Source organism: Aquimonas sp., from assembly GCF_044377145.1.
In the GTDB taxonomy this organism is placed as follows: domain Bacteria; phylum Pseudomonadota; class Gammaproteobacteria; order Xanthomonadales; family Xanthomonadaceae; genus Aquimonas.
Window position 1 is genome coordinate 1 of the sequence record NZ_JBILJQ010000049.1, and the last position, 41,344, is coordinate 41,344.

At 66.8% G+C, this 41,344-nt stretch carries 37 protein-coding genes; 28 read left to right on the forward strand and 9 right to left on the reverse strand.

Annotation, left to right across the window (positions count from 1 at the left end; all coding sequences use genetic code 11):
- The 14 genes from ACIQ7H_RS14595 to ACIQ7H_RS14660 form a co-directional block, all read left to right on the forward strand.
- On the forward strand, positions 1–553 hold a 553-nt coding region (locus ACIQ7H_RS14595), incomplete at its 5' end, for a CDP-alcohol phosphatidyltransferase family protein (protein ID WP_395792741.1).
- Positions 550–2,256: a SpoIIE family protein phosphatase gene (locus ACIQ7H_RS14600; protein WP_395792743.1), complete on the forward strand. Its 1,707-nt coding sequence runs from the start codon at positions 550–552 to the stop codon at positions 2,254–2,256. The genes ACIQ7H_RS14595 and ACIQ7H_RS14600, both read left to right, overlap by 4 nt.
- Positions 2,253–2,582, forward strand: a complete 330-nt coding sequence (locus ACIQ7H_RS14605) for an STAS domain-containing protein (RefSeq protein WP_395792745.1) — start codon at positions 2,253–2,255, stop codon at positions 2,580–2,582. Before ACIQ7H_RS14600 ends, ACIQ7H_RS14605 begins: the two co-directional genes overlap by 4 nt.
- A complete protein-coding gene (locus ACIQ7H_RS14610) occupies positions 2,579–3,376 on the forward strand; it encodes an MlaE family ABC transporter permease (protein ID WP_395792747.1) in 798 nt (265 codons plus the stop codon). Before ACIQ7H_RS14605 ends, ACIQ7H_RS14610 begins: the two co-directional genes overlap by 4 nt.
- Before the next feature lie 172 nt (positions 3,377–3,548).
- Complete coding sequence (locus ACIQ7H_RS14615) at positions 3,549–4,388, forward strand: ABC transporter ATP-binding protein (protein ID WP_395792749.1); 840 nt, start codon at positions 3,549–3,551, stop codon at positions 4,386–4,388.
- 106 nt (positions 4,389–4,494) lie between these two features.
- Entirely contained in the window at positions 4,495–5,415 is a 921-nt protein-coding gene (locus ACIQ7H_RS14620; protein ID WP_395792751.1) for an MlaD family protein, read from the forward strand.
- Positions 5,415–6,032 (forward strand): ABC-type transport auxiliary lipoprotein family protein, encoded by a 618-nt coding sequence (locus ACIQ7H_RS14625; RefSeq protein WP_395792753.1) that lies wholly within the window; start codon positions 5,415–5,417, stop codon positions 6,030–6,032. The genes ACIQ7H_RS14620 and ACIQ7H_RS14625 overlap by 1 nt, the downstream gene beginning before the upstream one ends.
- Positions 6,029–6,427, forward strand: coding sequence for a hypothetical protein (locus ACIQ7H_RS14630; RefSeq protein ID WP_395792755.1), 399 nt, complete (start codon positions 6,029–6,031; stop codon positions 6,425–6,427). The genes ACIQ7H_RS14625 and ACIQ7H_RS14630 overlap by 4 nt, the downstream gene beginning before the upstream one ends.
- Positions 6,424–6,903 carry a ribosomal protein S18-alanine N-acetyltransferase gene (gene rimI, locus ACIQ7H_RS14635; protein WP_395792757.1) on the forward strand — a complete coding sequence of 160 codons (480 nt, stop codon included), beginning with the start codon at positions 6,424–6,426 and terminating at the stop codon, positions 6,901–6,903. Before ACIQ7H_RS14630 ends, rimI begins: the two co-directional genes overlap by 4 nt.
- Before the next feature lie 97 nt (positions 6,904–7,000).
- Positions 7,001–7,888 carry an HDOD domain-containing protein gene (locus ACIQ7H_RS14640; protein WP_395792759.1) on the forward strand — a complete coding sequence of 296 codons (888 nt, stop codon included), beginning with the start codon at positions 7,001–7,003 and terminating at the stop codon, positions 7,886–7,888.
- Between the two features lie 4 nt (positions 7,889–7,892).
- Positions 7,893–11,837, forward strand: coding sequence for a PAS domain S-box protein (locus tag ACIQ7H_RS14645; RefSeq protein WP_395792761.1), 3,945 nt, complete (start codon positions 7,893–7,895; stop codon positions 11,835–11,837).
- Positions 11,834–12,247, forward strand: coding sequence for a response regulator (locus ACIQ7H_RS14650; RefSeq protein ID WP_395792763.1), 414 nt, complete (start codon positions 11,834–11,836; stop codon positions 12,245–12,247). Before ACIQ7H_RS14645 ends, ACIQ7H_RS14650 begins: the two co-directional genes overlap by 4 nt.
- Positions 12,225–13,241 (forward strand): PleD family two-component system response regulator, encoded by a 1,017-nt coding sequence (locus ACIQ7H_RS14655; RefSeq protein ID WP_395792765.1) that lies wholly within the window; start codon positions 12,225–12,227, stop codon positions 13,239–13,241. Before ACIQ7H_RS14650 ends, ACIQ7H_RS14655 begins: the two co-directional genes overlap by 23 nt.
- Complete coding sequence (locus ACIQ7H_RS14660; RefSeq protein WP_395792767.1) at positions 13,181–13,843, forward strand: diguanylate cyclase; 663 nt, start codon at positions 13,181–13,183, stop codon at positions 13,841–13,843. The genes ACIQ7H_RS14655 and ACIQ7H_RS14660 overlap by 61 nt, the downstream gene beginning before the upstream one ends.
- A 7-nt stretch (positions 13,844–13,850) precedes the next feature.
- On the opposite strand, the gene folK is transcribed toward ACIQ7H_RS14660, so the two are convergent.
- The 3 genes from folK to tsaD are packed head-to-tail and all read right to left on the reverse strand — an operon-like array spanning position 13,851 to position 15,742.
- Entirely contained in the window at positions 13,851–14,333 is a 483-nt protein-coding gene (folK, locus tag ACIQ7H_RS14665; RefSeq protein WP_395792769.1) for a 2-amino-4-hydroxy-6-hydroxymethyldihydropteridine diphosphokinase, read from the reverse strand.
- Positions 14,330–14,686: a dihydroneopterin aldolase gene (folB, locus tag ACIQ7H_RS14670; protein WP_395792771.1), complete on the reverse strand. Its 357-nt coding sequence runs from the start codon at positions 14,684–14,686 to the stop codon at positions 14,330–14,332. The genes folK and folB overlap by 4 nt, the downstream gene beginning before the upstream one ends.
- Positions 14,687–14,728: 42 nt before the next feature.
- Entirely contained in the window at positions 14,729–15,742 is a 1,014-nt protein-coding gene (tsaD, locus tag ACIQ7H_RS14675) for a tRNA (adenosine(37)-N6)-threonylcarbamoyltransferase complex transferase subunit TsaD (protein WP_395792773.1), read from the reverse strand.
- A 141-nt stretch (positions 15,743–15,883) separates the two neighbouring features.
- Between tsaD and rpsU the strand changes: the two genes are divergently transcribed.
- The 3 genes from rpsU (at position 15,884) to ACIQ7H_RS14690 (ending at position 18,039) form a co-directional block, all read left to right on the forward strand.
- Positions 15,884–16,099, forward strand: coding sequence for a 30S ribosomal protein S21 (gene rpsU / locus ACIQ7H_RS14680; RefSeq protein ID WP_395792775.1), 216 nt, complete (start codon positions 15,884–15,886; stop codon positions 16,097–16,099).
- 168 nt (positions 16,100–16,267) lie between these two features.
- On the forward strand, positions 16,268–16,714 hold the full coding sequence (locus tag ACIQ7H_RS14685) for a GatB/YqeY domain-containing protein (RefSeq protein WP_395792777.1): 447 nt from the start codon (positions 16,268–16,270) through the stop codon (positions 16,712–16,714).
- A gap of 5 nt (positions 16,715–16,719) precedes the next feature.
- On the forward strand, positions 16,720–18,039 hold the full coding sequence (locus tag ACIQ7H_RS14690) for a TCR/Tet family MFS transporter (RefSeq protein ID WP_395792779.1): 1,320 nt from the start codon (positions 16,720–16,722) through the stop codon (positions 18,037–18,039).
- Between the two features lie 151 nt (positions 18,040–18,190).
- Here the strand turns inward: ACIQ7H_RS14690 and ACIQ7H_RS14695 are convergent, their stop codons facing one another.
- Positions 18,191–19,021, reverse strand: coding sequence for a hypothetical protein (locus ACIQ7H_RS14695; protein ID WP_395792781.1), 831 nt, complete (start codon positions 19,019–19,021; stop codon positions 18,191–18,193).
- 91 nt (positions 19,022–19,112) lie between these two features.
- Positions 19,113–19,739, reverse strand: coding sequence for an alpha-ketoglutarate-dependent dioxygenase AlkB family protein (locus tag ACIQ7H_RS14700; protein WP_395792783.1), 627 nt, complete (start codon positions 19,737–19,739; stop codon positions 19,113–19,115).
- Between the two features lie 175 nt (positions 19,740–19,914).
- Here ACIQ7H_RS14700 and ACIQ7H_RS14705 point away from each other — a divergent pair, with 175 nt between their 5' ends.
- Positions 19,915–21,516 (forward strand): 4Fe-4S dicluster domain-containing protein, encoded by a 1,602-nt coding sequence (locus ACIQ7H_RS14705; protein ID WP_395792785.1) that lies wholly within the window; start codon positions 19,915–19,917, stop codon positions 21,514–21,516.
- A gap of 30 nt (positions 21,517–21,546) precedes the next feature.
- Positions 21,547–22,410 (forward strand): restriction endonuclease, encoded by an 864-nt coding sequence (locus ACIQ7H_RS14710; RefSeq protein ID WP_395792787.1) that lies wholly within the window; start codon positions 21,547–21,549, stop codon positions 22,408–22,410.
- Between the two features lie 697 nt (positions 22,411–23,107).
- On the opposite strand, the gene ACIQ7H_RS14715 is transcribed toward ACIQ7H_RS14710, so the two are convergent.
- The 4 genes from ACIQ7H_RS14715 to ACIQ7H_RS14730 form a co-directional block, all read right to left on the reverse strand.
- On the reverse strand, positions 23,108–24,703 hold the full coding sequence (locus ACIQ7H_RS14715) for a peptide MFS transporter (RefSeq protein WP_395792789.1): 1,596 nt from the start codon (positions 24,701–24,703) through the stop codon (positions 23,108–23,110).
- 268 nt (positions 24,704–24,971) lie between these two features.
- Positions 24,972–25,637: an energy-coupling factor ABC transporter permease gene (locus tag ACIQ7H_RS14720; protein WP_395792791.1), complete on the reverse strand. Its 666-nt coding sequence runs from the start codon at positions 25,635–25,637 to the stop codon at positions 24,972–24,974.
- A gap of 9 nt (positions 25,638–25,646) precedes the next feature.
- Complete coding sequence (locus ACIQ7H_RS14725) at positions 25,647–27,242, reverse strand: AbgT family transporter (protein ID WP_395792793.1); 1,596 nt, start codon at positions 27,240–27,242, stop codon at positions 25,647–25,649.
- Between the two features lie 45 nt (positions 27,243–27,287).
- Positions 27,288–28,142: a tryptophan 2,3-dioxygenase gene (locus ACIQ7H_RS14730; RefSeq protein WP_395792795.1), complete on the reverse strand. Its 855-nt coding sequence runs from the start codon at positions 28,140–28,142 to the stop codon at positions 27,288–27,290.
- A gap of 219 nt (positions 28,143–28,361) precedes the next feature.
- Between ACIQ7H_RS14730 and pdhA the strand changes: the two genes are divergently transcribed.
- The 9 genes from pdhA to ACIQ7H_RS14775 all read left to right on the forward strand — a co-directional run bounded on the left by pdhA (position 28,362) and on the right by ACIQ7H_RS14775 (position 40,634).
- Positions 28,362–29,438, forward strand: a complete 1,077-nt coding sequence (gene pdhA, locus ACIQ7H_RS14735; RefSeq protein ID WP_395792797.1) for a pyruvate dehydrogenase (acetyl-transferring) E1 component subunit alpha — start codon at positions 28,362–28,364, stop codon at positions 29,436–29,438.
- Positions 29,435–30,427: an alpha-ketoacid dehydrogenase subunit beta gene (locus tag ACIQ7H_RS14740; RefSeq protein WP_395792799.1), complete on the forward strand. Its 993-nt coding sequence runs from the start codon at positions 29,435–29,437 to the stop codon at positions 30,425–30,427. The genes pdhA and ACIQ7H_RS14740 overlap by 4 nt, the downstream gene beginning before the upstream one ends.
- Positions 30,428–30,723: 296 nt before the next feature.
- Positions 30,724–32,160 carry a dihydrolipoamide acetyltransferase family protein gene (locus ACIQ7H_RS14745; RefSeq protein WP_395792801.1) on the forward strand — a complete coding sequence of 479 codons (1,437 nt, stop codon included), beginning with the start codon at positions 30,724–30,726 and terminating at the stop codon, positions 32,158–32,160.
- 538 nt (positions 32,161–32,698) lie between these two features.
- Positions 32,699–33,040, forward strand: coding sequence for an arsenate reductase family protein (locus ACIQ7H_RS14750; RefSeq protein ID WP_395792803.1), 342 nt, complete (start codon positions 32,699–32,701; stop codon positions 33,038–33,040).
- 82 nt (positions 33,041–33,122) lie between these two features.
- Entirely contained in the window at positions 33,123–34,856 is a 1,734-nt protein-coding gene (locus ACIQ7H_RS14755) for a glutamine--tRNA ligase/YqeY domain fusion protein (RefSeq protein WP_395792805.1), read from the forward strand.
- Positions 34,857–34,986: 130 nt separating this feature from the next.
- Positions 34,987–35,388 carry a hypothetical protein gene (locus ACIQ7H_RS14760; RefSeq protein ID WP_395792811.1) on the forward strand — a complete coding sequence of 134 codons (402 nt, stop codon included), beginning with the start codon at positions 34,987–34,989 and terminating at the stop codon, positions 35,386–35,388.
- Positions 35,389–35,397: 9 nt separating this feature from the next.
- Complete coding sequence (locus ACIQ7H_RS14765; protein WP_395792807.1) at positions 35,398–35,958, forward strand: nucleoside deaminase; 561 nt, start codon at positions 35,398–35,400, stop codon at positions 35,956–35,958.
- An 8-nt stretch (positions 35,959–35,966) separates the two neighbouring features.
- On the forward strand, positions 35,967–37,037 hold the full coding sequence (gene rlmM / locus ACIQ7H_RS14770) for a 23S rRNA (cytidine(2498)-2'-O)-methyltransferase RlmM (protein WP_395792813.1): 1,071 nt from the start codon (positions 35,967–35,969) through the stop codon (positions 37,035–37,037).
- A 240-nt stretch (positions 37,038–37,277) separates the two neighbouring features.
- Positions 37,278–40,634 (forward strand): Calx-beta domain-containing protein, encoded by a 3,357-nt coding sequence (locus ACIQ7H_RS14775; RefSeq protein ID WP_395792809.1) that lies wholly within the window; start codon positions 37,278–37,280, stop codon positions 40,632–40,634.
- The last annotated feature ends 710 nt before the right edge of the window (positions 40,635–41,344 follow it).

The window sequence follows — 41,344 nt, forward strand, 5'->3', positions numbered from 1 at the left end:
AAGCGAGTTCGGCGTGCAGTACGACTCGCTGGCTGACCTGGTCAGCTTCGGCATGGCTCCGGCGCTGGTGATGTATCACTGGTCGCTGTCGACCCTGGTCTACCACGGCCCCGGCTGGGCCAAGGTCGGTTGGGCGGTGGCGTTTTTGTATGCGGCCTGCGCGGCATTGCGGCTGGCCCGCTTCAACACCCAGGTCGGGCTGGTCGACAAGCGCTACTTCATCGGTCTGGCCAGCCCGGCCGCGGCCGGATCATTGATGGCCTTCGTATGGGTGGCAACCAAGCTGGGCTATGGCGGTGCCGACCTTGAGATCGCGGCGCTGGTGGTGACCGTGGTCGCGGCCCTGCTGATGGTCAGCCGCATTCGCTACCACAGCGGCAAGGCCCTGCCCTTCGGCGAGCGCGTGCCGTTCGTGGTGATCCTCGGCGCACTGGGCCTGTTCGTGGCTCTGGCGGTGGCGCCGGATCGCGTCCTGCTCGGCGTGTTCTGGCTGTATGCGCTGTCGGGCCCCACCGGCTGGGTGATCGGCCGGCTGCGACGCCGCGCCGGATGAGCACGCCGGCGGCCGCAGTCGCTGGGCCGGAACGGCGCCTGTTGGCGCGGCTGGCTGACCTCAGCCAGCGGCTGGCAGTGTCGATTGACCTGGAGCAGACCCTGACCCAGGTGGCTGAACTGATCGCGGAGTCGATGGATGCCGAAGCCTCGGCGGTGTTTCTGATCGACGAAGCCCAGCAGCGCATCGTCTGCCGCGCCTGTGCCGGCCCGGTCGACATCACTGGCCTCAGCCTGCGGATGGATCAGGGCCTGGTTGGGCGCGCGATCGCGCGGCGCGAGTCCGAGGTGGTCGGCGATGCCGGATCCGATCCGGATTTCGCCGGCCACGGCATCGCCGGGCCGGGGGGGTTTGTCACCCGCAGCGTGCTGACCGCGCCGATCATGACCAGCGAAGGCGTGATCGGCGCCCTGCAGGTGCTGAACAAGCGCGGCGGCGCGGCCTTCACCGTCGACGATGCCGATGCCCTGCGCCTGCTCGCCGCACCGACCGCGCTGGCCCTGAACCACGCCCGCCTGGCCGCGGTGGTGCTGAGCCAGAACCGTATCCGCCGGGAGCTGACGATGGCGCGCCGGCTGCAGCGCTCGCTGCTGCCCAAGCGCCGCCGCGGCAGCTTCCCGCTGCGGGCGCTGAACTTCCCGGCGCGCGAGATCTCGGGCGATTTCTACGACTTCTTCGAGCTTCCCGACGGGCGCATCGCCTTCACCCTCGGCGATGTTGCCGGCAAGGGGCTGGATGCGGCGTTTCTGATGGTGCGCTGCGCCAGCCTGCTGCGCTGGGCTGGCAAAGAGGGCCTGCCGCCCTCGCTGTGGCTGGAACGCGCCAACAACGAATTGCTGGAGGCGATCGCAGCCGGCATGTTCGTGTGCGCGGTGGCCGGCTACTACGATCCCTTCAGCCAGCGTCTGTGCTGGGCGAATGGGGGCTTCCCGCCGCTGCTGCGGGTCGACCGCAGCGGCCAGTTCCAGCAGTTCGAGGCTGAGGGCCCGCCGCTGGGCATCCTTGCCGGGATGCAGTATCCGCAGCAGGAAACCACGCTCGACGGCGCCGCCCTATATCTGTTCTCCGACGGCATGACCGACGTCCGCGGCGATGACGGTCAGTTGCTCGGCGTCGAGGGCGTACAGACGGCCGTCGCCGAGATGCGCCTGCTGCCGCCGGAGGCGCGGCTGCGTGCACTGGTTCGCCGGCTGCGCAAGATGACCATGACCGACGACACCACCCTGATGGTGATTGAAGGCGAAGCCGCCGTCGCGCTGCGCACGCGCTTTCCGGCCCAGGCCGAGTCGCTGCAGCCGATGCGCCACGCCGCCGATGCCGCCCTGCAGCAGCTCGGCGTTGAGGCAGGTCTGCGCGCCAGCCTGGTGCTGGCGCTGGATGAGGCCTGTGCCAACATCATCCGCCACGCCTTCCGCGGCGGCTGCGGCCGCGGCCAGATCGAACTGGTGATCAGCAGCGACGGGGATGAGTTGCGCTTTGTGCTGGTCGACAATGCGCCCTGCGTGGACCCGGAAGCGATCCGCCCGCGCGACCTCGACGAATGCCGACCCGGCGGGCTTGGCGTGTGCTTCATCGATGCACTGATGGACAGCTGGCGGATCAGCCCCTTGGCCGGCGGCGGCAATCGGCTGCTGATGCGCAAACGTCTCGAAACAGCGCCGACCACCGTACCCCTCTGCAGCACAGGAGCCGCGACCGCATGAACCAGTGTCTGACCGAGGCCGACGGCCGCTACGCCGTTGTCCGCCTGAGCGGCGAAGTCGACTTGAGCTGGTCGGCGCAGGTGCGCCAGGCGGTGCTCGCGGCCTTGGCGGATTCCGAGCATGTGGCGGTGCATCTGGGCGCCGTGCAGTACATCGACAGCTCCGGCATCGCCGCCCTGGTCGAAGGCTTCCAGAACGCCCGCGGCCGCGGCCAGCGCTTCGTGCTCGTGGCCGCCAGCGACCCGGTCCGCGCGGTGCTGCGGCTGGCCCGGCTCGACCGCGTGTTCGAGCTGGTCGACACGCTCGACCACAGCGCGGGCGCATGAACCCGGCACAGGCCGTGCTCGACCGGGTCGGCCGCCGCAGCGTGCAGGTGCTGGGCGAGATCGGCTACGCATCGATGCTGCTGTTCGAAAGCCTGTACTTCCTCGTGCTGGGATGGCGTCGCGGCCAGCCGGTGCGGCTGCGGATGGTGTTCGAACAGATGCGTCAGGTCGGCATTGATGCTCTGCCCATCGTCAGCCTGCTGTCGCTGACCATCGGGGTGATGCTCGGCATCCAGTTCATCTCGGCGCTGTCCGAATTCGGCGCCGAAAGCCAGGTGATCATCGCCACCGCCAAGTCGATCACCCGCGAATTCGGCGCCCTGATCACCGCAATTGTGGTCGCCGGCCGCACGGGCTCGGCGCTGGCCGCGCGGCTGGGCTCGATGGTGGTGTCGCAGGAAGTCGACGCGCTGGCAGTGTCCGGCATCGAACCGGTGCGCTACCTGGTCGCGCCTGCACTGGTGGCGATGCTGGTGATGGTTCCGATGCTGACCGTGTTCGCCAACCTGGTCGCGCTCACCGGCGCCGGCCTGTACGCCTCCGGCCCGCTCGACATGAGCCTGTCAGCCTACCTTGCGACCACGCTATCGCTGCTGGAGCCGCGCGACCTGTGGGAAGGCCTGTCCAAGAGCGTGGTCTTCGCCCTGCTGATCACCCTGATCGGCACCAGCACCGGCTTCGGCGTACAGGGCGGCGCCGAAGGCGTCGGCCGCGCCACCACCCGCGCCGTGGTGATGTCGATCAGCGCGATCGTGGTGGCGGATATGCTGTTTTCGTTTTTCTTGAATCGATGAGAGCGGGGATTCGGGAGTCCGGATTCGGGATTCGTCGAGCGAGGCTCGGCGAGCCTTGCCATCGGCGCTCCGCACAGTGCCCGCAGGTTAAAGGTCGCCGCGCCCCCGCTTCCGCTCTTGCGAATCCCCAATCCCGAATCCCAAATCCCGGCGACTCCGCACGGAGTCGCCCATGACGAATCCCGAATCCCAAATCCCAAATCCCGGCGGTTCGGCGACAGCCGAACCGCTCATCGACGTCCTCGGCCTGCAGGCCTACTACGGCCGTCGACGGATACTGCACGGCATCGACTTCCGGGTTCATCCCGGCGAGATCCGCGTGATCATGGGCGGCTCGGGTTCGGGCAAAAGCACCCTGCTGCGGCACCTGCTGGGCCTGCAGAAGCCGGTGGCAGGCACCGTGCGCCTGTTCGGCACCGACATCGCCCACGCCAGCGCGGCCTCGATGCTGGCGATCCGGCGTCAGCTGGGGGTGAGTTTCCAGGGCGGCGCTTTGTTCACCTCGATGACCGTCGGCGACAACGTCGCCCTGCCGCTGCGGGAACACACCCGACTCGATGAGAACACCATCCGGATCATGAGCAGGCTCAAGCTCGAAGTGGTCAACCTCGGCGGTTTCCAGGACCTGATGCCCAGCCAGCTTTCGGGCGGCATGGTCAAGCGCGCGGCGCTGGCGCGGGCGATCGTGATGGACCCGAAACTGCTGTTCTTCGATGAGCCCTCGGCGGGCCTCGACCCGGTGGTGTCGGCCGAACTCGATGAGCTGATCCTGCAGCTGCGCGATGCGATGCGCATGAGCATCGTGGTGGTGACGCACGAGCTGGAATCGGCGTTCAAGATCGCCGACACCATCACCGTGCTCGACCACGGCCAGGTGCTGATGACCGGCACGGTCGACGCCGTGCGCGCCTCGGATCACCCGCGTATCCAGGACCTGCTGAACCGACGGCCGCGCGAGATCGAGGTCAATGTCGACGAGTACCTGAAGCGCCTGACCGAGGAAGAGGGATGACGCGGCGTCGAGTGGGGGATTCGGGATTCGCGATTCAGTGCCGAACGGTCGCGGCCTGCCGTGCGGGCCTCTACACTGCGGCCCGAAGACTGGGGGCAAGCAGCGAATGAAACGCGACGGCATCAATTACAGCCTGGTGGGCGCGGCGGTGCTGGTGGCCTTCGGCCTGCTGCTGTTCACCCTGCTGTCGATCACCGGCCGCGGCGGCAGTTCGGTCGGCTACCACGCGCACTACGACAACGTCACCGGCCTTGGCTTCGGTGCGCCGGTGTTCTACGAAGGCTTCCGCATCGGCCAGGTGGAATCGATCACCCCCGAGCGCGGCCCGGACGGCACGCGCTATCGGGTTGAGCTGAGCGTACGCGCCGACTGGCCGATCCCGGACGACAGCGTCGCTGCGCTGCAGTCGACCGGCCTGCTGGCCGACGTCGCCATCGGTATCCGCGAGGGCGCGAGCCCGACTGCACTGCCTGAAGGCGGTGAACTCACCAGCCGCGAGGGCGCAGACCTGTTTGTGGCGATGGCCGACCTGGCCGGCGAGGTGAACGCCCTGTCCAAGGAGCGGCTGCGGCCGATGCTGGAGAACCTCGCGCTGCGGCTGGATTCGATCGGCGGCGCGATTGATGCCAGCGCCCCTGCGCTGCTGGCCGAGGCGCAGGCACTGATGGCGCGGCTCAACCGCGCCGCCGACGGCGTCAATGCGGTGTTGGATACGCCCAACCAGCAGGCGATCAGCAGCAGCCTGCGCAATGTCCAGCAGCTCTCGGCCGAGCTCGCGGCCACACAGGCCCGCGCCGACCGCCTGCTCGACAATCTGAATGCAACCGTGGACGAGAACCGACCCGACCTGCGCGAGGCGGTGGCCGATATCGAGCGCACCCTGGGCACGATCGCCCGCCGCATCGATTCGATCACCCATCATCTGGAAAGCAGCAGCCGCAACATGGACGAATTCACCCGCGAGATCCGCCGCAATCCGAGCCGGCTGATCTACACCCCGCCGGTGGACACGGTGGAGGAACCCTGATGCGCCAGTTCTGGCTGATCGCCCTGATCCTGATGCTGAGCGCCTGCGCCAGCGCTCCGAGCATTCCCGAAACCACCTACCACCGCCTGCCGCGGGCCGCCGACGTAATCAAGCTGGGCCAGGCTTCGACCCTGCCTATCGTGGTTCAGCGGCTGGAGGCCGATGGCCTGCACGCTGACCAGGCGCTGCTTTACGCGCTTGATGCGCACGGCCACCGGCTCCGCGCCTATCACTACCACCTGTGGGTCGACCCGCCGGGCTATCTGCTGCAGCGCCGCTTGATCCAGCGCCTGCGTGCCGCCGGCGCCGCCGAGCGCATCACCGATCAACTGCCGACGCGGCTGCCGGCGTTGTGGCTGTCGGGCCGGATCGAAGCCTTCGAGCGGGTGCCGACCGCCGATGGCGGCTGGCAGGGTAGCGTCAGCCTGCGCCTGCGGCTCAATGCGCGCGATGGCGGCCTGCCGCTGATCGACAGTGAATACAGCGCTCAGGTCGAAGCCGATGACGGCAGTCTGTCGGCCTCGGTCGCGGCGCTCAGCCAGGCGCTGGACCAGGTGGTCGGCGAGTTCCTGGCTGAGCTGGAGCCCGCGCTGGCGCGCGCGGCGGGCGACCCATGAGCCGCCTCGCCGCCCCGGCTGCAGCTGCCGAACAGCTGCGTCTGGTCCGAGCACTCGGCCTGAAACCGCTACGTCGTCGACCGATGGGGCCGATGGCTGATCTTCCCGGTGGGGTCTGTCTGCAAGTGGCGCTGCCGGCGGGGCAGACTCTGGATGCGTTGGCGGCCGACCGGTTGTGGCTGCAGCTGCTTGCCGCGCTTGGGCTTGGCCCGGCGGCGCTGACCACGGCGCGCGTCGGCATCACCCTGCCCCTGCTCGCCCTGGATGCGGCTGACGCACGCCCGGCAGCACTGCAACTGCCATCGCTCGACCGTCTGCGCAGCGATGCCGCCGCCCGGCGCGCTCTGTGGCCGGCACTGCGGCGCCTGCGTCGCCAGCTGGGGGCAAGTGCATGAATGCGCAAGCTCTGCCGTCGATGCCGCAGCTGCGGCCGATGACCGAGGCCGACCTGGAAGCCGTGATGCGGATCGAGCTGCAGGCCTACCCGTTTCCCTGGACCCACACGATCTTCCGCGACTGCCTGCGCGCCGGCTACGCCTGCTGGGTGCTGGACCGCGGTAGCGAACTGGTGGGCTATGGCGTGCTGAGTGCGGCCGCTGGCGAAGCCCATGTGCTGAACGTCTGCGTGGCGCCGCACTGCCAGGGCGAAGGGCTCGGCCGACGACTGATGCGGCGGCTGATTGATCTCGCCCGCTGGCACCGCGCCGAACGCATCTTTCTTGAGGTTCGGCCGTCAAACCCGCACGCGGTCGCCCTGTACGACACCCTGGGCTTCAACGAAATCGCCCGGCGTGCCAACTACTACCCGGCCGCCGGCGGCCGCGAAGATGCGATCGTGATGGCGCTGGAGCTGCTGCCGGAAGACGCCTGAAGTCTGGCGCCGGAGCGCTGACACCGGCCACGGCGAGGAACTTGCATCCGCCCATCGCTGGCGCGCAGCCTGCGCCTTAAGCCACGAAGGATCCCGGATGGACCGACTCGAAGCCCTCAGAGCCATCGCCCGCGACGCCGCTGGTGGCGATCTGAGCTTCCCGACTCACGCCCAGCTGGCCCTGAAGATCCGCGCGGCGCTGGACGACCCCAACTGTTCGGTCGAACAGGCAGCCCGTCTGATCCAGGCCGATCCGCTGCTGTCGGCGCGCGTCGTGGGTATGGCCAACTCGGTGCTGTACAACCGCAGCGGCCGTGAAGTGGTGGATGTGAAGACCGCCGTCAACCGGCTCGGCTTCGGCACTCTGCGCACGTTGGCGATGGCCTTGGTGACGCGACAGATGGCCGGTGCGGCAACTGCGCCAGAGCAGCGCGTTGCCTCGCAGAAGCTGTGGGAACGCACCGCACACGTCGCGGCGCTCGCGCGAATCCTGGCCCAGCGGGTCACCGGCCAGAACCCGGAAACCGCGCTGTTCGCCGGGCTGGTCCACGATATCGGCGGTTTCTATCTGATCTCACGCGCCAGCGCCTATCCGGCCCTGCTGCGCATCGAAGCCCCGTTGGCGGTGGAACTGGCCGAAGGCAGCGAGATCAGCGGCGAAGACGAAGACACCGATGTGCGGGTCGAACGCGAATTGAGCGTCGCCGTACTGCGCAAACTCGATGTGCCCACGGCGGTTATCGAGGCCGTCGAAGAGTTCTGGCGCGGCATGCTGTCGATACCGCCCGAGACCTTGGGCGACACTCTCCTGCTGGCCGATGTGCTGGCGCCGGTGCCCTCTCCCCTGCGCTGGCACGACCCTGCCGAAGCCGCCAATCAGAGGGCCGCCTCGATCGACATGCTGGTGGGCGGCGACACCCTGCAGGAAATCCTCCACGAATCGGCTGCCGACGTGGCCGGGCTGATCGAAACCCTGAAGTTCTAGGCCGATGAGCGCCAACAGTTCGAGTGGCGCCCCACTGCCCGCAGATGAATCGGATCGGCTTGCGTCGCTCAGAGCCGCCGCGCTGCTGGACACTTTGCCGGAGCAGACCTTCGACGATCTGACGGCCCTGGCCGCGCACCTGTTCGGCACGCCGATCGCCCTGCTGTCCCTGGTGGACGAGCACAGGCAGTGGTTCAAGAGTCGCCACGGGCTGTCCGCCAGCGAAACGCCGCGCGAGCAGGCTTTCTGCGCGCACGCGATTCTTGATCGCGATGTCCTGGAGGTCAGTGATGCGAGCGCTGACACGCGCTTTTTCGACAACCCGCTGGTGACCGGCCAGCCCGGCATCCGCTTTTACGCTGGCGCCCCTGTCACCGGCCCCGGCGGCTATCGGATCGGCACGCTTTGCGTCATCGACACCCGCTCGCGCAGCCTGGATGCGAGCCAGCTCGATCAACTGCAGCGACTGGCGCGGGTGTGCTCCAGCCTGATCGAGAGCCGGCAAGCGCGCCTGCGCGCCGAACAGGATCAACGCTCCCTGGCGCATTTGCTGGAAACCCTCGGCGACGCGGTGGTGGCCTGCGATCAGGCGGGAAAGCTGAGTTTGTTCAATCGCAACGCCCGCGAATGGCACGGCTGCGACGCGATGGCATTGCCGCAGGATCCCGCGGCCAGTCGATTCGATCTGTTCGAGCTGGATGGCCAAACGCCGCTGTCCGCCGATCGCGCCCCCCTGCTGCGGGCCCTGCGCGGCGAGCAGCTGACGAGCGTGGAGATCTGCATTCGCGCAAGCCACCAGCCGCTTCGCTACGTCGCCGTCAGCGGCGGTCCGCTGCTGGATGACAGTGGCCGGATCGAGGGCGCGCAGGTGGTGATGCACGACATCACCCGAAGCCGCCGGGTACTCGCAGCCCTGGAAGAGGAACGCGAGCGGCTGGACATGGTGCTGCGCGGCACTCGGGCCGGCACCTGGGAATGGAATGTCCAGACCGGCGAGACCCGACTCAACGCGCGCTGGGCCGAAATCGTCGGCTACACGCTGGACGAGCTCGCACCCATCACTATCGAGACTTGGCTGGGCTTGGCCGACCCGGACGGACTGCCGGAATCGGGGGCGCGCCTGCAGGCACACTTCCGCGGCGACACCGAGCAGTACGAGTCCGTTTGCAGGATGCGCCACAAGCGGGGCCACTGGGTTTGGGTGCATGTACGTGGCCGGGTGATGTCCTGGACCGACGACGGCAAGCCGCTATGGGTCGCCGGCACCCATCTGGAAGTGACCGAGCTGCACGAGTCCCAGCGCGCGACCGAGCGGGCGCTGGCCGAGCTGCAGTCGATCGTTCAGGGCGCGCGCGATGTCGCGATCATCGGCACCGATGTTGAAGGCATCATCCAGCTGTTCAGCCCCGGCGCCGAGCAGCTGCTCGGGTACCGTGCCGACGAGCTGGTCGGCCAGCACACTCCCGCCGTGTTCCATCTGCTGCAGGAGGTCAGTGAGCGCGGTAATGAGCTGTCCCAGCAGATGGGTTACAGCATCGAGGGCTTCGAGGTCTTCGTCGATGCCGCGCGCAGAGGCGAGGCCGAAACGCGACGCTGGACCTATGTGCGGAAGGACGGTGCACAACGCACCGTCAGCCTGTCGGTCAGCGCCATTCGCGACCGCAGCGGCGGCGTCAACGGCTTCGTCGGCATCGCGATCGACCTGACTGAGCTGCTGAGCCAGAAGGTCGCGCTCTCCGAGTCCGACAGCCGCTTTCGTGGCGCGTTCGAAGCTTCTTCACTGGGGCTGGCCCTGGTCGCGCCGAACGGCCACTTCCTGCAGGTCAACCCGGCCCTGTGCCAGATGCTTGGCTACAGCGCGGAGGACATGCTGAAAGGCGACTTCCAGCAGCTGACCCATCCTGACGACCTGGCCGCGGACATCGAGCTGGTCAAGCAGACCCTGGCAGGCAAAATTCCCGGCTATCAGCTGCGCAAGCGTTACATCACCCGCGAAGGCGCCACGGTGTGGGCCATGCTTGCCGTGTCGCTGCTGCGCGATGCTGAGGGCAAGCCACGCTATTTCGTCTCCCAGGTCCTCGATATCACCCGGCGAGTGCGCGCCGAGGATGCGCTGCGCGCCAGTGAAACCAAACTCTCCGAACTGTTCCGACTGTCGCCGGTAGGCATCGCACTCAACCGCTTGTCAGACGGCCAGTTCATCGAAGCCAATCCCGAGTTCTATCGTTTGACAGGCCACTCGGAGGCGCATCTGAAGCGCATCGGCTACTGGGAGCTCACGCCCAAGGAATACGAAGCCGAGGAGAAAGTCCAGCTCACCAAGCTGGAAACCGAAGGCCGCTACGGACCCTACGAAAAGGAATACATCCACGCGGATGGGCATCGCATTCCGGTCCTGTTGAGAGGGGTCCGGTTCCAACCTGAAGGCCAAAGCGAGCCCAGAATCCTGAGCGTGGTGCAGGACATCAGCGAACGCAAACGGCTGGAGCGCATGAAGTCCGAGTTTGTGTCCACCGTCAGCCACGAACTGCGCACCCCGCTGACCTCGATCTCGGGTGCGCTGGATCTTGCCGTTGGCGGGGCACTCGGCGAGCTTCCCGAGCCCGCGATGGAAATGCTGCAGCTGGCGCATCGCAATGCGCGCAGGCTGGGGGCCTTGGTGGGGGACTTGCTTGATCTGGAAAAGCTGCTGGCCGGCAAGCTCAGCCTGAGCCGATCCATGCAGAGCCTGCAGGCCCTGCTGGTAGACATCGTCGGTAGTCTGGCCCCGTACGCCGAACGCTTCGGTGTCCGGATCTCCATGCACGAGCTGCCCAGGGTGAGCCTCAACACCGACCCGGAGCGGCTCACCCAGGTCATGAACAACCTGCTGTCAAACGCGATCAAGTTTTCCGAGGCCGGCGGCGAGGTGGAGATCGAGGCTTCACTGAGTGCTGCCGACGTCGAGTTGCGCGTGCTGGATCGCGGCGGCGGTGTCCCTGAAGCCTTCCGTTCGAGGCTGTTCCAAAGCTTCGCGCAGGCGGACAACAGCAACGAGCGCAATGTCTCGGGCTCAGGCCTCGGCCTCTCGATCAGCCGCGAGCTGATGGCCCGTCTCGGCGGCGACATCGGCTACGCCCCGCGCGAGGGTGGGGGCAGCTGCTTTTGGGTGCGTCTACCGATCTCGGAAGAAACGCCCATCGTGTCTTCCGAACCCGTCGCCGCGCACGTGCTGATTGTCGAGGACGACCCCGACGTTGCAGTCGTGTTGGGCATGCTGATCGCGCGCGAAGGTTTCGAGCCGGTCTATGCATCGAACCTGGCCGCGGCACGTGAGCAGCTTCGCACCACCCCGGTACAGGCGATCACGCTGGATCTGGGCCTCGGCGATGAACGCGGCGAGGATCTCCTCGTCGAGCTGCGAGCGGACCCCGCAACCGCCGAACTGCCGGTGCTGATCGTCAGCGGCAAGCCCTCGGCCGACGATCCATCCGACCCGCGAACCGCGCGAATGTCAAGGCCACTGAATGTGTCGATGCTGATCGCAGCATTGAAGGCGATCACGTCCGGTCACGACGACTCGACTGCGGCAACGATCCTGCACGTCGAAGATGACTCGGACCATGCACGTTTCGTCCAGGACACCCTGCGCGGCGCAGCGACGGTCATGACCGCCCGCAGCCTGTCCGAGGCCGCCGGCATGCTGGTCGCGCGCCGCTTCGATCTGGTGATCCTGGACCTGGCGCTTCCGGATGGCGACGGCCGCAGGCTGCTTGACGCGCTACCAAGCCCGACCCCGCCGGTGCTCGTGCTCAGCCAACGCGAGCTGGCCCCGGATGCGGCAGGGCCGTTTGCCGCGGTACTGACCAAGTCCGGCACGAATGCAGAAAAACTGGAACGCTTCGTACGCATGCTGCTGCCCACACCGGCCGGAAAAGATCCGCAGCCCGCCCCCCGAGGTGCCGAGTGAACGAACGTCCTGGAAACGGTTTGCGCCTGCTGCACGTGGAAGACGACCCGGCCATTCGTGCCGTGGCGCGGATCGCATTGGCACAGGTGGGCGGGTTTCAGCTGTCGAGCTGCGCCAGCGGCGCCGAAGCGCTTTCGACAGCGCCCGCCTTCGACCCGCATATCCTGCTGCTGGACGTGATGATGCCGGGCATGGACGGGCCAACCACCCTGAGCAGGCTCGCAGAGGCGATATCGATGACGGGGCGCCTGGTGCTGTTCATGACGGCCAAAGTCCAACCCAGCGATCTGGAGCGCTACCTCGAACTCGGCGCTGGCGGCGTGATCATCAAGCCGTTCGATGCCATGCGCTTGCATCGGACGGTGCTGGACCACTGGGAGGCGCAGCGTGAAGGACGCGACCCCGGTTGATGTCCGCGCAGAGCTGGAGCTGCTGGCGCGCCAGTACCGTTCGAATCTGGGTTCCGAACTCGCTCAACTGAAGGCGCAGGCCGCGGCCTTGAGCGACTCTGAGCCCCCGAGCATGGAGCTTCTGCAGGCTGTGCATCGCCTGGCGGGCTCCAGCCTGAGCTTCGGTTACCACGCGCTCGGCGGCCAACTGCAGCAGATCGAGGCCTGGATAGACGGCGCGCGCGCTCAAGTCCGTGCTGCGCCTGATGCACTGGCCGCGGTGGCTTCCCTGCAGCTGGCTGCAGAAACAGTCGAAGCCGCTGAGGATGTCATCGCGGCCGAATTGGCGATCGCCCCCAAGCCGCCACCGCACCCTACCAATGCCGGCCCGAAGCTGCAGGTTGGCTCGAACCCGCCGCGCGCGCTGTTGCTTGACCGCTTCGGCTGGATCTCGCCGGAGATCGAGTTGGTGATCGAGGCCTACGGTTTCGACACCCGACGCATCGAGGCTGAGCACGCGTCCGAGGACGCAGACCTGTTGATCGAGTGCACCCTCACCCCATGGGCGGAACCGCCCGCCATAACGCACTCGACGCTGTTCCTGGTGTGCGCGTGCGAAGGGTTCGAGCAGCGACTGGCTGCGGTGCGACGTGGCGCGCGGGCCTTTCTGCCCCACCCCATCGATATCACCCACTTGGAGCGACGTCTGCAGGCGCTCGTCGATGAGCGGGCACACCGGCCCTTTCGGGCCGTGCTTCTGGACGACGACGCTCCGGTGCTGCAACTGTACCGACTGGCACTGGAAGCCGGCGGGATCGAAGCGCACACCCTCACGCATCCTGAACAACTGTTCGAGATGCTTGAACTCGTGCGGCCGGATGTTCTGGTTCTGGACATCAATCTTCCAGGCTGCTCAGGCCTGGAACTGGCGCGCGCAGTGCGCCTGAGCGACCAATGGCTGCAGATCCCATCCTCTATCTGTCCGCTCAGCACTCGCTGGAACTGGAAGCGCTGAAAGCCGCGGGCGATGAGTTCCTGAGCAAGCCGATCAGCCACGACCTGCTGGTGGAGCAAGTGAAAAGCCGGGCAATGCGGGCGCGCGCACTGGGCAGCGGTTTGAGCCTGGACGGCCTGACCGGGCTGCTGCGGGCCGCCGACGCCCGCCAGAGACTGGCCGCCATCTCCGCGCGCGCGGGCGCATCCGGCCGGCCACTGAGCATCGGGCTGCTGGATCTCGACCACTTCAAGTGTGTCAACGACAACTTCGGGCACGCCGCGGGCGACAGTGTCCTGCGCGCGCTCGCCGGCACCCTGCGCCGCCGTCTGCGAGGCTCCGACTTCGCCGGCCGCATGGGCGGCGAGGAGTTTCTTGTCGCGTTCGAGGACTGCACCCCGGGCGAAGCGCTGCACCTGCTGGAACGGCTCGGACATGAATTCGCCAATCTGCAGTTCGGCGCCGAAGGACAGCACTGGTCGTGCACGTTCAGCGCCGGGATCGCGGGTCTGGCGCCCGGTGAGACGCCTGGATATCTGCTGGAACGTGCTGATCGCGCGCTCTACCGGGCAAAGAATGAGGGCCGCAATCGCTGCGTGATCGATGCTGAAACCTCGCCCTAGCGAAGCCTCAGAGACTCAGCGGATCAACCGCCGGTGCGCCCAGCGCTGACAACGCCCAGAGCTGGGCGAGGCTCTGCTTCAGTAAGGGGTCGACAAAGTCGGGGGCGATATCCGCCAGCGGTTTGAGCACGAAGGCGTGCTTGAGCTCCGGCCGCGGCAGCTGCAGATTGCCCGGGCCTTCGATCACCAGTGCATCGAAGTAGACGATGTCGACATCCAGCGTGCGCGAGGAGAACCGCGGCACATCGCGGCAGCGACCGTGCGCGTCTTCCAGCGCGTGCAGCCAATCGTTCAGCGCATGCACATCGAGCTCGCACTCGATCACAGCGCCCGCGTTGAGGAAATCCGGGCCGTCAAAACCCACCGCCGGAGTGCGATAGACCGGCGAGAAGCGCACGCCGGGAAAGCGCTCGGCAATCGCCTGGGCAGCCAGGGTCAGATAGTGCTCGGGCTGCTGGTTGCTACCCAAGCTGAGCAGGGCGAGGCTCATGACGCGCGGCTGCGCTCGATCTTGACGCCCACCGCGCGCGCTCCGCGCACCGCACCGGGCTTCGACAGCTTGATGCCGACCCAGCCGACCTTGAACTCGTCGAGGATGATCTCGGCGCAGCGCTCGGCCAGGGTTTCGACCAGGCCGAAGCCGGATTCACCGACAAACTGCACCAATCGCTTGCTGACCGCCTTGTAGTCGAGCGTGTCGCGGATGTCGTCGCTGGCCGCGGGCACGCGGTTGTCGAAGGCCATTTCGATGTCGAGCACGATCGGCTGGCGGATCGTGCGCTCCCAGTCGTAGATGCCGATCTGACACTCGATTTCGAGTGCCTCGATAAAGACCTTGTCCATGCGGAATTCCTGGATGCGGGCGCGGATTCGCGCCGTGGCGGTTCAAACGGCCGGCAAGGCTGCCATATCCCAGCGTGGCCGCACGGTGAGCGCGGCTTCAGCGGTTTGCCCGGCAGCCAGCCGCAGCGCACCCGCGAACGCGATCATGGCGCCGTTGTCGGTGCAGAACTCCGGCCGCGGGAAGCACACCCGCACCCGTCGACGCCGCGCCAGCTCGTCCAGCCGCGCGCGCAGACGCCGGTTGGCACCCACCCCGCCGGCAACCACCAGAGTGTTGGCACCAATGGCCTTAAGCGCCCGCTCGCATTTGATCGCCAGCGTTTCGACCACGGCATCCTCGAAGCCGCGCGCGATGTCGGCGCGGGTCTGCGGCGTCTGATCGGACTGCTGCCAGGCCAGCAGCACCTGCGTCTTCAGGCCCGAGAAACTGAATTCAAGCCCGGGTCGATCGGTCATCGGCCGCGAGAACACGAAACGGCCCGGCGTGCCGGCCTCGGCCAGCCGCGCCAGCTCGGGCCCACCCGGATAAGGCAGGCCAAGCATCTTTGCAGTCTTGTCGAAGGCCTCGCCGGCTGCGTCGTCGAGTGTCTCGCCGAGCAATCGATACACCCCGATCGCGCTGACCTCTACCAGTTGACTGTGACCACCCGATACCAATAGCGCGACAAAGGGCGGCTTCGGCGCGTCGGCTTCGAGCAGGGGCGCCAGCAGATGACCCTCCATGTGGTGCACGCCTATCGCCGGAATCTCCAGCGACCAGGCGATCGCACGCGCGGTGGCCGCGCCCACCAGCAGCGCGCCGACCAGGCCGGGGCCGGCGGTGTAGGCGACGCCGTCGAGCTCGTCCATGCGCAGCCCGGCCTGCTCAAGACAACGATCAATCAGCGGCAGCAGCTTGCGCACGTGATCACGGCTGGCAAGCTCCGGCACCACGCCGCCGTACTCCGCGTGCAGCTTGACCTGGCTGTACAGCGCATGCGCCAGCAGGCCGCGCTCGGTGCTGTACAGCGCCACGCCGGTCTCATCACAGGAGGTTTCGATGCCGAGAACGTTCATGGCTTCCAAGGTGCAGGTTCGACCCCGGATTGCAAGGGGGCGCAAAGGCCGCGTATCATACGCGGCTCCCCGCCCCCATCGCGCCTGAAGGTGCGTGTCCAGCTTGGACGGGGCTTCAAAGAATCTGTACCCGGAGATCCCATGCCCAACGTGAAAGTCCGCGAAAACGAGCCGTTCGAGTTTGCCCTGCGTCGCTTCAAGCGCACCTGCGAAAAGGCCGGCGTTCTGGCCGAAACCCGCAAGCGCGAGTTCTATGAGAAGCCCACGCAGGAGCGCAAGCGCAAGGCGGCCGCCGCGGTCAAGCGCCATCTGCGTCGCATCAGTCGCGACGTCACCAAGCGCCGTCGCCTCTACTGAGGCCGACGCCCGGCGGGCCCGCCGGGTGCTGCACAACCAGGGAATCCGGAGCCGGTGCTGCGTTAGCAGCATCGGCTTTTCCTGTTGGCGAAAACGTTGCGATCTCGATGATCGCCCTGCCCCACCGCGCGCGGCCGTCGGCCCGCCATCAGACCACGAGGTGCATCCATGAGCCTGAAACTTCGCCTGACAGATGACATGAAAGCCGCGATGAAGAGCGGCGACAAAGAGCGCCTGGGCGTGATCCGTCTGGTCAACGCCGCGATCAAACAGCGTGAGGTCGATGAGCGGATCGAGCTGCAGGACACCGACGTGCTGGCGGTGATGGAGAAGATGATCAAGCAGCGCCGTGATTCGGTCGCCCAGTTCGAAGCCGCCGCGCGCGAAGACCTGGCCGCCATCGAGCGATTCGAGATCGGCGTGATCCAGCACTACATGCCGCAGGCACTGTCCGAGGCCGAGATCGAAGTGCTGATCGACGCTGCGATCGCCGAAAGCGGCGCCACCACCGGCCGCGACATGGGCAAGGTGGTCGGCCTGTTGAAGCCCAAGGTGGCTGGCCGCGCCGACATGGGCGCCGTCTCGGCCCGCATCAAGGCGAAGCTGGGCGGCTGATCGGCGTGAGCGCCGACGCCAATGCCAGTTCGCCTGAGAGCCCCGCAGCACCGTCTGCGGGGCCGCCCTTGACGCCGGCGCCGCGACGCGCGGCGCTGTTGTTTATTTTCATCACGGTCGCGCTGGACATCCTCGCGCTCGGCCTGATCATCCCGATCCTACCCAAGCTGATCCTGGAGTTCAGCGGCCAGGACAGTGCTCGCGCCGCGACCTTGTACGGGTTGTTCGCGGTGGCCTTCGCCGGCATGCAGTTTCTGGCCTCACCGGTGCTGGGCGCGCTCTCCGACCGCTTCGGAAGGCGACCGGTGATTCTGCTGTCGAACCTTGGGCTCGGGCTCGACTACGTGCTGATGGCGCTGGCGCCCAGCCTGTGGTGGCTGCTGGTCGGCCGATTGTTCGCCGGCATCACCGCCGCCAGCATCACCACCGCCAATGCCTATATCGCCGATGTGACCCCGCCGGAGAAGCGCGCGGCCGGCTTCGGCATTCTCGGCGCCGCGTTTGGTCTCGGCTTTGTGATCGGACCCGCGCTGGGTGGCGTGCTCGGCAGCATCGATCTGCGGCTGCCGTTCTGGGTCGCCGCAGGTTTGAGCCTGGCCAATTTCGCCTATGGCTGGCTGATCCTTCCCGAATCGCTGCCGCGCGAGAAGCGCGTGCCGTTTGCCTGGCGCGGTGCCAACCCGCTCGGCAGCCTGCGGTTTCTGCGCGCCCACCGCGGCCTGCCTGTGCTGGCGGGCGGTCTGTTTCTCAGCCAGCTGGCGCATATGGCGTTGCCGGCGGCCTTTGTTCTGTACGCGGACTATCGCTACGGCTGGGACACCCACGAGGTCGGCCTCGCCCTGGCCCTGGTCGGCGTGTGTTCGGCGGTGGTGCAGGCCGGCCTGGTGCGCAAAGTGATCCCGCGCATCGGCGAGCGTCGCGGCCTGCTGTTCGGCCTGAGCATGGGCGCCGTCGGCTTCGCGATCTACGGGCTGGCGCCGACCGGTTGGGGCCTGCTGCTGGGCATCCCGGTGATGGCGCTGTGGGGCTTCGCGATGCCCTCGGCCCAGGGTCTGATGACGCGCACGGTCGAGCCCGAGGCTCAGGGCCGGCTGCAGGGCGCCCTGACCAGCCTGACCGGCATGGCGGGGATCATCGGGCCGCTGATGTTCAGCCAGATTCTGGCCGCGGCGATCGGGCCGATGAAGTCACTCGGCGTGCCGGGCGCACCGTTCCTGTTGGCCGCCCTGCTGCTGGCCGGGGCCGCGCTGCTGGTGCGGGCGCGGACTCCCGCGGGCGACAGTGATCCGGGAGTTGGGAGTGGGGATTCAAAGCCCGCGGCGTGAGCGGGCCTCGAGTGCTGTGGGTGCCGCTCCATCGAGGCGACAGCAAGAAGGGTCGCGCCCGGCCGATTCCCGATTCCCGATTCCCGATTCCCGATTCCCGATTCCCGATTCCCGATTCCCGATTCCCGATTCCCGATTCCCGAACCAACCATCACCTCACACAGCCATCCCGCGGCACCACGCGCTGCAGCGCGATTTCGCCGGTTTCGCCGCTGTTGAAGCGGTAGCGCAGCTGGCCATTGTTGCAGTCGCTGAACTCGACCTCGATGCTGCCGGTCGGCACGGTATCGACACTGCGGGTGGCATTGAACGCGCCGCCGCTGGAAGCGAACAGCTCGGCGCTGCTGACATTGCCGCCGGCACCAACAGTGCCGAGCGCGCTGTACCACAGATGCTCACCAACGCGGGCGGAACCTGGCGCGCCATGGGTCCAGGTGAACCAGGCCAGGCTGATCAATCTCTGCTCATCCAGCACGTCAACATACAGGCCCTGCCCCGGCGTTCGCGGGTTGAACCAGGCGCCGTCCAGGCCTTCGTTGATCTCGAACTTCGGCGCTTCGGCCAGCTCGGATTTGATGGTGTAGCCCCAGAAGCAGATCACCCCCGACGTATTGCGGATGAAGGCCGGCGGATTCTCTTCGACCCAGGCCGGCCAGCCGTCGCAGAGCTCGATCGCCAGGCCGCCGAAGCCGTCGACCTGGTTGATGTGCCAGCGCCAGCGGCGCTGGTCGGGGTCGCGGATATCGCGATTGAAGCCGTCGCCGCCGTCGCTGATCTTGGCCAGCAGGATGCCCGGCCGGTCATCGCTCGGACCGCCGTTGGCGATCAGCGCGCGCGCTTGGGCGATGTGTTCGGGATCGCTCAGGGGCACCAGGAAGGACTGGTTGCGATCGGTCTCGATTTCGGCCACCTCGAACCAGACGGTTTCGGCGGCGGCGGCAAAGGGCAACAACAGGGCAGTCAGGGCAAGCAGTCGTGTCATGGCGGTTCCATCGAAACGGCAAAAGAGTGTTGGCTAGGCGGCAGAACAGTCCACGCAAGCGGCGCGAGCATGCCACAGGCCGCCAACAGATTCATGCCGCAGCGCGGATCAGGCGAAAAGTCAGATTCAGCCGCGGGCCGAGCGCACGGGTCGACTTCGGCAGCGCGTGCTGGTAGCGGGCCTGGGTCGCGCCGGCCATCCGCAGCAGGCTGCCGTGCGGCAGTGGTACGGCCAGGCGCAGTGGCGCAGCTGCGGCCACGGCACTGGACTTGAACCCCCGCACAGGTCGTTCGCGCAGGCAGAACCGGCGTTCGGCGCCGAGGCTCAAGGAAGCGATCACCGGCTGCGGGCCAAGTTCGGGTTCATCATCGGCATGCCAGCCCATGCTGTCCGCGCCATCCCGGTACAGATTCGCCAGCACGCTGTTGAAACGACCACCGCAGGCGGCCTCGACCCGCGACTTCAGCGCCCACACCGTCGGCGTCCACGGCAGCGGCTCGAAGCGGGTGCGCGAGAAGGTATAGACGGCCTCGGGCTCACCCATCCAGCACGACAGCCGCGGCGAGTCGAGCTCGCGACCGTACAGGCGAATGCGATGGCACTGCCACGGGATCTCGGCGCTTAGGGCATCAAGAACGGCGTCCGCCTGCTGCCGGCGCAGGAAGTCCGGCGCGATGCGCAGGTCGGCGCCGGGAAGCTGAAGCTCGATCCATTCCATACGCTGCAGTATCCTTTCGCCCTCCGGCCAGTCACGCAGCCGTTCCAACCCAGGTCCAGCCGGCCGGAAGTCTTCCCCAGTCGAGGTCAACAGGCTGTCGCCTGCACGCCATCGCCGCGATAATGCCCGACCCCCGGCGGCCCGCCCGCCCGCATACCTCACCAGGAGCCAGCCAATGAGCGAGCGCGATGTCATGGAATACGACGTGGTCACGGTGGGCGCAGGCCCGGCCGGCCTCGCCTTCGCGATCCGCCTGAAGCAGCTCAAGCCTGACCTGTCGGTCTGCGTGATCGAAAAGTCGTCGACTATCGGCGCGCACATCCTGTCCGGCGCGGTGATGGAACCCGGCCCGCTGGACGAGCTGCTGCCCGGCTGGCGCGATAACCCGCCGCCAATCTGCGTGCCGGCCGGCCAGGACGAGTTCTGGTTCCTGACCCGCACCGGCGGCTTCAAGTCGCCGATCGTGCCGCCGCAGATGAACAACCACGGCAACTTCATCATCAGCCTCGGTGCCACCTGCGCCTGGCTGGCACCGCAGGCCGAAGCGCTGGGCGTTGAGATCTACCCCGGCTTCGCCGCCGCCGAACCGCTGTTCGATGACGCCGGCGCGGTCTGCGGCGTGCGCATCGGTGACATGGGCGTAGCGAAGGACGGTTCGCACAAGCCCAGCTACACCCAGGGCATCGACATCCGCGCCCGCATCACCGTGCTGGGCGAAGGCGCGCGCGGTCATCTCGGCAAGCAGCTGATCAAGCGCTTCAAGCTCGATGCCGACTGCGATCCGCAGAGCTACTCGATCGGCATCAAGGAACTCTGGCAGGTGCCGGAAGACCGCGTCACCCCCGGCAAGATCGTGCACAGCCTCGGCTGGCCGGCCGACGGCCACACCTACGGCGGCAGCTTTCTGTATCACCTGCCGGGCGGGCGCATTGCGCTGGGCTATGTCTCCGGGCTCGACTACCGCGACCCCAACTACCAGCCCTACGAGGCCTTCCAGCAGTGGAAGCACCACCCGACGGTGAAGCCGTTGCTGGAAGGCGGCACGATCCTGTCGGCCGGCGCGCGCGCGATCGTCACCGGTGGCTACCAGAGCATGCCCAAGGTCGAGATGCCGGGCGCCATGTTCGTCGGCTGCGAGGCGGGCCTGGTCAACGTGCCGAAGATCAAGGGCGTCCACCAGGCGATGCGCTCGGGCATGCTCGCCGCCGAGCACATTGCCAGCACCGATGCGGTTGCCGGCTGGGACGCCAAGCTGCGCGGCTCGGCGGTGTATGCCGAGCTTAAAAGAGTCCGCAACTTCAAGCCGGCATTCAAGAAAGGCCTGTGGTTCGGCCTGATCAACTCAGGCTGGGAGACGATCACCGGCGGCGCTTCGCCATGGACGCTGAAGGTCAAGGCCGACCATTCGAGCCTGCAGAAGCTCGGCGCGGCCGAGAAGCCCAAACGCGACTACGTTGAACGCACGCTGGCCCCGCGCGATCGTCTTGCCGGCGTCTACTACGCCGCCACCGAGCACGATGAAGACCAGCCCGTGCACCTGCAGGTGTCCAACACCGACGTCTGCGTAACCCAATGCGCCGAGGAATACGGCAACCCCTGCACCCGCTTCTGCCCGGCCGGCGTCTACGAAATCGTCCAGGACGACGCCGGCAAACGCCTGCAGATAAACGCAGCCAACTGCGTCCACTGCAAAACCTGCGACGTCAAAGACCCCTACCAGATCATCAACTGGGTCACGCCGGAGGGTGGGGCTGGGCCGAATTATCAGAATCTGTGAAAGCTCAGACCAGAGCAGCCGGAGCCCCACATGCGCGAACGGACTCAGAAAAACGACTTCCAGCAGTGGATGCCCCTCATCCTTGACTGTCTCCGAGACGTAGGCGGCCAGTCTCGTCCACGCGAAGTGCTCAGCTGGATCAAGGAGAAGCGATCGCCGCTGGCGCCATATCTTGAGGAAACGCTTTCATCGGGACAGATGCGGTTCTACAACCAGGTTCACTGGGCGCGTCAGCATCTGGCCTGGGAGGGGCTGCTTGACGACACCCGTCGTGGTGTCTGGGCACTCACTGCCTTGGGGTGGAAGACCCAGCTCGATACCAAGACGGCCGCGGAAATCGTGCGCAACCGAACGCGCACGCAAGCATCGCCAAATGAGTCGCCCGACCCCGTTGCGGCACAGCCAACTTCAGCCGAACTTCCGCCACTGGACGAACTACAGGAGCTGAGACTTCTCGATGTTCTGAAGTCTCTTCCACCCATGGGGTTTGAGAAGCTCTGCCAGCGACTACTCAGCGAGCATGGTTTCGAGAACGTGGTGGTCACTCAGCAGTCCCGGGATGGCGGCATCGACGGCTACGGCACACTACGACTCAGTGCCTTCGTCAGCATGAAGGTTGCGTTCCAGGCCAAGCGCTACAAGGACGTGGTCTCGCGCCCCGCGGTCGGCGAGTTCCGCAACGCTCTGCTGGGTCGCGCAGAGAAGGGCGTGTTCATCACCACCGGTCGCTTTACCGCCGATGCGGAAGCCGAGGCCAGCCGCGACGGCGTGATTCCGATTGAGCTGATAGACGGCGAGCGCCTCGTCGAGCTGTTCGAAGAGAAAGGCCTCGGCGTCAAGCCCAAGCAGATTCTGATGATCGATCACGCGTTCTTTGACGAGTTCCGCAAGTAGCCGGATTGGCCAACACCGAGCGTCGGATGCGCTGCGCTTATACGGCCTACGCGGATGCGGGCCTTGCTTCGTTGTGCGGCGCCGCGTCCTTCGCCTTCGCAGGTCGGATAAGCGCAGCGCATCCGACACCACCGACCGGCATACCCGGCGCGCACGCATTTCCCAGGTGCTGTGAGCTGGGCAGCAGAACCCGATCCAGACTGTCTGCGATACAGCTCCCTACGCCGCCGCACCCCGCTTCAAGGGCCTGGATCGACGCCGCCGTCTAGCGGCTGCGCCCGACAGAGTCGGAGGTCAGCAGGACTTCGGCGTGTTGGATGCGGCCGCTGCGGATACGGCCGCCGAACTGCGCCTCCGTGGCGCCAAAAAGAAAGACAGGCAGTGGCACCGCCATCCGCGCTCGCGCCCCACGCATCTAGCCCCTCTCCCGTGGGAGAGGGGTTGGGGAGAGGGCGGGGCGAAGCGCGGCCGTGCAAGGCGCGGCGTCAACAGCAGTGCTTGTCGCTCTCGGGAAGTCAGGCCAACACCCGAACCCTCTCCCCCGACCCCTCTCCCATGCGGGAGAGGGGAGCAGGTGCAGCCACGGCGGCACTGAACGGAGAGGAGTAACCACGGACATGCGACAAGTAGCTTGACAGGCAGCCCCGGGCGGTCGAAGCCCTGGGCGGTCCTGTGCGATCAGCCTGTGGGCTGGGACTTACTTGACGCCGTGCATCAGCTTGTTCACCAGCGGCGCAATCAGGAACAGCAGCACGCCGGCGCCGGCCAGCGACCAGAAGCCGAAGGTGTAGCCGCTGAGTGCCGATGTGGTGGTCATGCCGCCCTCGCCGCTGACGTAGCCAGCGAAGATGCCCGATAGATTGTTGCCAATACCGGTGGACAGGAACCAGCCGCCCATGCCCAAACCCACCAGCCGGATCGGCGCGAGCTTGGTCACCATCGACAGGCCGATCGGCGACAGGCAGAGCTCGCCGACGGACTGGATCACGTACACCGCAAACAGGGTCCAGAACGGGATCTTGCCCTGGTCATCCACCATCGCCGACAGCGCCAGCATCAGCAGCGCGAATGCTGCGCCGTTGAACAACAGGCCCAGTCCGAACTTGCGCGGAATCGAGGGGTTGCGGCTGCCCATGCTGACCCAGATCCACGCCACCACCGGCGCCAGCAGGATGATCGCCAGCGAGTTCACGCTCTGGAACCAGGCGGTCGGGAAGGTCCAGCCGAACATGTCGCGATCGACGATGCGATCGGCAAGGAAGGTGAACGAGCTGCCGGCCTGCTCGAAGAACATCCAGAACATCACGTTGAACACGAAGATCAGCAGCATCGCGAGCACTTTGTCCCGCGCCACTGCGCCCTCGCGAACGCCTTCAGCCAGCAGCATCGCCGACAGGCCCGCGAACAATGCGCCAAGCACCCAGGCCAGCACCGTCGCGGCCGGCAGCGTGCGCTCGAAATCGATCACGCCATCAGCCAGCACCGGCGTCAGCCAACCCAGGGCCAGCAGGCCCTGCGCGACCAGCTGGGCGAAGCCGCCGCCGAGCAGGAAGTAAACCACCGGCACCGCGAGCACCGCGCCGCCCACCACCATCGCCACCCGCGAAATGCTCTCCTGGCCCTGCGGCGGGAGGCCGACGCCCTTGAGCTGCGCCTTGCCGAAATAGAACCAGATCAGACTCAGCACCATGCCGATGCCGGAGGCGATGAACACGATCTTGTAGGACGGCATGACATCGGTGCCGAACACTTTCTCGGCCAGCAGCTGGGTGAAGATCGGCGCGAGAAATCCGCCGATGTTGATGCCCATGTAGAAGATGGTGAAGCCCGCATCGCGGCGTGGATCAGCGAGGCCATACAGCTTGCCGACCATGGTCGAGATGTTCGGCTTGAACAAGCCGTTGCCGACGATAATCGTCGCAAGGCCAAACTCGAAAATGTCGGCGTTCGGCACGCTGATCATGAACAGGCCTGCAGCCATGAACACCGCGCCGACCAGAATCGAGCGCTGGTAGCCCAACACCCGATCCGCGACATATCCACCGAAGATGGCACTGGCGTAAACCAGCGCGAGATACGCGCCATACATGCGGTTGGCGGGCGCTTCGCCGGCGCCATCACCCGCATAGAACTGGCTGACGATGTAGAGCACCAGCGCCCAGCGGATTCCGTAGAACGCAAACCGCTCCCAGAACTCCGACATGAATAGCATCCACAGCGGCCGCGGGTGTCCAAGCAGCTGCGGATACTCCGGCGGCGCGCTAGCCGCCGCCCTGTCTGTTGCTGCACTCATCCTGCGATCTCCCTGTGTTTGTGATGCGTCACGACGCGCGCGCGGCCACCGGCGGAACGCGTGTTCCGTGGGCGGCCTGAGCTTGCAGTGTCTGCAAACCTTCCCCCGCGCGCGCCTGCGGCGCCGTCCGGACAGGACAACCCCGCCCGCGACCGGCGCATGGTGTACGCGCGGCCGCCAGCAGAGTCAAACCTTGACAGGGGCGAATTTGCGGCGCGGTGCCGCAGGCGGCTGCCGCAGGCGAGCGCGGGCTGCGGACGCAGGCAGCTCAATCTGGCCGGCGCAGGTAGCGGCCGTCGTCAAAACTGGCCAGCCACTGCGGCCGGTAAGCCACCATCAAAGCCAGCGCGCCGCCGCTCAGGAAGGCCTCGCCGAACATCATCAGTGGCGCCGATGCGAGGTAACCCTCGACCGCATCGCGCGCCGCACCGCTGACCAGCCAGGCGGTGACTGCAGCCTTCAGCAGCTGGCTGAGCAGCACCGCCAGCCCGGCGCCGAAGAAGGCGATCACGAACACATAGACGAACGGATTGGGCGGCAGTCGCCGCTCCACTTCGCGTCGGGCCAGCTGCATGCACAGTACCGGCAGCAGGCCGCAGGCGATGAAGTCAGGCGCGAGCCCCAACCACACGCCCGCGGGCGACAGTGCTGCCACCAGCGAGGCCAGGCCCAGCGCCCACAGCGCGAAGCCGCTGCCGAACATCAGGCTGACCACGCCGGCGCCGATGAAGTGCAGATGCAGGCCGGGGATGCGGTCGAACACCGCGAAGCGCAGCAGGCACAGCACCAGTACGCTGCCGAACAGCACGTGCTGGGCCTCGCCGTCGCCGCGCAGCTTGAACCAGGGCAGACGGCGCGCGGCGACCGCCAGCGCCACCAACGAAAGCCCCCACGCTACGACGTGGAAGAACGTCGGCAGCGTGGGGGCTGTCATGCCTGTTGCTTACTTTGCAGCTGCAGCGGCAGCGGGGATGTACTCGTAGCTGGAGCCGATGCCGAGTGGGATATCCAGCGCCCAGAAGCCAAGCAGGAATGCGGTCCAAACCAGCAGCAGGCTGACCGAGTACGGCAGCATCAGCGCGACCAGAGTGCCGATGCCTGCCGACTTCACGTACTTCTGGCAGAACACCACGATCAGCGGGAAATAGGGCAGCAGCGGGGTGATGATATTGGTCGAGCTGTCGCCCACGCGATACGCCGCCTGGGTCAGATCCGGCGAGACGCCGAGCTCCATCAGCATCGGCACCATGATCGCGCCGATCAGTGCCCACTTGGCCGAGGCCGAGCCGATCAGCAGATTCACCGTGCCGGAGAGAAACACGATACCCACCAGGGTCAGCGCCAGCGGCAGGCCCATCGCCTGCAGCGCGTTAGCGCCCTTGATCGCCAGCAGTACGCCGATGTTTGACTGGCTGAAGGCGAAAATGAACTGGGCGCAGAAGAACGCCATCACGATGTAGTAGCCCATGCCGCTCATCGCCTTGCTCATGCCCTGAACAATATCGCGATGGGTTTTGACGGTGCCGGCCACGTAGCCGTACACCATGCCGGGGATCAGGAAGAACACGAAGATCAGCGCCACGATGGATTGCATCAGCGGCGCAGCGGCCACCAGCAGCGGATGACCACCTTCCGGCACCTGATCGGCCGGTGCCGCCCACGGCGTGCCTTCGACGAACAGGGTCAGGGCCAGCAACGCGATGGCCAGCACCATCGAGGCCGCGGCAGCCTGCAGGCCACGGCGCTCCTGCGGCTGCAGGGCGTCCATGGTCGGCATAGAGGCGGTGTCACCGTCAACACGGGTCGCCTGCAAGCGCGGCTCGATCACCTTGTCGGTCAAAAACCAGCCAACCAGCACGATCAGGAAGGTCGAGGCGGTGGTGAAGAAGTAGTTGTTGAGCGGGTTGATCTCGACCGAGGGATCAGTGATCTGCGCCGCCACCTGGGTGATGCCAGCGAGCAGCGGATCCAGGCTCGACGGCACGAAGAAGGTCGCCGAGAAGCCGCCGGAAACACCGGCGAAAGCGGCAGCAATGCCCGCCAGCGGATGTCTGCCGGCGGCGTAGAAGATCACCGCACCCAGCGGGATCACCAGCACGTAGCCGGCGTCCACCGCGACATGGCTGAGCACACCGACCGCGATCAGGACAGGCGTCAGCAGCGCCTTCGAGGTCACCGCCAGAATCGCGCGCAGTCCGGCGTTGATGAAGCCGGTGTGCTCGGCCACGCCGAGCCCCAGCATCGCCACCAGCACCACGCCCAGCGGGTGGAAGGTGACGAAGGTGTTGACCATCTTGGCCATAAAATTGGTCAAGGCACTGCCGTCGAGCAGGCTCAGCACCTGGACCGGCTGGCCGCTGCGCGGATCGATCTCGTCGAACACCACCCCCGACAGCAGCCAGCTCACCACCCACACCACCACCATCAGCAGCAGGAACAGCACCGCCGGATCCGGCAGCTTGTTGCCGACGCGCTCGACCACGTCGAGGGCACGGGCCAGCGCCCCGCGCGGGGCTTGGATTTCAGTGGTTTGGGACATTCGGGTCTCCTTGCAGGCGATCAACGGTAGAAATTGTTCGGCAGCTCAACGTCCGAGGACGGTGCGCACATCGAGTAGTTCAGGGAAGAAGGTCAACTCCAGCGCTTGTTTCAGAAACCCCACGCCGGAGCTGCCGCCGGTGCCGCGACGGTAGCCGATGATGCGTTCCACCGTCTTCATGTGGCGGAAGCGCCAGAGCTGGAAGCTCTCCTCGACATCGACCAGCTGCTCGCACAGGGCGTAGGCACCCCAGTGCGCGTCGGTGTCTTCGTAGATGCGCTTGAACACCGGGATCAGCGCCGGCTCGCGCGTATGGCTGCGGCTGAAATCGCGCTCCACGCAGGTCGCCGGCACCGCATGCCCGCTGCGGGCCAGGTAGCGCAGGAATTCGTCGTACAGGCTGGGCGCTGCAAGCGCGGCGGCGAGTTCATCACGCACCGTCGGCGCGTGTTCGAACACATCGAGCATCTCGGCGTTCTTGTTGCCGAGCATGAATTCGATCAAGCGGTACTGGTGCGACTGGAAGCCCGAGGACGGCCCTAGCGAATCGCGGAAGCCGAGGTACTCGCTCGGGGTCAGCGTTTCCAGCACCGACCACTGCTCGAACAACTGGCGCTGCACCTGTTTGATCCGCGCCAGGATCTTCTGCACCGGCCCCAGCTCGTCGCGCTGCAGGTGGCTGATCGCCAGCCGCAGTTCGTGGATGATCAGCTTCATCCACAGCTCGGACACCTGGTGCTGGATGATGAACAGCAGTTCGTCGTGGTTGCCCGGCTGCGACACCGGCTGCTGCGCCGACAGCAGGGCGTCCAGCTGCAGATAGCCGCCGTAGCTGAGCCGATCGCGCAGATCGCGGGCGATGCCCGGCTCAAGCGCACGTTGGTTCGATTCAGTGTTCATCGCAACGGGCCTCCCCGGCCGCATCAAACGCGCAACCATACCCGAGTCCGGCCCGGCGGCCGAGCCAGAATCACCGCTGACGCCGGTTCTACTGCGCTGCAGCTGCCGCGCAAGCCCGCTTGCATGCGGATGTGAAGGGGCTTTATGCGGCGCTGCGTCTTGCTCTGCACGCGACAAAACGGTTTTCTGTGAAACTTCCCACGGCATGGATGCGAAAGCATGAGCACGGCGGCGCAGTTCTCGATCGAGTACCTGCAGTACCTCGACGCAGAGGGCAAGGAGGTGGCGCCCTTGCCGGCGTTTGCCGCAGACGGCAGCGCGGTACTGGCGCTGTTCAAGCAGATGCTGATGGTGCGCAGCTTCGACGCGAAGTCAGTCGCCCTGCAGCGCACCGGCAAGCTCGGCACCTATGCCAGCTGCCTCGGCCATGAGGCCACCCACATCGGCATCGGCGCGGCGATGCGGCCCGAAGACGTGTTCGCGCCGTCCTACCGCGAATACGGCGCGCAGTTCATGCGCGGCGTGCGTCAGCGCGACGTGCTGATGTACTGGGGCGGCGACGAGCGCGGCAGCGATTACCAGATCCCCCGGCACGACTACCCCTGGTGCGTACCGATCGGCACCCAGTGCCTGCACGCGGCCGGCGCAGCGCTGGCGTTCAAGCTGCGCAATGAACCGCGCGTGGCGGTGGCCTGCGTCGGCGACGGCGGCAGCTCAAAGACCGACACCTATGCCGCGATCAATTCCGCCGGCGCCTACGACCTTCCCTTCGTGCTGTGCATCATCAACAACCAGTGGGCGATCTCGGTGCCGCGCTCGGCCCAGACCGGCGCGCAGACGCTGGCGCAGAAGGGTATTGCTGGCGGCCTGCACTGCCTGCAGGTCGATGGCAACGACATCATCGCGGTGTATGAGGCCGTCAGCCGCGCGCTTGAGCGTGCCCGCAGCGGCACCGGCGGCACCGTGCTGGAGCTGGTCACCTATCGGCTGGGCGACCACACCACCGCCGACGATGCGCGTCGCTATCGCGGCGAGGATGAAGTCAAGGCTGGCTGGCTGCGGGAGCCGTTCATCCGCGTACGCACCTGGCTGACCGTCAAGGGCCTGTGGAGCGAAGCGCAGGAGGCCGCCTGGAAAGCCGAGTGCGACGCCCACGTCGATGCCGAGGTCAATGCCTACCTCGAAACCCGCACCCAGCCGCTGGAAGCCATGTTCGATTATCTGTACGCCGAAGCCCCGCACGACATCGCCGCCCAGCGCGCCGAAGCCCTGGCCTGGGAGGCACGCCGCGCATGAGCACGCCCGCCCCCGCCATTACCTTGATCGAGGCGATTACCCAGGCGCTGGCCTGGGAGATCGCGCACGACGACAGCGTGCTCGTGCTTGGCGAAGATGTCGGCGTCAACGGCGGCGTGTTCCGCGCCACCGCCGGCCTGCAGCAGCGCTTCGGCGCTGACAAGGTGCTCGACACCCCGCTCGATGAAACCACGATTGCAGGTCTGACTGTCGGCCTTGCGACGCAAGGCATGAAGCCGGTGGCCGAGGTGCAGTTCGATGGCTTTGTGTATCCGATGCTGGACCACATCATCTGCCACGCTGCGCGGTTCCGTACCCGCACCCGCGGCCGCCTGAGCTGCCCGATGGTGCTGCGCGTGCCCTGGGGCGGCGGCATCCGCGCGCCTGAGCACCACAGCGAGGCCAACGAGTCCTTGTTCACCAACGTACCGGGCCTGCGGGTGGTGATGCCGAGCAGCCCGCAGCGCGCCTACGGCCTGCTGCTGGCGGCGATTCGTGATCCAGACCCGGTGATCTACCTCGAACCCAAGCGCATCTACCGCCAGTACAAGGAAGAGGTGCCCGACGACGGCGAAGCCCTGCCGCTGGACGTGTGCTTCGTGCTGCGCGACGGCAGCGACATCACCCTGGTCAGCTGGGGCGCGCAGGTCAAGGAAACCCTCGAAGCCGCCGAGGCACTGGCACGCGAAGGCATCAGCGCTGAAGTGATCGACGTCGCAACACTGAAGCCACTGGACTTCGACACCATCGCCGAATCGGTGGCCAAGACCGGACGCTGCGTGATCGTGCACGAGGCCGCCAAAACCGCCGGCTTCGGCGCCGAGATCGCGGCACGCCTGGCCGAGCATTCGATGTTCGATCTCAAGGCCCCGGTCGAGCGCGTGACCGGCTACGACACCCATATCCCATTGTTCAGGCTGGAAATGAAGTTCCTGCCCAGCGTGGAGAAGATCCTGGCGGCAGCGCGGAGAGCGATGAGCTTCAGCTGAGGCTGCAGGCCCAAGCGTCCGCAACGCTCATTCAGGACTGCAACCCTGCGATGCCGCAGTTGAAGCCCCTCTCCCCTTGTGGGAGAGGGGTTGGGGAGAGGGGGCCAACACTTCTGCAGCGAGACCCGTCCCCCTCTCCCCTTGCCTTCGCTTCGCTCGGGCTCCTCGGTTCATCAGTTGCCACCGGCAACTGATGAGCGAACCGCCTCGCTCCACAAGGGGGAGAGGGGAGCACAGCAATCCCCGCGTCAACCAAACACCCACCCCACGACGCGCAGCGCGCGCTGGAGAACGCAATGAGTTCGAACAAATCCTTCCACCTGCCCGACCTCGGCGAAGGCCTGCCGGATGCCACCATCGTCGAGTGGTTCGTCAAGGTCGGCGACGTCATCAAGCTCGACGCGCCGCTGGTCTCGATGGAGACCGCCAAAGCAGTCGTCGAAGTGCCCGCGCCCTGCTCGGGCACGGTGCTGAAACTGGCCGGCGCTGCGGGTGATGTCGTCATCACCGGCGCGGTGCTGGCCGAGTTCGAGCTCGACCCCAGCCTGCCGCAGCGCGCCGACGCGCAGGACACCGGGCACAGTCATCACCATGCACCCGCACCGACTGCAGCCGCGCCTGTCGCCAGCGGCACAGCGGCAGCAGCACCGGCTGAGGTCGCCGAACCCGAACCCGCCAAGCCCGAGCGCGCAGACGCCGGCACCGTGGTCGGCGCGATGCAGAGCAGCGATCAGGTGCGCAGCGAAGCCGCCATCAGCGTCGGCGGCGTCCGCGCGATGCCGGCGGTGCGCGCGCTGGCAAGGAAGCTCGGCGTCGATCTCTCACGCGTCGAATCCAGCGGCCCCGACGGCGTGGTCTCGATGGACGACGTCAAGCGCGCGGCCGCCGCAGGCAGTTCGCCGGCCTCATCATCAAGCCCGAGCGCCGCGGCTGTTCTCCCCTCCCCCCGTGAGGGAGGGGTCGGGGGAGAGGGTCCGGGTCTTGCCCAGCAAACATTCAGCGCGCAGCCGCTGCCCGCCGCAGTCCCCACCCGCACCGCTCTGTCCGCCTCCGGCAAACCCATGGCCACGCGTCCGCCGACCGCAGCGGCGGCCACCGGCCAGCCCGAGCAGCTCAAAGGCGTGCGCCGAAACATGGCGCGGGTGATGGCCGCGGCCCACGCGCAAGTCGTACCGACCACGCTCACCGACGACGCCGACATCCACGCCTGGGCGCCGGGCAACGACATCACCGTGCGCCTGATCCGCGCGATCGTCCGCGCCGCCAAGGCGGTGCCCGCAATGAACGCCTGGTTCGACGGCGACAAGCTGACCCGCACCCTGCACCCGCAGGTCGACATCGGCATCGCGGTCGATACCGACGACGGCCTGTTCGTACCGGCCCTGCGCAATGCCGATGTGCTGGACGCCGCCGGGGTGCGCCTGGCGCTGGACCGCCTGCGTGCGCAAGTCGCCGACCGCAGCATCGCTGCCTCGGAACTGTCCGGCTACACGATCTCGCTGAGCAACTTCGGCATGTTCGCCGGCAAGTACGCCACGCCGGTGGTGGTGCCACCGTGCGTGGCCATCCTCGCCGCCGGCCGCGGCCGTCATCAGGTGGTGCCGGTGATGGGCGGCATCGAAACCCACAAGATCATCCCGCTGAGCCTTACCTTCGACCACCGCGCCGCCACCGGCGGCGAGGCCGCGCGCTTCCTGCGTGCGGTGCTGGATGATTTGGCCTTGCCGGGGTGAGTTTGAGCGGGGATTCGGGGTTTTACGACATCGCGCGAAGCGCGTGGGGGTCAGCCGCATCCAGCGCCGTCGACGCCTCGCTCCCCACGCATCTAGCCCCTCTCCCGTGGGAGAGGGGTTGGGGAGAGGGCGGGGCGGAGCGCAGCCGTGCAAGGCGCGGCGTCCGCAGTGGTGCTCGTCGCTCTCGGGACGTCAGGCCAACACCCGAACCCTCTCCCCCGGCCCCTCTCACACGGGAGAGGGGAGCAAGTGCAGCCACGGTGGCACTGAACGGCGAGGAGTAACCACGGACATGCGACAAGTCGCTTGACAGGCAGCGGCTCCGAGCAATCGCCATCTGTAGAGCAAAGTTTGCTCGGCTGAAGCTTGGGCTTGCGTCAAGCCTGAAGAAGAGCGGAGCAAGCTCCGCTCCAAGCGTTGAGGAGCTTCGTAGCGCCGACTCTCAACCCACCGCTTCCTTGCTACCTTCGGCCATCCCGAATCCCGAATCCCGAATCCCGAATCCCGAATCCCGAATCCCGAATCCCGGCACCCGACCATGCGCCTGCTCCACAACCCGCGCTGCAGCAAATCCCGCGAGGCGCTCGCCCTGCTCAGCGCGCGCGGCGATGTCATCGAAGTCATCGAGTACCTCAAGACTCCGTTGAGTGCGCCTGAGCTCGGCGCGCTGTTCGACGCGCTGGGTGTTGAGCCTCCGGCGGCGATGCGATTCCAGGATGATCTGGCGAAGTCGCTGGGGCTGGCTGCCACCGACCCGCGCAGCCGCGACGAATGGATCGCCCTGCTCTGCGCGCATCCGGCACTGCTGGAGCGCCCCATCGCGATCAAGCACGGCCGCGCGGTGATCGGCCGGCCGCCGCAGCGGGTGCTGGAGCTGTAGCGCGCAGGCAGGAGGCGCCGCGCTCAAGCCGTCTGCCTACCTGCGTTAGACTGCGCGGCTCCCAAGGCCCTAGCCCTCTCCCATGTCTGACGCAGCTGCCGCCGATCCCCGCCCCGTTCGCAACGATTTCATCCGCCAGATCATCCGCGAGGATCTGGCTGCGGGTAAGCACACAGCGATCCAGACCCGGTTTCCGCCCGAGCCCAATGGCTACCTGCACATCGGCCATGCCAAATCGATCTGCCTGAACTTCGGCATCGGCGAGGAGTTCGGCGGCCGCTGCAACCTGCGCTTCGATGACACCAATCCGGCCAAGGAAGACCCGGAGTACGTGGTCGCCATCCAGGACGACGTGCGCTGGCTGGGCTTCGAGTGGAGCGAGCTGCGGCATGCCTCGGACTACTTCGAGGTGTTCTATCTCGCCGCCGAAAAACTCATCCGCGACGGCTTGGCCTACGTCTGCGATCTGAATGCCGAAGAGGTGCGCAGCTACCGCGGCACCCTGACCGAGCCCGGCCGCGACTCGCCCTACCGGAACCGCAGCATCGAGGAGAACCTCGACCTGTTCCGCCGCATGCGCGCCGCCGAGTTCCCCGACGGCGCGCGCACCCTGCGCGCCAAGATCGACATGGCCAGCGGCAATATCAATCTGCGCGATCCGGCGATCTACCGGATCAAACACGTTCCGCACCAGAACACCGGCGACGCCTGGTGCATCTACCCGATGTACGACTACGCGCACTGCCTCTCCGACGCCATCGAGGGCATCACCCACTCGCTGTGCACGCTGGAGTTCGAAGATCACCGTCCGCTGTACGACTGGTGCGTGGACAAGGTCGACCTCGCCGGCCACCCGAACCTGCTGGAATCGCTGCGCGCGCACGGCTGGCACGACCGCGCTGCCAAACCGCGGCAGATCGAGTTCTCGCGGCTCAACATCAACTACACGGTGATGAGCAAGCGCAAGTTGATGGCGCTGGTGCAGGAAGGCCTGGTCAGCGGCTGGGACGACCCGCGCATGCCGACCCTGCAGGGCATCCGCCGCCGCGGCTATACGCCCGGCTCTCTCAGGCTATTTGCCGAGCGCATCGGCATCAGCAAGCAGAACTCGCTGATCGATTTCTCGGTGCTGGAAGGCTGCGTGCGCGAGGATCTCGACGCTCATGCCGCGCGCCGGCTGGCCGTGCTCGACCCGATCAAACTGGTGATCACCAATCTCGACGCCGCGCACGCCGAAGTGTTGACGTTCTCGAACCATCCGAAGAACCCGGACTTCGGCAACCGCAGCGTGCCGTTCTCGCGCGAGTTGTGGATCGAGCGCGAGGACTTCGCCGAAGTCCCGCCCAAGGGTTTCCACCGCCTGAAGCCCGAAGGCGAAGTGCGCCTGCGCGGCGTTGGCATCGTCCGCTGCGATGAAGTCATCAAGGACGGCGACAGCGTCATCGAGCTGCGCTGCACGCTGGACCCCGAGACCCGCACCGGCATGGCCGGCGCGGATCGCAAGGTCAAGGGCACGATCCACTGGGTCAGCGCGCGCGATGCGATCGCCGCGGAAGTGCGCCTGTACGACCGCCTGTTCAAGGTGGCCGACCCGGACGACGACAGCCACGGCGGTTCGTACAAGGACCACTTGAACCCGGACTCGATCCGCAGCGTGCAGGCCTGGGTCGAACCTTCCGCGGCGGAAGTCGCACCGGAAACCCATCTGCAGTTCGAACGCATCGGCTTCTTCGTCGCCGATCGCCGCGACCACAGCGCAGCCAAGCCGGTGTTCAACCGCAGCGTGACCCTGCGCGACACCTGGGCGGCGGGCTGACATGCGCGCCGGACTGCGTCAGATTGGACTCGCCTTGGTGTTCGTCGCCAGCGTGCTCGGTGCAGGCTGCGGCGAGCCGCCTGCGGCGACACAGGCGCCCGCCTTTGCCGAAGCCCCACCGCCGCCACCGATGACGCCGCCGGCAGCGCCGCCAGCATTCGAGTTCGCGCCGCCCAGCGGCACCGCATCCGGCACCTGCTCCGCAAGCGGCGACAGCCGATGTGATGCACCAGTCGAAGCAGCGGCGACTGACGCCGGCAAAGCGGCCGCCACCGACGGCGCGCCCGAGGCCATCCCCGAACCCGACCGCAGCTGTCAGGTCGATGCCGACTGTGCGGTCAAGGACGTCGGCAACTGCTGCGGTTACTTCCCCGCCTGCGTCAACACGCAGGCGCAGACCTTCCCGGAACGCGTGAAGGCCGCCTGCTCGGCGCAGGGGCTTTCCAGCATTTGCGGCTTCGAAGACATCAGCGCCTGCGCCTGCATCGAGGGCCGATGCGCGGCGGCAGCTGGCGGCGCTCAACTGCAATAGGCACTCCCCATGCTGTACGCCCAAGTCCACCTGACCTTGCCCGCCTGGGTCCATGATCTGGCGCCCGCCGGCACCGTCTACACCACCGACGACGACAAGATGCGGCTGGCGATCGAGCTGTCGCGCCGCAATGTCGACGCGCGGACTGGCGGGCCGTTTGGCGCCGCCGTGTTCGATGCCGCGCACCGGCTGGTATCGGTCGGCGTCAACCGCGTCGAGCCGCACACCTGCTCGGTCGCACACGCCGAAATGATGGCCTACATGACCGCGCAGCAGCGCCTGCAGCGCTTCCGCCTGAACGAGGATGCGCCCGGCATCACCCTGGCGACTTCATCGCAGCCCTGCTGCATGTGCTACGGCGCGACCTTCTGGGCCGGCATCGACACCCTGCTGATCGGCGCCAGCGCGAAAGATGTGATGACTCTGACCCAATTCGACGAAGGCCCGCTGCCGGCCGATTGGAAGGGCGAGCTGGAGCAGCGCGGCATCAGCGTGCGCACCGACCTGCTGCGCGACGAGGCCTGCGCGGTGCTCAAGCACTACACCGACAGCGCCGGGCGCATGTACTGATGAAACCCATGGGCGACGCCGGCCTGTACCTGCCCTGCCGCGCCGGCTTCGAGCCCGAGTGCGCGGCCGAGGTCACCGAGCGCGCCGGCACCTTCGGCGTGGGCGGCTACGCCAAAACCGAGCGCGACTCCGGCTACGTGCGCTTTCTCGGTTTGGACGCCACGTCGCAGTCCCAGCTGTGCCGCGCCCTGCCCTGGCGCGAGCTGATCTTTGCCCGCCAGCGCCTTTCGGTTTTCGCCGAGCTGCAGGGCCTCGACCCGAAAGACCGGCTGACGCCCGTGCTGGAGGCGATGGCCGGCAGTGGCCAGGTGTTCGGTGAGCTGAGCATGGAGCACCCGGATGCCGACGTCGGCCGCGACCTCGCCGGGCTCGCCCGCAGCTTCGGCAATGCGCTGCGCGCAGGCCTGCGCAAGGTCGGCCATCTGAGCGCAAAGGACGACGCCCGCAAGCCGACCCTGCACGTGGTGCTGCTGGCCGGCAATCACCTGCTGCTGGCCGCCGGCGACCCCGACAACAGCCCGCCTTGGGTCGGCGGCATTCCGCGCCTGAAGCTGGCCCACGATGCGCCCAGCCGCTCGGCGCTCAAACTCGAAGAAGCCCTGCTCAGCCTGCTCAGCGCGGAGGAACGCGCACGCTGGATGAAATCCGGCCAGCAGGCAGTGGACCTTGGCGCCGCGCCCGGCGGTTGGAGCTGGGTGCTGGCACGCGCGGGGCTGTCGGTCACCGCGATCGACAACGGCCCGCTGGCCGACAGCGCGATGGGCACCGGCCTGATCAAACACCTGCATTCCGACGGCTTCCGCTGGCGCCCGCCGCACCCGGTCGACTGGCTGGTCTGCGACATGGTCGAACAGCCCAAGCGGGTTGCCGCGCTGATGGGTGACTGGCTGATCGAAGGCGACGCCCGCCGCGCGATCTTCAACCTCAAGCTGCCGATGAAGAAGCGCTGGCAGGAAGTGCGCGAGCAGCTCGACACCCTGCATAGCCGCCTGCAGCAGGCCGGCCTCGACCTCCAGCTGCGCGCCCGCCAGCTCTACCACGACCGCGAAGAGATCACGGTGGCGGTGTTGCCGCGGTAGCAGCGCGCGGCCGCCTCACAGACATCGGCCTTGAGCGCCCTTGAGCGCCCTTGAGCGCAGCGAAAGCGCAGCTCAGTTGTCCCGCCCCTGCAACAACCAGCGCCGACAATCGGCCGGCCGGACTGCGATCCGCAACACGCCGGAGGCGGCTCTATGACGCCCGCGTTAAACACGCCATGAATCCGTAACCGAACACGGCTAAACTCCGGCAGTTTTTTGACCTCAACCGGAGGAACCGCCATGGCGGGCTTCACATTTGTACGGACAGCGCTGCTGGCGCTGGGGCTTGTAGCTGCGAGCAGCGCTTCGGCGCAGGTGGTGATCAGTCAGGCCTATCCGGGCGGCACCCTTTCTGGCGCAACCTACAACCAACGTTTCATCGAGCTGTTCAATCGGGGCAGCGCCCCGGTGAGCCTGGCCGGGCACACCCTGCAGTACGCGTCGCCGACAGGAACGGGCGCTTTCGCCGTGCACGCGACGCTCAGCGGAACCATTCCCGCCGGTGGATACGTGCTGATCGCCTACCCGGTGAGCGGCAGCAGCGCAGCTCTTCCCGTCACGCCTGACCTGAGTGCTACGGGTTCACCTGGCGGCACCAACGGCAAGTACGCGCTGGTGAACTCCGCGACCGCGCTGGCCTGCAATGGTGGCTCGACCGCGTGTTCCCCCGCGCAGACGGCCCTGATCGTGGATCTGGTCGGCTACGGCACCGCCAACTTTTTCGAAGGCAGCGGCGCGACCCCCGCGTTTTCCGCCATCCTCGCCGGCTTTCGCGCCAACGCAGGCTGCACCGACACCAACAACAATGCCGCTGACTTCGCTACTGCGACACCATTGCCGCGCAACAGCACCAGCCCCGTAAACTCCTGCGCACCGCCGGCCCCCACCCTCAGCGTCGCCGACCTCAGCCTCACTGAAGGCAACACTGGTCCCAAGAATTTTGCGTTCGAGATCACCCTGTCGGCACCGGCTCCGGCTGGCGGCGTGAGCTTCGATTTCGCAAGCTCCGACGGCACCGCCACGGTGGCCTCAGGCGACTACGTCGCGCGCACCGAAACCGGCTTGGTAATCGCTGCAGGCACATCGAGCACATCGATCAACGTCATCGTCAACGGTGATGCGGTGGACGAGGCTGACGAGACCTTTGCCGTCACCCTCAGCAATCCGGTCGGTGCAACGCTTGCCGATGCCACGGCCACCGGCACCATCCTCAACGACGACGCCGCCACCGCGGTGCTCTCGGTCGCCACACCGGCCGACATCATCGAGGGCAACAGCGGCACTGTGGCGCAGCAGGTCACCGTCAGCCTGAGCTTCGCGCTGGCCGCCGACGTGGTATTCACCGCCACCACCGCCGACAGCACCGCCATCGCAGGGGCCGACTACACCGCGCTGAGCGCAGCCCAGTTCACCATTGCCGCCGGCCAGACCTCGGTGATCGTGCCGGTGCCGGTGCTGGGCGACACGGTTGATGAGCCCAACGAGACCTACACACTCACCATCGCCAGCAGCAGCCCGGGCGTGACGCTCGGCACCGCCACGGCCACCGCCACCATCCTCGACGACGATCTGCCGGTCAGCGAGATCTTCGAGATCCAGGGCAATGGCGCGTGCTCGCCCTTCGTGACCCCGTGCAACCCGGCCGCGAATGTCCCCGGTGAGGCCGTCTACACCCGCACCAACATCGTCACCGCCGTAGGCACCGCGGGCTTCACCATGCAGACGCCGATCGCCCGCCAGGACACCAGCGGCCTGACCTCGAATGGCGTCTACGTGTTCACCGCCGTCGCGCCACGCAACGATGCCGGCGAGCTGCTGGCGGCCGGTGACGAAGTCGACGTGGTCGGCCGCGCAGCCGAGTTCTTCGGCCTGACCCAGATCGCGGTCAACAGCACCCGTGATGGCGCCAACAGCATCCTCACCACCGCCACCGCACGCCCGCTGCCCTCGCCGGTTCTGTTCGGCAATCTGCCGCCAGCCCCGAGAGGCACCATCGTGTTCACCACCCAGCCGTCGAAGAACCCGAACAGCCTCAGCTGCGGCGCACTCGGCAACTTCGAGTGCTTCGAAGCCATGCGCGTCAACATGGTCAATGCGGCGGTCACCGTGTCCAATCAGCGCTTCGCCAACCCCGCGGGCCAGCTCTACGCCGAGGTGTGGATCTCGCCCTACGGCGAGCGCGGCGTACGCGAGAAGGGTGCGCTGTTTGGCACCACGCTCACCCCCGACAACTCCGCCGCGGGCGTGTGGGACGGCAACCCCGAAATCTTCGAAATGGATGCGGACTTCCTGATCCCCGGTCTGGTCGATACCGAACTGGCCGGCGGCACGCGCTTCAATGCCGTGGGTGTGGTCGGCTTCGATTTCGGCGACTACGAGTTCTGGCCGACCAGCCTTGAGGTGCTGAACAACACCAACCAGGTGGTGCGGCCGGTGCCGGCTGCAGGCATCAACGAGCTGACCATCGGCAGCTTCAACGCCTTCCGGCTATGCGATGCGCTGGCCAACAGCACCAGCACCTGTGCGGCCAGCACGGCGCTCGAAACCGACACCAACCGCGTGGCCCATCAGATCGGCCAGATCAGCGCCTACATCCGCAACGTGCTGCGCAGCCCGGACGTGGTCGGCATGCAGGAAGTCGAGAACATCGGCGTGCTGCAGCAGCTGGCGACGCAGATCGCCGCCGACGGTGGCCCGACCTACCGGGCCGAACTGATCGAGGGCAATGACGTCGGCGGCATCGATGTCGGCTACCTGATCAACGCCGCGCGGATCAGCAACAGCGTGATCACCCAGCTGGCCGATGACGAAACCTGGAACGATCCGCAGGGCAGCGCCACCGCCATCCTGCACGACCGCCCGCCGCTGCTGCTGGCCGCGGATTTCATCGGCAACGGCGGCAGCTTCCGCTTCCACGTCATCAACAACCACACCCGCTCGCGCGGCGGCGTGGATGTCAGCAATGCCGACGGTGAGCGCCTGCGCGCCAAGCGCTACAGCCAGGCGGCCTCGATCGCCGCCCTGGTGCAGGGCCTGCAGACCAATACGGCCACCGCGGCGGTGCCGCTGTTCGTCATCGGTGACCACAACGCCTACCAGTTCAGCGACGGCTATGTGGACGTGGTCGGCCTGATCGCCGGCACCTACAACAACGCCGAGAACACCTGCGCACCGTCCAACGGCGTCACCAACTGCAAGCTGCCCGGCGGCGCCAACATCGTCACCCCGCCGCTGGTCAACCTGATCGACGTGATCGACGTGAGCGAGCGCTACTCGTACAAGTTCACCGAGAACTTCGGCGCGATCCAAGGCAGCGGCGGCCGCGATCTGGCCACCAACCAGGTGCTGGACCACGGCCTGTTCAACAGCGTCGCCCAGCCCTACGTCACCGGCATGGCCTTCGGCCGCGCCAACGTCGATGCCTCGACCCAGCGCTTCCGCACCTGCAACTACACCCTGCGTGATGCCGCGCTCTGCCCGCAGGGCCCCGGCAGCTGGGTCCCCACCGGCAGCTCCGACCACGACGGCTTCGTGATCTTCATCAGCCCGCCCCTGCCCAACGCGATCTTCGCCAACGGCTTCGAAACGGTCGACTGATCCACGCCGACGCGTAGTGCTTTGCACCGCAAACGCCCGCCTCTTCAGGCGGGCGTTTGCGTTTGGGGGTGCGGAACACCATCGCCACACCCAACACCGATGCCCCGCGCTGGAAGCCCCTCCCCCTTGCGGAGCGAGGCGGATCGCTCGTCAACTGCCAGTGGCAGCTGACGGTCCGACGAGCCCAAGCGAAGCGAAGGAAAGGGGTTGGGAAGAGGGGGCAACCCATTGATCTGGCCTGCTGAAGTTTGAACTTCCAGCTCCAACGCTACGTGGCTCATAGCGCCCGTAGCGCCAAGCATGTTCAATCATCATCCCGCCAAACCCATAGGGCGGGTCCTGACCCACCGCCGCGCGCGGCGACTGATGCATCCCATCGCGACCCGCGACTCGGGCTTCGTGCCGCCACACGGGTTCCGGTTCGATGACTGCGGAGTAAGCCAAGCTCCGGTGGGTCAAGACCCACCCTATTGTTGTTTCGGCCCGCTGAGGTTCGAACTTCCAGCTCCAACGCTACATGGCTCATAGCGCCCGTAGCGCCAAGCATGTTCAACCTTCATCCCGCCGAACCATAGGGTGGGTCTTGAGTAAGCGTCCGCCCAAGCCACCTACCGCTTCGCCACTCGCCGTGCTGAGCCTCAGTTGCAGATCGGCGCCCAGCCCTCGATCGGCAGCAAGCTGTCGATGTCGCGGTTGCGCGTGGTCGGCAG

What these genes read in the sequence shown, in the direction of transcription:
- ACIQ7H_RS14600 (WP_395792743.1), top strand. Translation starts at nt 550, where the DNA reads ATGAGCACGCCGGCGGCCGCAGTCGCTGGGCCGGAACGGCGCCTGTTG.
- ACIQ7H_RS14605 (WP_395792745.1), top strand. Translation starts at nt 2,253, where the DNA reads ATGAACCAGTGTCTGACCGAGGCCGACGGCCGCTACGCCGTTGTCCGC.
- ACIQ7H_RS14610 (WP_395792747.1), top strand. Translation starts at nt 2,579, where the DNA reads ATGAACCCGGCACAGGCCGTGCTCGACCGGGTCGGCCGCCGCAGCGTG.
- ACIQ7H_RS14615 (WP_395792749.1), top strand. Translation starts at nt 3,549, where the DNA reads ATGACGAATCCCGAATCCCAAATCCCAAATCCCGGCGGTTCGGCGACA.
- ACIQ7H_RS14620 (WP_395792751.1), top strand. Translation starts at nt 4,495, where the DNA reads ATGAAACGCGACGGCATCAATTACAGCCTGGTGGGCGCGGCGGTGCTG.
- ACIQ7H_RS14625 (WP_395792753.1), top strand. Translation starts at nt 5,415, where the DNA reads ATGCGCCAGTTCTGGCTGATCGCCCTGATCCTGATGCTGAGCGCCTGC.
- ACIQ7H_RS14630 (WP_395792755.1), top strand. Translation starts at nt 6,029, where the DNA reads ATGAGCCGCCTCGCCGCCCCGGCTGCAGCTGCCGAACAGCTGCGTCTG.
- rimI (WP_395792757.1), top strand. Translation starts at nt 6,424, where the DNA reads ATGAATGCGCAAGCTCTGCCGTCGATGCCGCAGCTGCGGCCGATGACC.
- ACIQ7H_RS14640 (WP_395792759.1), top strand. Translation starts at nt 7,001, where the DNA reads ATGGACCGACTCGAAGCCCTCAGAGCCATCGCCCGCGACGCCGCTGGT.
- ACIQ7H_RS14645 (WP_395792761.1), top strand. Translation starts at nt 7,893, where the DNA reads ATGAGCGCCAACAGTTCGAGTGGCGCCCCACTGCCCGCAGATGAATCG.
- ACIQ7H_RS14660 (WP_395792767.1), top strand. Translation starts at nt 13,181, where the DNA reads ATGGCTGCAGATCCCATCCTCTATCTGTCCGCTCAGCACTCGCTGGAA.
- folK (WP_395792769.1), bottom strand. Translation starts at nt 14,333, where the DNA reads ATGAGCCTCGCCCTGCTCAGCTTGGGTAGCAACCAGCAGCCCGAGCAC.
- folB (WP_395792771.1), bottom strand. Translation starts at nt 14,686, where the DNA reads ATGGACAAGGTCTTTATCGAGGCACTCGAAATCGAGTGTCAGATCGGC.
- tsaD (WP_395792773.1), bottom strand. Translation starts at nt 15,742, where the DNA reads ATGAACGTTCTCGGCATCGAAACCTCCTGTGATGAGACCGGCGTGGCG.
- rpsU (WP_395792775.1), top strand. Translation starts at nt 15,884, where the DNA reads ATGCCCAACGTGAAAGTCCGCGAAAACGAGCCGTTCGAGTTTGCCCTG.
- ACIQ7H_RS14685 (WP_395792777.1), top strand. Translation starts at nt 16,268, where the DNA reads ATGAGCCTGAAACTTCGCCTGACAGATGACATGAAAGCCGCGATGAAG.
- ACIQ7H_RS14695 (WP_395792781.1), bottom strand. Translation starts at nt 19,021, where the DNA reads ATGACACGACTGCTTGCCCTGACTGCCCTGTTGTTGCCCTTTGCCGCC.
- ACIQ7H_RS14700 (WP_395792783.1), bottom strand. Translation starts at nt 19,739, where the DNA reads ATGGAATGGATCGAGCTTCAGCTTCCCGGCGCCGACCTGCGCATCGCG.
- ACIQ7H_RS14705 (WP_395792785.1), top strand. Translation starts at nt 19,915, where the DNA reads ATGAGCGAGCGCGATGTCATGGAATACGACGTGGTCACGGTGGGCGCA.
- ACIQ7H_RS14710 (WP_395792787.1), top strand. Translation starts at nt 21,547, where the DNA reads ATGCGCGAACGGACTCAGAAAAACGACTTCCAGCAGTGGATGCCCCTC.
- ACIQ7H_RS14715 (WP_395792789.1), bottom strand. Translation starts at nt 24,703, where the DNA reads ATGAGTGCAGCAACAGACAGGGCGGCGGCTAGCGCGCCGCCGGAGTAT.
- ACIQ7H_RS14720 (WP_395792791.1), bottom strand. Translation starts at nt 25,637, where the DNA reads ATGACAGCCCCCACGCTGCCGACGTTCTTCCACGTCGTAGCGTGGGGG.
- ACIQ7H_RS14725 (WP_395792793.1), bottom strand. Translation starts at nt 27,242, where the DNA reads ATGTCCCAAACCACTGAAATCCAAGCCCCGCGCGGGGCGCTGGCCCGT.
- ACIQ7H_RS14730 (WP_395792795.1), bottom strand. Translation starts at nt 28,142, where the DNA reads ATGAACACTGAATCGAACCAACGTGCGCTTGAGCCGGGCATCGCCCGC.
- pdhA (WP_395792797.1), top strand. Translation starts at nt 28,362, where the DNA reads ATGAGCACGGCGGCGCAGTTCTCGATCGAGTACCTGCAGTACCTCGAC.
- ACIQ7H_RS14740 (WP_395792799.1), top strand. Translation starts at nt 29,435, where the DNA reads ATGAGCACGCCCGCCCCCGCCATTACCTTGATCGAGGCGATTACCCAG.
- ACIQ7H_RS14745 (WP_395792801.1), top strand. Translation starts at nt 30,724, where the DNA reads ATGAGTTCGAACAAATCCTTCCACCTGCCCGACCTCGGCGAAGGCCTG.
- ACIQ7H_RS14750 (WP_395792803.1), top strand. Translation starts at nt 32,699, where the DNA reads ATGCGCCTGCTCCACAACCCGCGCTGCAGCAAATCCCGCGAGGCGCTC.
- ACIQ7H_RS14755 (WP_395792805.1), top strand. Translation starts at nt 33,123, where the DNA reads ATGTCTGACGCAGCTGCCGCCGATCCCCGCCCCGTTCGCAACGATTTC.
- ACIQ7H_RS14760 (WP_395792811.1), top strand. Translation starts at nt 34,987, where the DNA reads ATGACGCCGCCGGCAGCGCCGCCAGCATTCGAGTTCGCGCCGCCCAGC.
- ACIQ7H_RS14765 (WP_395792807.1), top strand. Translation starts at nt 35,398, where the DNA reads ATGCTGTACGCCCAAGTCCACCTGACCTTGCCCGCCTGGGTCCATGAT.
- rlmM (WP_395792813.1), top strand. Translation starts at nt 35,967, where the DNA reads ATGGGCGACGCCGGCCTGTACCTGCCCTGCCGCGCCGGCTTCGAGCCC.
- ACIQ7H_RS14775 (WP_395792809.1), top strand. Translation starts at nt 37,278, where the DNA reads ATGGCGGGCTTCACATTTGTACGGACAGCGCTGCTGGCGCTGGGGCTT.